At 30.0% G+C, this 57671-nt stretch carries 51 protein-coding genes (1 of these 51 running past the window's edge); 23 read left to right on the top strand and 28 right to left on the bottom strand.

The genetic code is table 11. The features are described 5' to 3' along the window. A protein-coding gene (locus ACXLDF_RS17020; RefSeq protein WP_457559755.1) for a response regulator crosses the window boundary here: on the top strand, window positions 1-136 show its end. The gene continues 233 nt to the left of window position 1, outside the view; the window shows 136 of its 369 coding nt (coding positions 234-369); its start codon lies beyond the left edge, outside the window; its stop codon occupies window positions 134-136. 44 nt (window positions 137-180) lie between these two features. Here ACXLDF_RS17020 and ACXLDF_RS17015 read toward each other — a convergent pair whose 3' ends face one another. Continuing rightward, window positions 181-1317: a phosphotransferase gene (locus tag ACXLDF_RS17015; protein WP_457559754.1), complete on the bottom strand. Its 1137-nt coding sequence runs from the start codon at window positions 1315-1317 to the stop codon at window positions 181-183. A gap of 105 nt (window positions 1318-1422) precedes the next feature. Here ACXLDF_RS17015 and mtnA point away from each other — a divergent pair, with 105 nt between their 5' ends. Continuing rightward, window positions 1423-2460 (top strand): S-methyl-5-thioribose-1-phosphate isomerase, encoded by a 1038-nt coding sequence (mtnA, locus tag ACXLDF_RS17010; protein WP_457559753.1) that lies wholly within the window; start codon window positions 1423-1425, stop codon window positions 2458-2460. 62 nt (window positions 2461-2522) lie between these two features. Here mtnA and ACXLDF_RS17005 read toward each other — a convergent pair whose 3' ends face one another. Further along, the gene (locus tag ACXLDF_RS17005; RefSeq protein ID WP_457559752.1) at window positions 2523-2696 is read right to left on the bottom strand and encodes a hypothetical protein; all 174 of its coding nucleotides are present in this window, start codon (window positions 2694-2696) and stop codon (window positions 2523-2525) included. A 122-nt stretch (window positions 2697-2818) separates the two neighbouring features. Further along, a complete protein-coding gene (locus ACXLDF_RS17000) occupies window positions 2819-3523 on the bottom strand; it encodes an MBL fold metallo-hydrolase (protein ID WP_457559751.1) in 705 nt (234 codons plus the stop codon). 58 nt (window positions 3524-3581) lie between these two features. Here ACXLDF_RS17000 and ACXLDF_RS16995 point away from each other — a divergent pair, with 58 nt between their 5' ends. After that, complete coding sequence (locus ACXLDF_RS16995; RefSeq protein WP_457559750.1) at window positions 3582-4793, top strand: DUF401 family protein; 1212 nt, start codon at window positions 3582-3584, stop codon at window positions 4791-4793. Window positions 4794-4911: 118 nt separating this feature from the next. Then, window positions 4912-5301 carry a hypothetical protein gene (locus tag ACXLDF_RS16990; protein ID WP_457559749.1) on the top strand — a complete coding sequence of 130 codons (390 nt, stop codon included), beginning with the start codon at window positions 4912-4914 and terminating at the stop codon, window positions 5299-5301. 6 nt (window positions 5302-5307) lie between these two features. Here the strand turns inward: ACXLDF_RS16990 and ACXLDF_RS16985 are convergent, their stop codons facing one another. After that, window positions 5308-5856 carry a Rab family GTPase gene (locus ACXLDF_RS16985; protein ID WP_457559748.1) on the bottom strand — a complete coding sequence of 183 codons (549 nt, stop codon included), beginning with the start codon at window positions 5854-5856 and terminating at the stop codon, window positions 5308-5310. A 248-nt stretch (window positions 5857-6104) separates the two neighbouring features. Between ACXLDF_RS16985 and ACXLDF_RS16980 the strand changes: the two genes are divergently transcribed. After that, window positions 6105-6770, top strand: coding sequence for a hypothetical protein (locus tag ACXLDF_RS16980; RefSeq protein ID WP_457559747.1), 666 nt, complete (start codon window positions 6105-6107; stop codon window positions 6768-6770). Window positions 6771-6836: 66 nt separating this feature from the next. Continuing rightward, entirely contained in the window at window positions 6837-7871 is a 1035-nt protein-coding gene (locus ACXLDF_RS16975; protein ID WP_457559746.1) for a zinc-binding dehydrogenase, read from the top strand. A gap of 77 nt (window positions 7872-7948) precedes the next feature. Here the strand turns inward: ACXLDF_RS16975 and ACXLDF_RS16970 are convergent, their stop codons facing one another. From ACXLDF_RS16970 to ACXLDF_RS16955, 4 genes are all read right to left on the bottom strand, one after another. Further along, window positions 7949-8497 (bottom strand): gamma carbonic anhydrase family protein, encoded by a 549-nt coding sequence (locus ACXLDF_RS16970; RefSeq protein ID WP_457559745.1) that lies wholly within the window; start codon window positions 8495-8497, stop codon window positions 7949-7951. A gap of 59 nt (window positions 8498-8556) precedes the next feature. After that, entirely contained in the window at window positions 8557-9471 is a 915-nt protein-coding gene (locus ACXLDF_RS16965) for a PhzF family phenazine biosynthesis protein (protein WP_457559744.1), read from the bottom strand. Window positions 9472-9648: 177 nt separating this feature from the next. After that, window positions 9649-10044, bottom strand: coding sequence for a hypothetical protein (locus ACXLDF_RS16960; RefSeq protein WP_457559743.1), 396 nt, complete (start codon window positions 10042-10044; stop codon window positions 9649-9651). 171 nt (window positions 10045-10215) lie between these two features. Continuing rightward, entirely contained in the window at window positions 10216-11913 is a 1698-nt protein-coding gene (locus tag ACXLDF_RS16955; RefSeq protein ID WP_457559742.1) for a glycerol-3-phosphate dehydrogenase/oxidase, read from the bottom strand. Window positions 11914-12141: 228 nt separating this feature from the next. On the opposite strand from ACXLDF_RS16955, the gene ACXLDF_RS16950 reads away from it, so the two are divergent. Further along, complete coding sequence (locus tag ACXLDF_RS16950; protein WP_457559741.1) at window positions 12142-13335, top strand: M20 metallopeptidase family protein; 1194 nt, start codon at window positions 12142-12144, stop codon at window positions 13333-13335. A 78-nt stretch (window positions 13336-13413) separates the two neighbouring features. Here the strand turns inward: ACXLDF_RS16950 and ACXLDF_RS16945 are convergent, their stop codons facing one another. After that, window positions 13414-14160, bottom strand: a complete 747-nt coding sequence (locus ACXLDF_RS16945) for a hypothetical protein (RefSeq protein WP_457559740.1) — start codon at window positions 14158-14160, stop codon at window positions 13414-13416. Window positions 14161-14430: 270 nt separating this feature from the next. Between ACXLDF_RS16945 and ACXLDF_RS16940 the strand changes: the two genes are divergently transcribed. Then, window positions 14431-15066: a hypothetical protein gene (locus tag ACXLDF_RS16940; RefSeq protein ID WP_457559739.1), complete on the top strand. Its 636-nt coding sequence runs from the start codon at window positions 14431-14433 to the stop codon at window positions 15064-15066. Between the two features lie 279 nt (window positions 15067-15345). Here ACXLDF_RS16940 and ACXLDF_RS16935 read toward each other — a convergent pair whose 3' ends face one another. From ACXLDF_RS16935 to ACXLDF_RS16900, 8 genes are all read right to left on the bottom strand, one after another. Then, the gene (locus tag ACXLDF_RS16935) at window positions 15346-15693 is read right to left on the bottom strand and encodes a cupin domain-containing protein (protein WP_457559738.1); all 348 of its coding nucleotides are present in this window, start codon (window positions 15691-15693) and stop codon (window positions 15346-15348) included. Between the two features lie 104 nt (window positions 15694-15797). Then, window positions 15798-16577 carry a 2TM domain-containing protein gene (locus ACXLDF_RS16930; RefSeq protein WP_457559737.1) on the bottom strand — a complete coding sequence of 260 codons (780 nt, stop codon included), beginning with the start codon at window positions 16575-16577 and terminating at the stop codon, window positions 15798-15800. Between the two features lie 89 nt (window positions 16578-16666). Then, window positions 16667-17650, bottom strand: coding sequence for a DMT family transporter (locus ACXLDF_RS16925; RefSeq protein WP_457559736.1), 984 nt, complete (start codon window positions 17648-17650; stop codon window positions 16667-16669). A 111-nt stretch (window positions 17651-17761) separates the two neighbouring features. Further along, complete coding sequence (locus ACXLDF_RS16920; RefSeq protein ID WP_457559735.1) at window positions 17762-18163, bottom strand: hypothetical protein; 402 nt, start codon at window positions 18161-18163, stop codon at window positions 17762-17764. A gap of 130 nt (window positions 18164-18293) precedes the next feature. Continuing rightward, window positions 18294-23324, bottom strand: a complete 5031-nt coding sequence (locus ACXLDF_RS16915; RefSeq protein ID WP_457559734.1) for a DUF3320 domain-containing protein — start codon at window positions 23322-23324, stop codon at window positions 18294-18296. Window positions 23325-23440: 116 nt separating this feature from the next. Further along, window positions 23441-24349, bottom strand: coding sequence for a hypothetical protein (locus ACXLDF_RS16910; protein ID WP_457559733.1), 909 nt, complete (start codon window positions 24347-24349; stop codon window positions 23441-23443). Between the two features lie 21 nt (window positions 24350-24370). Continuing rightward, window positions 24371-24574, bottom strand: coding sequence for a hypothetical protein (locus tag ACXLDF_RS16905; RefSeq protein ID WP_457559732.1), 204 nt, complete (start codon window positions 24572-24574; stop codon window positions 24371-24373). Between the two features lie 161 nt (window positions 24575-24735). Then, on the bottom strand, window positions 24736-25494 hold the full coding sequence (locus tag ACXLDF_RS16900; RefSeq protein WP_457559731.1) for an ArsR family transcriptional regulator: 759 nt from the start codon (window positions 25492-25494) through the stop codon (window positions 24736-24738). Between the two features lie 82 nt (window positions 25495-25576). Between ACXLDF_RS16900 and ACXLDF_RS16895 the strand changes: the two genes are divergently transcribed. Next, window positions 25577-26707: an SLC13 family permease gene (locus ACXLDF_RS16895; protein ID WP_457559730.1), complete on the top strand. Its 1131-nt coding sequence runs from the start codon at window positions 25577-25579 to the stop codon at window positions 26705-26707. A 305-nt stretch (window positions 26708-27012) separates the two neighbouring features. Here ACXLDF_RS16895 and ACXLDF_RS16890 read toward each other — a convergent pair whose 3' ends face one another. Next, window positions 27013-28329, bottom strand: coding sequence for a RuBisCO large subunit C-terminal-like domain-containing protein (locus ACXLDF_RS16890; protein WP_457559776.1), 1317 nt, complete (start codon window positions 28327-28329; stop codon window positions 27013-27015). 481 nt (window positions 28330-28810) lie between these two features. Between ACXLDF_RS16890 and ACXLDF_RS16885 the strand changes: the two genes are divergently transcribed. Next, window positions 28811-29068, top strand: coding sequence for a hypothetical protein (locus tag ACXLDF_RS16885; protein WP_457559729.1), 258 nt, complete (start codon window positions 28811-28813; stop codon window positions 29066-29068). A gap of 29 nt (window positions 29069-29097) precedes the next feature. Here ACXLDF_RS16885 and ACXLDF_RS16880 read toward each other — a convergent pair whose 3' ends face one another. Next, entirely contained in the window at window positions 29098-30813 is a 1716-nt protein-coding gene (locus ACXLDF_RS16880) for a hypothetical protein (protein WP_457559728.1), read from the bottom strand. Between the two features lie 28 nt (window positions 30814-30841). After that, complete coding sequence (locus tag ACXLDF_RS16875) at window positions 30842-34591, bottom strand: hypothetical protein (RefSeq protein ID WP_457559727.1); 3750 nt, start codon at window positions 34589-34591, stop codon at window positions 30842-30844. A 164-nt stretch (window positions 34592-34755) separates the two neighbouring features. Here ACXLDF_RS16875 and ACXLDF_RS16870 point away from each other — a divergent pair, with 164 nt between their 5' ends. From ACXLDF_RS16870 to ACXLDF_RS16855, 4 genes are all read left to right on the top strand, one after another. Then, the gene (locus ACXLDF_RS16870; protein ID WP_457559726.1) at window positions 34756-35193 is read left to right on the top strand and encodes a hypothetical protein; all 438 of its coding nucleotides are present in this window, start codon (window positions 34756-34758) and stop codon (window positions 35191-35193) included. Between the two features lie 139 nt (window positions 35194-35332). Then, the gene (locus ACXLDF_RS16865; RefSeq protein ID WP_498038943.1) at window positions 35333-35899 is read left to right on the top strand and encodes a hypothetical protein; all 567 of its coding nucleotides are present in this window, start codon (window positions 35333-35335) and stop codon (window positions 35897-35899) included. Between the two features lie 86 nt (window positions 35900-35985). After that, window positions 35986-36696, top strand: a complete 711-nt coding sequence (locus ACXLDF_RS16860; protein ID WP_457559724.1) for a hypothetical protein — start codon at window positions 35986-35988, stop codon at window positions 36694-36696. Continuing rightward, window positions 36696-37907 carry a DUF2085 domain-containing protein gene (locus ACXLDF_RS16855; protein ID WP_457559723.1) on the top strand — a complete coding sequence of 404 codons (1212 nt, stop codon included), beginning with the start codon at window positions 36696-36698 and terminating at the stop codon, window positions 37905-37907. The genes ACXLDF_RS16860 and ACXLDF_RS16855 overlap by 1 nt, the downstream gene beginning before the upstream one ends. A gap of 122 nt (window positions 37908-38029) precedes the next feature. Here ACXLDF_RS16855 and ACXLDF_RS16850 read toward each other — a convergent pair whose 3' ends face one another. Next, window positions 38030-38719, bottom strand: a complete 690-nt coding sequence (locus ACXLDF_RS16850) for a GTPase domain-containing protein (RefSeq protein ID WP_457559722.1) — start codon at window positions 38717-38719, stop codon at window positions 38030-38032. A 107-nt stretch (window positions 38720-38826) separates the two neighbouring features. Here ACXLDF_RS16850 and ACXLDF_RS16845 point away from each other — a divergent pair, with 107 nt between their 5' ends. Further along, window positions 38827-39039: a hypothetical protein gene (locus ACXLDF_RS16845; RefSeq protein ID WP_457559721.1), complete on the top strand. Its 213-nt coding sequence runs from the start codon at window positions 38827-38829 to the stop codon at window positions 39037-39039. Window positions 39040-39090: 51 nt separating this feature from the next. After that, window positions 39091-39597 (top strand): GNAT family N-acetyltransferase, encoded by a 507-nt coding sequence (locus tag ACXLDF_RS16840; RefSeq protein ID WP_457559720.1) that lies wholly within the window; start codon window positions 39091-39093, stop codon window positions 39595-39597. Window positions 39598-39945: 348 nt separating this feature from the next. Here the strand turns inward: ACXLDF_RS16840 and ACXLDF_RS16835 are convergent, their stop codons facing one another. After that, window positions 39946-40950 carry a hypothetical protein gene (locus ACXLDF_RS16835; protein ID WP_457559719.1) on the bottom strand — a complete coding sequence of 335 codons (1005 nt, stop codon included), beginning with the start codon at window positions 40948-40950 and terminating at the stop codon, window positions 39946-39948. 372 nt (window positions 40951-41322) lie between these two features. Between ACXLDF_RS16835 and ACXLDF_RS16830 the strand changes: the two genes are divergently transcribed. Beyond that, entirely contained in the window at window positions 41323-42063 is a 741-nt protein-coding gene (locus tag ACXLDF_RS16830) for a hypothetical protein (RefSeq protein ID WP_457559718.1), read from the top strand. 140 nt (window positions 42064-42203) lie between these two features. Here ACXLDF_RS16830 and ACXLDF_RS16825 read toward each other — a convergent pair whose 3' ends face one another. Continuing rightward, window positions 42204-43547 carry an FAD-binding protein gene (locus ACXLDF_RS16825; RefSeq protein WP_457559717.1) on the bottom strand — a complete coding sequence of 448 codons (1344 nt, stop codon included), beginning with the start codon at window positions 43545-43547 and terminating at the stop codon, window positions 42204-42206. Beyond that, window positions 43547-45238 carry an anaerobic glycerol-3-phosphate dehydrogenase subunit A gene (gene glpA / locus ACXLDF_RS16820; RefSeq protein WP_457559716.1) on the bottom strand — a complete coding sequence of 564 codons (1692 nt, stop codon included), beginning with the start codon at window positions 45236-45238 and terminating at the stop codon, window positions 43547-43549. Before glpA ends, ACXLDF_RS16825 begins: the two co-directional genes overlap by 1 nt. 124 nt (window positions 45239-45362) lie before the next feature. On the opposite strand from glpA, the gene ACXLDF_RS16815 reads away from it, so the two are divergent. After that, a complete protein-coding gene (locus ACXLDF_RS16815; RefSeq protein WP_457559715.1) occupies window positions 45363-45944 on the top strand; it encodes a hypothetical protein in 582 nt (193 codons plus the stop codon). On the opposite strand, the gene ACXLDF_RS16810 is transcribed toward ACXLDF_RS16815, so the two are convergent. Further along, complete coding sequence (locus tag ACXLDF_RS16810; protein ID WP_457559714.1) at window positions 45931-49083, bottom strand: DNA methyltransferase; 3153 nt, start codon at window positions 49081-49083, stop codon at window positions 45931-45933. The genes ACXLDF_RS16815 and ACXLDF_RS16810 overlap by 14 nt on opposite strands. Before the next feature lie 110 nt (window positions 49084-49193). On the opposite strand from ACXLDF_RS16810, the gene ACXLDF_RS16805 reads away from it, so the two are divergent. After that, window positions 49194-50057 carry a metallophosphoesterase gene (locus tag ACXLDF_RS16805; RefSeq protein ID WP_457559713.1) on the top strand — a complete coding sequence of 288 codons (864 nt, stop codon included), beginning with the start codon at window positions 49194-49196 and terminating at the stop codon, window positions 50055-50057. Window positions 50058-50195: 138 nt separating this feature from the next. On the opposite strand, the gene ACXLDF_RS16800 is transcribed toward ACXLDF_RS16805, so the two are convergent. Continuing rightward, window positions 50196-51419 carry a P-loop NTPase family protein gene (locus ACXLDF_RS16800; RefSeq protein ID WP_457559712.1) on the bottom strand — a complete coding sequence of 408 codons (1224 nt, stop codon included), beginning with the start codon at window positions 51417-51419 and terminating at the stop codon, window positions 50196-50198. 264 nt (window positions 51420-51683) lie between these two features. Here ACXLDF_RS16800 and ACXLDF_RS16795 point away from each other — a divergent pair, with 264 nt between their 5' ends. Continuing rightward, the gene (locus ACXLDF_RS16795) at window positions 51684-52268 is read left to right on the top strand and encodes a GTP-binding protein (protein WP_457559711.1); all 585 of its coding nucleotides are present in this window, start codon (window positions 51684-51686) and stop codon (window positions 52266-52268) included. Between the two features lie 152 nt (window positions 52269-52420). On the opposite strand, the gene ACXLDF_RS16790 is transcribed toward ACXLDF_RS16795, so the two are convergent. Beyond that, window positions 52421-53092, bottom strand: a complete 672-nt coding sequence (locus ACXLDF_RS16790) for a GOLPH3/VPS74 family protein (protein ID WP_457559710.1) — start codon at window positions 53090-53092, stop codon at window positions 52421-52423. Between the two features lie 407 nt (window positions 53093-53499). On the opposite strand from ACXLDF_RS16790, the gene ACXLDF_RS16785 reads away from it, so the two are divergent. The 3 genes from ACXLDF_RS16785 to ACXLDF_RS16775 all read left to right on the top strand — a co-directional run bounded on the left by ACXLDF_RS16785 (window position 53500) and on the right by ACXLDF_RS16775 (window position 56331). Continuing rightward, a complete protein-coding gene (locus ACXLDF_RS16785; RefSeq protein ID WP_457559709.1) occupies window positions 53500-54312 on the top strand; it encodes an MBL fold metallo-hydrolase in 813 nt (270 codons plus the stop codon). Between the two features lie 62 nt (window positions 54313-54374). Next, entirely contained in the window at window positions 54375-54935 is a 561-nt protein-coding gene (locus tag ACXLDF_RS16780) for an NUDIX hydrolase (RefSeq protein ID WP_457559708.1), read from the top strand. 139 nt (window positions 54936-55074) lie between these two features. Beyond that, window positions 55075-56331 carry a nickel pincer cofactor-dependent isomerase, group 22 gene (locus ACXLDF_RS16775; RefSeq protein ID WP_457559707.1) on the top strand — a complete coding sequence of 419 codons (1257 nt, stop codon included), beginning with the start codon at window positions 55075-55077 and terminating at the stop codon, window positions 56329-56331. Between the two features lie 176 nt (window positions 56332-56507). Here the strand turns inward: ACXLDF_RS16775 and ACXLDF_RS16770 are convergent, their stop codons facing one another. Then, window positions 56508-57398 carry a hypothetical protein gene (locus ACXLDF_RS16770; protein ID WP_457559706.1) on the bottom strand — a complete coding sequence of 297 codons (891 nt, stop codon included), beginning with the start codon at window positions 57396-57398 and terminating at the stop codon, window positions 56508-56510. Between the last annotated feature and the right edge of the window lie 273 nt (window positions 57399-57671).

The following is a 57671-nucleotide window of genomic DNA, read 5'->3' as shown; positions in this document are numbered from 1 at the left end:
AGAAAAAGATAATACAAAAATCATTGGTACTTCAGGGACATTCATTTCCCACAAAAAAGCAGAATTTTTAGATCATATTTTGATGAAACCCTTTTCATTGAAAGATCTTCAAATTGCTCTAAGCAAGTTCGATTAAAGTGTTCGTGTATTTGAATAATTCCATTTTTTATATTTTTTATATTATTTATCTAATATTTTATCTATAATATCTTGAAATTTAGAAGTCTCTTGAAGGAAGAGAGCATATAATTTGAATTGAACTCGAGCTCGAAATAAATTTTGATTACGATAAGAAATTTGAAAATAAACATCATTTTTTATAAAATCTGTCAGAAATCGTAAACCCAGCATGAAAGAAAAGTAAGCAGGAGCGTATTTTAACATCGACCACTCTGTTGTTGTCCATAAATTTGAAGTTTTATTCAGAAAACCCTTAGAAAAGGAATAAAATCGCTCCAGATCGATATCTACAAGCGAAAGATCTTGTTCATCTTCTTTAGCAGTATTGCAAATTGATCTTAAAGCATCTCCATAATCATAAAAACCAAATCCTGCGCTTACTGTGTCAAAATCTACAATTGAGACAACATTATCCCTTTTATCAAATAAAATGTTGTTAAATTTAGGATCGTTGTGAGTAATCCTAACTGGTATTTGCCCTGATTTTAAAATTTTTTCAATTTCATGCATTTTCAGGTAATTTTTTTTTAAAAATTCCACTTCAGAGGTAACAAGAACTTTTCTGGAAAAAAGATCTTGGGAATAACAATTTTGAAATTGCTGCCAATAGAATGATAAATCATGAAAGTGAGAAATAACAGGAAATAGGTTTTTATAAGGAAAATCATAAAGGGCTTGCTCAAAATCACCAAATACTTCACCAGCACGATAAACTTGCGTCAAATTTTTAGGAATCTCAAACGAGTACGTATTTGGAATAAATTTATATAAGCGCCACCATTGTTCTTGTTTCTTTTCTTTTTTTGGTAATTTTGGAATTAAAATCCAATGAGAACCCGAATTTGTTAAAACAAGTTGTGGAACAACTTTGAATGAATAATTTCTTTTTTCTTTTTCGATTTTTCTTTTTATATATGAAGTAATTTGATGTATATTTTTTTGTAATAAATCAGGATGTGGAAATACATAATGATTGATTTGTTGAAGTAAATATTGAGCACTTATTTTTTTATTTGTGAATACCAGATAACTCTTGTTTATGTGGCCTATCTTTAAAGGTTCAATTTTCTTAATTTTGTCATATATTTGAAATTCTTCTACAATTTTTTGAAGATCTTCCTGGTGAAAAATTTTCACTTTAATACTCCATTTTAATCGATTGATTCAATCAGTATATACTCTTATATTAGGTAATCCAATTTTAACAAAAAGTTTTTTCGATTTTATTTCTTTAGAAAGGGTATGATCCCCACTATTGAATGGGATGTTGAAACCCGAACTGTGAAATTAATTGATCAAACAAAATTACCTGGGCACTTGGAGTATATTATCGCATCAACCCATGCAGAAATTGGGCGCATTATTAAGAATATGAATATTAGAGGAGCGCCTGCAATTGGTGTAGCAGCTGCTTTTGGTATGGTATTAGCAGCACAAGAAAATCAAAATCAGAATTTCGAAAATTTTATAAAATCTATGCATCAAGCAGCTAATCTATTAAAAAATACCCGTCCAACTGCAATAAATCTTTTTTGGGCAATCGAACGCATGTTAAAAATAATTCCAACAGAAAAGTCAGATATTGATCAAATAACTGAAAGATTATTGGAAGAAGCACTTAAAATGTGGCAGGAAGATATAAATTGTAATAAAGCAATTGGAAAACACGGTGCATCGCTTTTATCAGATAATGATGTGGTTCTTACTCATTGTAATGCAGGATCTCTTGCAACTGTGTTATACGGCACAGCACTAGCACCAATTCGGTGGGCTGTAGAAGAAGAAAAGAAAAAAATTCAAGTAATAGCAGATGAAACTCGACCAAGATTACAAGGAGCGCGATTAACTGCATGGGAACTTAATTATGATCAAATTCCAGTAAAAATTGAACCAGACAACACCGCTGGTCTATTAATGCGAAAGGGATTAATTCAAAAGATAATTGTAGGTGCCGATAGGATTGTATCAGATGCAGTTTTTAACAAAATTGGAACATATATGTTAGCAATTGTTGCCAAATATCATAATATCCCATTTTATGTAGCTGCTCCAGGTAGCACACTCGCCCTTGATCAAAAAGAATCAGATGTTATTATTGAACAACGAGACGGTCAATTTGAAGTTGCCAAAATAATGGGGATTGCTTCTAAACCAATAGTACCAGATGGGGTTGAATGCATAAACTATGCATTCGATGCCACTCCCATGGATTTAGTAACTGCAATTATTACTGAAGATGGATTATTTAGCCCAAAAGAACTGCTTACGCACTATCTCTAGTTATATAGTGACAATAATTAAAAAAAAAGTAGATTTTAGTAAAAAAGAATTATTAGTTAATTTTAACCATTTTTTGGCCATTCATATCCACAAGCACCACAATGAAGTTTTTTCGGGTAGACTGGACTTCCTTGCATGCTGAAATATAGAGGTCTTTGACTGTTATCGTCTTTTTCTTGTATTTTTCGACGATCTTCATTACCGCATTTCGGACATTTAAATATTCTACCAGACATTTTCAACAATCGACTATTAAATTTGATTAAGTAATATTCTTATATTTGTGAGTTGAATATTAAATCCTTTTGATTCAATCCTTGCATGTACTGATAAAAAAAGGAATAATAATTTTTTCAAATTAAAACTTCATTTGAAATCCGACATAAATGGGGAAATATTTTACTGATTGACATGTCTGGAGAATATCAGGATTTCGGGTGCAATGACCTGCAAAAAGATGAGAAATGCCTGATTTTTCAAGATATTTTACATCATTAAATCCATGCATTCCTCCTAAAAAAGCTTTAACTTCACCAAAGTCTCTAGTTGCATTTATAAAAGATTTCAAACCAGGATGAAGACAGCCGACTATTATTAAATTTCCATCAAATCGCTCAGAGCGTAAGAGTAATGCATGTTCGCCAATATTTATTTTAGATTTTAATGTTCCAGAAGAAAAAAGAGAAGAATTAAGCCCATCAAGTCCCCCTTTTTCACCCATTCGATGAATCTGAAGCGAAGGAGCATATCGTAAAAATTCTTTCGGTTGAACTAAACTGTAATCAGATGGAAGAAAAATATGCTTGGGATGGCTGAGTGTGAGTACTTTAGGAATCCCGCCTGCATGATCCCAATGTCTGTGAGAGATAAATACTGCTTCTAAATCAAGTAATGAAAGGTTAAGATTATTAAGATTTTGTAAAAGCAAATCACCATCCCATCCAGTATCAAATAAAATTTTTATACCATTAGTTTCAATTAAAACACTGAATCCATGAGCGGGTTCCAAATCAACTCGATTAGGATGTGGATGATTTTCATATACCACAGTTAGTTGACCCATGATATCATCTTAGAAATAAAACACCTTTATTTTTAAAGTAACGAGAATTTGAGAAATTGTGCTTCTACAATTTTCATTTCCACCTTCATGGATCAGTTTTATTGGAATAATTATACTGATTTTAATTTTCTCAAAGCAAGATTTAAGCTTAGTTCTCTTTATTGGAACAACAATTTTTGGAATATTAACTCAAGTTCCAATATTTTTAATATTTTTCAACACAATAACAAATATTTCAACAATTTTTTTAGCTTTAATAATGTTATTCATCCCATTATTAGGAGGATTAATGGAAAAAACCAATTTAATGATGGAAGCTATTGAAAAAATGAATATTTCTAAAAAAGTGGCATTAATGGTAACGCCTGCATTATTTGGATTGCTTCCTGTTGCTGGTGGGGCTTTAATGTCTGCGCCAATGGTCGATCAAATAGATCCTAAAATTTCTGGTTCTCAGAAAGTGGCAATCAATGTATGGTTTCGACATTTGTTAGTTTTCATTTATCCTTTATCTCAAGTAATTTTAATCTGTACAGTAATTGCAGGATTAAAACAATACAAGACAGTTCTCTTTTTAATTCCATCTTTCTTAGTAATGGGTATTGCAGGATACATCTTTTTAATTCGTCCGCTTCAAGAGGAACCAAGAAATAATACTAGGAATTTGAAAAGAGTATTTCGAAATTTATTACCTATTCTAATTGCGCCAATTCTCGATCTTTTTACCCGCCTCTTTTTTGATTTTGAATACCCTGAAATAATTACAATTTTAGGCTTAATCATCAGTATTCTTCTAATTTTTTATTTTACTTCTTATGAAATTAAGCTAATACCAAAGTTAATGAAAGATATGAAAATCTGGCGTTTTCCTCTTTTGATTTTTGCAATCTTTTATTTTTTAAATGTATTTAATTCTTCTGATGTGCCAGTTCAAATTGGAAATCTTCAAATGCATTTTATTCTTTTATTGATTCTAGGATTTTTCCTTGGATTTGCAACTGGAAGAAATCAAATGCCTTTTTCATTGTTAATTCCAATTTACCTTATTCAAAATCAAATTAGCATTATGCCTATTTTTGATTTTGTTTCCTTATATACAGCTATTTTTATTGGATATCTACTTACACCATTACACCCTTGCTTAGCCTATTCGATAAAGTATTTTAATACAGATTATAGATCCAGCTTAAAAGCACTACTTTTCCCTGCCATCTTTTCATTGATGATACTGTTTTCAATATATTTTGTATATCTCCTTTTTGTTAATTAAAACTTATAGGTGATCATGATATTGATAAAAATTAACTTACCATTTTTTTTTAAGGAATTAAAATGAATTAATATTTGAGAAAATAAAGTGAATATAAAGAAGTATGGAGTCGATCGAGATGGGAGCAAAAAAATCAATAAAAAACAGAAAAAACATTAAATCAACCTCCCGTCGTTCAGAACATTGGAAAACTCTCCCAAGAGATAAAAAAGGAAGATGGACTAAAGCCAGAAAGAAAAAAAAATCAACGAAAAAGCACATTAAAAGTTCATCTTCAGCTTCAAGAACAAAACAAACAAATAGTGCTTCAAAAACAAGAACTGATTCAAATATAATAAAAGTGCCATCATCTCATACTTCTACAGTTAATATTTCATCACAAACTAATAATTTATGCCCTCGATGTGGAGGGGATATGAAATTTCATCGAATTAGATGTGGTCCAGAAAGATTAGTTTCAGTAACAAAATGTGAAATATGTAATTTTTGGCTTCCTATTGGAAAATAAATATTATTATTCCATTGAATAATAGTATTTCATCATTTTTTCACAAGTTTCAAATAATTCAGCAATGCCTTCTTTTGTTTTCGCTGAAATATAATAATTTCCTATAATATTCTTGCTGTTAGGGAGTGATTCTTTCAATTGAGAAAATTCTTCATCAAATGAACCTAACAATGAAGGATCAACTAAATCTTTTTTAGTTCCTACAATAAAAACAGGAATCATTGGATTTTCATGATATATCAGTTCATACCACATTGGAATTGAGAGAAATGAAGGATATCTTGTAAGATCATAAACGATCATAGCGGATTTAACACCTTTTAAATACGCATCATGAATAAAATGAAAACGGGGCTGGCCACCTAGATCAACTGCTAAAAATGCAGAATTAATATTGTTAACATGCTTTAGTTCAAATGGAATGACCGCAATATCAACACCTATTGTTATTTGGCTTTCTTCAATAAATGTCATTTCTTTTTTCGCTCTAAGTAATGATGTTTTTCCTACCCCACCATCACCTAAAATTGCAATTTTAACAACAGAATTCTGCACTAAGAAATCACTCCAATGTTTTATTGTGATCCCCTTACTAACACAGATTCATAAATTTTTTCCTAGCTCTATTTAATATCACATATTTGTAACCACATTATCAAATTATATAATATTAATAATAATAATGACATAAATAATCTTTAATGAATTTTCAAATAGAAAAATCTACTAAATTTAATTCTATTTTTGGAATTTTCATTAAATTTGCACACACAATCAACTTGATCAAAGAAGTATATTAACTCATGAAAAAAACTAGAAAAAATTTCGACTATTTGAAAATTTGTAGTTCATTAATTTTTATTCTTATAAGCTTAAGTGAATTTTTAGTTATTAGTTTTGAAAATAAACGAGCAACTTGGCTGCATTTTGGGTTTTGTTTTATCTGGTTATTGATGTTATTAATAAATTGGAATTTTGTGATTTCACATCTTCGAAATGATATTCTTCCTAAAAAATATAGAGCAGTATATTTTACTGTAGTGATGGTTATAATTATTGCACTCTATTTAATTTTATTATACCCAATTAGCCCATATATAGAGATATTGGATATATTTTTCAAGTTTCTCCCAACTTATATTGGAGGATTATCTTCTTTATTCTCAATAACTGCTTTTGTTTCAAAGGACATTGAATTTCGACAACAGACAGGGAGATCATTATTACAACAAGACAAAACAGTAAAACACTTAAAAAAAATATTTGTTTTGGAATTATGCATTTTTTTCCCCATTGTTGTGTTTATTGCTTTGATGTTATCAGCTTTTCTTTATACAATGTCAAAAGATTTAAATATCTCCACATTTGTAGTTTTTTTCATTCCCTTTTTTCTCTCTATATTATTAATATTTATTTGGATAGCTGTCATCATTAAAAAGGGACGAGAAATTAAAAAAAATCTTCAATAGTTGGGTGTAGATTAGTTTATGATTAATTTGACTGATATTTATAAATATAAAAAATAAATCAATCTTATGAAAGCGGCTTATTTTCTTCAACATGGAAATATATCCCAAATTAAATATGGAGATCTTCCGATTCCAGAAGTAAATCCTTCAGAAATATTAATTCAAACGAAATTTGCATCAGTAAATCACCTCGATCTATTTGTATTACAAGGGTGGCCAGGTTTACACTTGAAATTACCTCATATTATGGGTAGTGATGGTTCTGGAATTGTGAAAGAAGTCGGAACAAATGTATCAAATTTTAGAAAAGGAGATAAAGTGGTAATCAATCCTGGAATTGGCTGTAATCAGTGCGAATTTTGTGTAGCAGGTCAACAAAGTCTTTGTAAATATTTTTCCATTAAAGGTGAACATCAAGATGGAACATTTGCAGAGTATTTTACTATTCCTACTCAAAATGCATTAAAAATTCCAGATTATTTCGGACTTAAAGAAGCTGCTGCTGGTGCGCTAACATTTTTAACAGCATGGCGTATGTTAGTGTCAAAAGCCAAAATTAAGCAAAATGATTTTGTTTTAATTCAAGGAGCAAGTGGTGGTGTAAGCATTGCAGCTATTCAAATCGCTAAATTTTTTGGAGCAAAAGTGATTACAACTACAAGTTCACATGAGAAAGTGGAAAAAGCTAAGAAATTAGGTGCAGATTATGTAATAAATTACAATGAAATACCTAATTATACTAAAAAAATCTATAAAGAAATTACCAAAGAGCATGGAATTGATATCGTGATAGATAGTGTTGGAAAAGCAACTTTTAGCAAAAGTATTAAATTATTATCCAAAGGAGGAAAATTAATCACTTGTGGAGCGACAACTGGCCCAACAACAGCGATTGATATAAGAAATCTCTTTTGGAAACAAATTTCCCTGATTGGTTCAACAATGAGTAACCATCATGAATTTCTTAAAGTAATGCAGTTAATATTTGAGAGAAAATTAATTCCATTAATAGATTCTATATATTCTTTAGATAATGTTAAAGAAGCAGAACATTTTTTAAAAATTGGTAATCACTTCGGAAAAATCGTTATTGAAATTTAATTATCAGCTTTTTTTTTAATTCGCGAATAAAATAAAAAATGCATAAGTAAATAAAAAAAGTATTTTTAACATCAAACTTATTCGCACCAATATTTCTCAATTCCAGGATGATTATAACCTAATTCAATATATTTGCGACTTATCTCAACATAATGCATAGCATCTTTTCTTGCTTTTTCAGGAAAATCTGGTGATAAATCGCGAATTTTTTTTGCTGGAACACCTGCAACTAACGCTAAAGAGGGTACTTCCTTTCGTGCTACAGCACCAGCAGCAACGATTGTTCCTTCACCCACTGTCGTTCCTTGTAGTATAACAGAATCAATACCGATCATACAATTATTTCCTACCTTGCATGGTCCATGAACAGTTGCTTTATGCCCTACAATAATATTTTCTCCTACCCAACATTCAGTATCGTAATCTGAATGTAAAACAGCATTATCTTGGATAGAAGTATTCTTTCCGACATATATACTACAAATATCACCCCGTAAAACTGCACCGTACCAAATATTAGCACCAGGTTCAATAGTAACATCACCAATAATTATAGCTGTAGGAGCTACAAATGCATGTGTAGATATTTTTGGAATTTTTCCTGAATTCGGAGATGGAATAATCATTTTTTTTCACCGTTATTTTACTAATTAATTCTTAATTTGATTAATTTGGAATAATTTATTTATATGATGATTTCTCCTTTCGCAGTTAAAATTACGCGCCCCCCAATATTCACTTGAATTTGATCATCTTGAAGTTCTGCTTTTACTACAATTAGGGAGGGACGACCAATTTCATAACCTTGTTCAATATGCAATTCAATGAAATTCTTTTGAAAATAATTATTTTTAATTAGATATGCACCCAAACAACCTGAACCACTTCCTGAAGCAGCATCTTCAGGAATGTTATAGTAATGGGCAAAAACTCGAGAATGAATATCGTGTTCAGAATACTCAGTTTCGGGACAAAATGCAAGAATTACTTTTGCTTTTGCTTTTTGTACTAACCAATTGTATCGCTCTACGTTAATTTGAATGTTTTTTATACTTTGGAGTGTTTTAATTGGAACAATAATAAAACCTAACCCACTAAAGACTTCTTGAATTGGAAAACGATTATCAATTTCTGCGGGTTCAAGACCTAATACACGTGAAAGTAAAACTGGTTCGAAAATGTGTCCAAATTCGGGTTCTTTTTGATCGGATAAAAGAATTGTTTTTTGCTTTGAAATAAAATTCGAACCATTTTTTTTCAAATCCATATATTCCACAAAAGTAACACCTGATTTAAGTTGAAGTGAAATTTGCTTTTTTGCACCAAATGAAAGAAAATGGTTGATAACAAATGCAGTTCCCAAAGTTGGATGACCAGAAAAAGCGACTTCCTTCTTTGGGGTGAAAATTCGCACATCATAGTGACCTGCATTATTAGGTTCAGATGAGATAAAACTTGTCTCTCGAAAATTCATTTCTTGAGCAATTTTTAACATTATTTCTTCATCAAGAGGGTTCTCTACTACAACAACAGCAACTTGATTTCCAGTAAAACGTTCTTGAGCAAACACATCAACAACATAATATTTTAAATTAAGCATGGGGATTCACCTTCTTAAAGAAGGAAGTAAAAATACATATTCTTCAATAAGAAATAAAAGTAAATAAAGCCAAAAAAGTTTTCAAGCAATTATTTATATTCAATTGTCAAAGAGAAAAGGCGAAAGAATTTTAGAAAAAGTAAAAATTGTGAAATTCTTAAAATTTAAATTTAATCTCTATTCTTTTGCAACAGCTCGATATGCAAAATGTGAAACATAATAATCCAAAGATTCTTTCACAGCTCGCTTAATGAGTGGAATATACGCATCACGATTTAAGGTATGCAATAAAATTCGCTCCAATTCATGAAACATTTCGGTTACGTATTTCTTTCGAGCTTCAGGAATCATTGTTCTAAATTCTCCAATTGGTACCATTCTCTTTTTTTGCCATTCTTGAATTGCCATCAAAAAGAAACCACGCATAGCCAATTCTTCCATTTCAATATAGTTTAATGCAACTTGAACCAATTGATCAACTATTTTTCTTTGTTCCTTTAGGAGCGTAACTCGTGCTAAAGATTCTCTGGCGCGAATTAAATCATCAGCCTTAAATAAATTCCCCTTATGCAAAAATTACCACCAGTCTCCCTTCTTCTAATTTAACATATTTATCTCAATATCGAGATTTAAAAATACTGCTTTAGAATTATATGTATTCTGTATTGGTTCATAATTTGTAAATTTAAATAAATGCGAATAAGGTGCGAATTAGTTTAAATTAAAAAAAAGGAATAATGTCAATTAAAACCAAATTGTTTTGCGAATATGATAAATGTAATCTTGGATTTCATTTTGAATTCGTTCAGAGTCCCATTTCATATTTACAGCGAGAATTTTTGCCACTTTTTCAGCAATTACTTCTTGTTGATCATGTCGAACTTTCATGAAAATTTCAGTTCGTCGGCGAAGTATGTCTACTAAATGCACTACATATTCATGTTCAATAATGTATTCAATTTCTGCAGGAATGAATGGATGACCAGATAAAAGCGGAACACCTAAATCAGAATTATTTTTTACCATTATTACAATTTCTATTGCACCTTTGCCATATTGTTGATATAAATAACTTAAAATCTGTTCTGAAAGTGTTGTTGAAGTCTGTTGAAGAAACTTTCGCCACTCTTGTTTAGTAAGATTAACCAAGAATGGACGTCGAGAAAAATTCTTCCTTTTCATTTTCTTAGGAATTCTGGTAGCAAGTTCGGGATCCTTTTTAAAAAGGTGAAATAGCAAGTCTTCAGCCATTTTTCGATAGGTTGTTAGTTTTCCTCCGCATAAAGTTGTTAATCCATCATTGGTATCTAAGATTACGTGTTTACGGGATACTTCACTCTCAGATTTGCCTTTTTCCATAACAAGCGGACGAATACCTGCATATGTTGAAATAATATCGTCATAAGTCAAGTTTGCCTTAGGAAACAAATAATTGACAGTATGAAAAAGATAATCACAATCTTCTTTAGTACAATATGGTTGAGCAAGATCTTCATTTGGTTGACCATTTCTTTTATCAATGTAATCTGTATCAGTTGTACCAATTAAAGTTATATCCTCTCGATTAAGGACAAAAAATACCCGCCCATCATCAATTGATTTTAAGCCAATTCCATCACGATTCCCTATTTTTTTAATAGGCACTGCAACATGAACCCCTTTAGTGGGCCGAATTACCTTTCGATGGCCAGGTGGTAACAAATCATCCGTCCAAATTCCTGTAGCATTAATGAAATGTCGTCCTTTAATATGAAATTGCTCGTTTGAAATTAAATCATGGACTTTAAGGGAAATAATCTTTCCATTTTTACGTTCAAATCCTTCCGCTTTAATGTAATTAACAGCAATTGTTGATCCAAGAAATACTGCTTCCTTTATAGTTTCAAGAGTCAAACGAGCATCATCTACATTTGTATCATAATATTCACCAATCATCTGAAGATCATCAAAGCGCATATTTGGTTGAATTTTTTCTGCTTCTTCTTTTGTGTAAAATTTGTGTTTGGCATACTGTTTAAATTTGGAACAGCAATTAGAGAGAAAATCATATAGGCAAATTCCAATTTTAACATCTTTGGGAGTAATACCCATCTTTTTATCTGCAATCATATACATTTTCAGCGGTCGACAATTATGGGAGAAGTGAGATCTCAGCCAATTTCGCTCAGTTGTTGCTTCTCGAACGAGTTTAAATTCAGCTTGAGAAAGATAACGAAATCCACCATGGGCTAATTTCGAAGAGCGAGATGAAGTCCCAAAAGCAAAATCATTCATGTCGATCAACGCAGTCTTTATTCCACGAAGAGCCGCTTCTCGTGCGATTCCTGCTCCTGTAATACCCCCACCAATTATTACTAAATCAAATTCTTCAGATTTCAGTTGTTTGATATGATCTTGCCGATAATTATTTGACCAATCTATTTTAACAATTGAGTTAGACATTCATGCATTCACATCATTTACTATTTATTTGAAATATTAATTAATATTCGATAAGAAGGCCGTATTATTAAAAATATTGCTCAAACTTTTCTAGAATTCGCTAGAATTTGACTTTTTCACTTTTTTTATTCTAAATGTAAAAAATGGAATTGAGTTAGTATCAAAAATATTAATACATACATTCGTATTTTTCATATTATTCAAATAAATGATGTGCAATAACGTCCCATGACTGAAAAAAAGGAAAAAAGCCTCATTTCAATAAAAAATGAATTATTAGAGGCGTGTAAAGGAATTCAAGACTATTTGGTAAAAATTCGGCGCTATTTTCATCAACATCCCGAATTACAGTATCAAGAAAAAAATACTCAAGATTTTATTTTAAAAGAATTAAAAAAAATGGGAATTGAAGGCAAAATAACAGCAAAGACAGGAGTAATCGCTAAAATCACAGGAGAATTACCAGGAACATGCATTGCTTTACGAGCAGATATGGACGCTTTGGCGATTTCAGAAGAAAACTTAGTAGAATATAGAAGTAAAAATCCTGGAATTATGCATGCATGCGGTCACGATGCACATATGGCTTCTTTGCTGGGGGCAGCTAAAATAATTAATCAATATCGTTCATATCTACATGGAACATTAAAATTAATTTTTCAACCAGCTGAAGAAGGTGGAGGAGGAGCTCAGAAAATCGTGAATGAAGGGCATTTACAAGATGTTGATCAAATATATGGTATTCATGTATGGCTACCACTTCAATCTGGTACAATAGGGTTGAATCCAGGCATTCTTATGGCTTCAGCAGATATGTTCCAAATTATAATTACAGGAAGAGGCGGACACGCGGCTTTTCCCCAATTATCTATCGATCCAACCATTGTGGTGAGTGAAATATATGACGCACTCCAAAAGTTGGTTACACGAGAAATTAATCCATTACATACTGTTCTTATTACAACTCCTGAATTTCATGGAAGTAATGCTGGTAATATTATCCCCTCAAAGGCAATTCTCTCAGGAACTTTGCGTACCTTTGATGAAAATGATCGAATGTATGTATTAAAACGAATAAAGGAAATTTGTACTCTGTACGCAAAAGCTTGGCGATGTGAATGTGAACTAAAACTTCTGGGAGTGTCTTATCCATCTGTAAAGAACTCAACACATCTTGTTAAGAAAATTGAACCAATTCTAAAAGATCTCGGACCTGTTACCGAAGTAGAACCAACAATGGGAGGAGAAGATTTTGCCTTTTATCAACAGGAAACTGATGGTGTATTCCTTTTTTTAGGAATTCAAAATAAAGAAAAGGACATTATTTATCCTCACCATCATGCCAAATTCAATATTGATGAAGATGTATTGTGGAAAGCAGCGGCAATATACTCGCTTTTAGCTTTCTCTGATTCGATTTAAAATTATTTAAAGCATTCTAATTCTCATTTTTAGTATTAATGATTTTGAATGCAATATTCAATTTTTCTTTAATAATTCTTAGTGCTCTTTTTCTTCTTTCAATCCCATATAGAGTAATATTACTGCAGGAACTATACCAATATTTATAATTAAATTGATCTTTCGCCCAATTTCTGAATTTAACCAATTAAAGACAAAACTTCCCACTATTACTAAATCCATTAAAATCATTCCTGAAAGAGTCATTATGTATTTTTTCCCATAAATGCTGGCTCGCCCAATTTCTTTATACTGTTTAATACCAGTAGTAATAATTAAAACAACTAGACTCTGAGAAATCACAATCCCATATAAAAAGAATGCAGTAGACCAAACAGGAACACCTAAATCTAAAGGATCCACTGATTTTTGGTTATATCCTTCAATACCTTGAAGCCCGTTTTTATATTCAAAAACAACACCATCTGGAATAAAGAATAATACTGATAATAAAAATATGTAAATGAAAGTATAAAGAATCTGTCTTCTTAAAGGAAATCCAACTTGAGATTTTCGGATGATTTGATCAAAAAAATAGATATTTAGAAGTCCCAAACAGGATAATGTGATAGTAAGCTTATTCCCAATTATATTAAATTCATATATATCTATTGCGCGATATAAAATATTAATTAAAATTCCGATAGCAGGAATGATGAAGACTAATGCAAGAGTAATTGATATACGATTTCGTTTTCGAGCTAAAGCTTTAATTGATAAATAAATAAAAAGCATTAAAATTAAGCCATAAATCACATATACTTGAAGAATTACTGTTGATACCATATTAATCAATTAAAAAGAAAATAAGGCTAAATGTTTTTGGAAAAAAAATGAAAACAAAATTAGAAAAAACGACATCTTATTTTTGTTTTTCTTAAATAAATGTTAATTATATGCAAATAAGTCCAGATAACAAAATAAATCATCAAAATCATTGGATAGATATCCATAAAGAAGAGGCACTCATATTAAAATCTGCAAAACTAATCTACACTCATTGTGAATTATTGTGTATAAGAAGAATTTTATAAACAACTGGGTTTTTATAGAATTATGAAATGTTCCGATAATTTAACAGCTCCAATCTTTTTGGAAATTTCGATTGAAGCCACAAATGAAAAAGATTTATCGGAAGAACAACTTATTGAAAGAGTATCAAAAGCTTTTTTTGAATTATACGGTAAAAATTGTCAAATTCATAAAATCAACAGAAAACCTTACATTCGCATCGATTTCCAATCTCAAGATGATTTTGCGAAAATTTATGAACGCCAATATTCTATGTATGTATATCTTTTTGATGAATTTCTTCAAGAAAATTTATCAATTGAAAATCTTTTTGCACCTTGGCTTAAAAAATCTGAAAAAAAGGGAGATAATGAACAATGGGATAATTATCTGGTTCTTCGTTATCGAACTAATTGTATTGAACCAATGAGACAGTTTTATGAATTTTCTGCAAAAATAAATCGTTTTTTTGGCTCACGTATCATAAATGAAGAAATAATTGATGGTTATTTGAGATTTATTCATACAAAAGAAGATTTTGAAATATTACTTCTTCCAGGAGATATAGAAGATGCGTGGCGAGAAACATTCAAAATACGTGGAGTGGATCTTGATCATCCTTTAATCAAGAAATTTTTCGTTACAATGCGCCATTGGAAGGAAGAAATTTGGAAAAAATAAAAAATTTTAACTAAATTATACGAATCACTTCTTTTTCTTGAAAAATCTAACAATTTGTGTAAAAATTGCTGGAAATTTGCTCGAATTTACAAATTCAAAAAAAATTTTAATTCTTCATTCGAACAAAATTGTACTTCAGTAAACTTAGAATTTTATTGATCTTGATTGTTTTTAATCGTTCATTTTTTTATTCTCTCATCACATTCTGATAAAAAACAAAAGATCTTTAATAATTTTGATCACTCTTGAAAAAAAAATAGTTAGAACGTTAAATATTTACTAATTACTGTTCAATTTCGGGATTCCGCAAAGTAATTCAACTGTATATTCATTGGGATTATTATAGCCATGAGGTTCATTTGGAGGCATATAAACAAATTGATTTGATTCTACTACTGTTTTTGCCCCTTTTTCATTTAATAATTCAATTGGACCTTTCAATATGAACATTTGATGTTCTTCTGGATGTGAATGAATTCCGATTTGACCTTGTGGTCCAATTTCAAACCGTCGAAGCATAAAATGAGTTGATTCTGAAGGTTTTCTAAACCATTGGATGGTTGTTTTCGTTGATCCGTAAACAGTTACTGGCTCTTTGGGAACATCATTAAGTGATTTAATAATCATTTTTAATCAAGATTGAAATAAGAAAGGTGTATTTTAAATTATTCACATTCGCACTAACTATAAAAATAGGAAAAAAAAGAATTAATCAGAACTGTACAATTAAATCAATGAAGTTTCTGCCCGCAATATTCACAAAATAGAAAATTAGGCTCAATCTCTTCACCGCACCGCGGGCAGTATTTAATTTTTACATTAGATTGAGAATATTGTTGTGAATTATTTGAATTATTAGCGGAACCTACTAAAGGTAAAGATTCCCTACGCATTTCTCGGTAATGTTGTTTGTTAACAGAATGATCAATAGAAATATATGCAATTAACATGATTGGTATTGTGGGCCACAAGAACCATCCAAAATCTCCACCTGTAATTAAATCAACAAAAGCTAAAAAGATACAAACAATTCCAGGATACCAGAGTGAATAATATTTTGAAACATGAAGACCCATCAACTTACGGCGTTTGGCATTGTATGCTACAGCATGACAACCCAATCCAATACCCCAAGTTAAAACAGGCCAAATAAACCATACGCCACTTACACTTAGTAAGTTTATCATTAATATAAATGCATTTACAATCAAATACACTGCGAAATGGATGTAAAATTCCCGATCAGATCGGTTTGAATATTTAGAGCGAATAAGTACAACTGCTGTGTGAATTCCAATACCAATACCCCACGAAAACAGCGGGAATATATGCCAAGGATACTCATATCCTGATAAAAGATTAAGTAGAAAAAGGAAAGAGTTTACGCTTAAGAATGTAATCCAATGAGATCGAAGACTGCTGCGAGCATTAGCGTAAGATTTTGGACTATAATAACCGCGATTTGGAAGCCGAGAAGTAAAGTTTGAATCATTATTATTAATATATGACATTTTTCCACCAATTTTTGTGATGTGATTTTTAATAATTTTATCAAAAAATCTTTGAATTAAGAAGGTTGAAGAGCCCATTTTTTAGCATGTTAATCTTTTCCACTCATGTTAGTCTCATCAAATTTTTTGCCAGCAACATGTCGATAACGTGGATTTTTATTTGCAACAGTAATAGCAACTAGAATTAAACAGATTCCAACAACTTCACGCAGAAAAAGAGTCTCATGTAGTAAAAAAACCCCTGCAACTGTACCTATAATTGGATTTATTAACGAAAAAATCACAATATATTCAGAAGAGATGCTTTTATTTGACAATGCTAAATTATATGTATAGAAAGCAATTCCTCCACAGAAGATACCAAGATATAAGAGTGCAATCCAATTGATACTAGATAAGCCACAAATTGCTTCAAGCCCTCCTGTAATAATTGCAATAGGAAGAAGAAGAAAAAGAGAACTAAGAAAAACAGAAAGGGTGGTGAAAAGAGGATCAATTTGTTCATTTATTTTAGCTGTAAATGCACTGTATGCCCCCCAAATAAAATAGGCAACCAAAGTGCCGAGATCTCCAGGTAATGTATCATTGCTAAAATTAAATTCATCAGAAATTAAAATTAATATCACGCCACTTATTGCCAAAATCAAGCCTACAAGGAAGTTTTTAGTAGGTTTTTGTTTATAAAATATTGTATTTATTATCACAACCCAAAAAATCATAGTATTACTAAGAACTGCTTGATTTGATGATTCTGTACGCGATAAAGACCAATATTCCATAAAAAAAGCAATTGCATATAGCAACACTCCAATCGCTAAAATTTGCCAGAGAAATTTACGAAATGAATTAAACCAATCAGTGAGTTGTCCCTTAATAACCAAAATGCAAAATATTGTGAATGCACCAATTACTGTCCTATAAAAAGTAACAATGATTGGAGAAAATGGAGTTGGAGATATGAACTTTCCAGCTGTAAAAGATGTTCCCCAAATTAAGAAAGTAAATAAGGCAAGTGCATAAGAAAAAGCGGGTGAACCACGCCAAGATTGCTTTTTTTGGGAATTTAGGTTCATAGGAATTAAAATTAAATAAGGTTTTTTTATTTTTTTTTTATCTTTATTTCTCTCTTTTTACAATAAATATAATTATTTATATTTTACCTTCTAAATCAGAGAAAATAAGAATCATTCATAATTTCTTTTAATTTCCATCCAAATTTTCTGTTTTAGAATTTTTGAAGCCATATTAATAGGAATTTGATTTTTTAACACATTAGGAACAATTCCATCAGTTCCAGGTATTAGAATAGGAAAAACGGGGATCTTTCTTTCTTTACCAATTTCTATTTGTAAATCTGTAAAAGAATCTTCAGAAAGATCTTCTCCAGCAAAATAAAGAATAGCATCCACATTTTGAATAATTACTAACAAAAGATTTCGTTTTGCAATTTCTGATTTCATATTTATAAATTTTTTTTCAGATTCAGTGATAAATACAATATCTTGAGGGTGGATTTCCAATTTCTTTAAATATTTCCCTATTAATTTGCTGTATTTTTGATTAAATATCAAAAGAATTTGTACCATACCCTTTTAAATATACGTATTAATATATATGTTCTTATTTCATAAAGTAATTAAAAAAAGGGGTGTACTTAATTAAAAAAAGCTAAATCAATTTTAACTCAAAAAATAGAAAATTATAATGGGTATAATTCTATTCCATTTTAATTAATGATGCAATTTTCATTTGTACTCTAATTAAATGATTTTTCTTTAGTTGTCTTATAGCTTTAAGAAAATGGTCTAATGTAGCATGAGAAGTTGATCGTTTTCCAAAGAAATTCATAACGACGCGCTGTAAAGATTCTAAAGGCATTTTACCACCATCTTTTAAAACAAAAAGAATACAATTCGAGATTTCATAAAGTGAAATCATGTTAAATTTACGAGGATCATCTTTCGGATGTAAAGCTATCCGACATTTAAATGATAATTGAGTTTTATGATCTTTAGGTAGTAAAAATCCTGGTTCACTTTTGTAATCAACAATATCTCGAGAGAAAATTAAATCAGATATTTTCTGCTTTACATAATTAGATTTCTTCTTGTATCCAAAAAGAGTAGACATTCGTGAAACGAGAAGATCAAAGTGAATTGGCCCTTCTTTTGTAACAATTTCTCGAATATACTCTTCAATTAGTCTTTCATATGCAGGATCATGAAAATCATCAATAGAAAAATTTTCATCAAAGCATACAATTTTATATTCTTCGACTCCTGAAATAGATAATAATTTTTTCCGGAAAATTGCACTATTTCGCCTTTGACTTGTCAATAATTCTAGATCTTGCTTATTAAATACAAAAAAGGTGCTTGATTCAGTAATTTCTTTAGTTTCTGAAATATTAGTCTGATTAGAAGATGAATTTTGCTTATATTGATAAAGTGCCTTTGTAGATGAAATTGATGAAGTTTGACTTTTCACTCTCTCTTTTTCTAATGTACAGAGTTTATATATTATTTCTGATATTTCCTTCAAGATCTTTTTATAATTTTGAAACCACTCAATAGAATAAATATGATATAGATTCCAATCTAAACTCTTAAGAACATAAGGTCGAATTCGAAATCGTTCAGTTGCATTAGGAGCAAACGCATAACTTCCATGATCTAGAATAATACCTAAAATATATCTGGATGAATCAAAAGGATGCACAATTGCAATATCAATTTGGTTTTTGGATTTACCAACCCCAATATCTACATTGAAACCTTGATCCTTTATTTTATTCGCAATAGAGCGCTGTAAATCAGTTTTTAGAGTTAATGAAGCTTGTAAAAGAGTTCCAGAATTTGAAATTACACCAGTATTGTTGTTTGCATTTTTTATTGTTTGAGAATAAACAAATTGTAAGAATTGAAAAAAATCACGCAAACCTTTACTTTGAGTGCGCTTAAAATCAATTTCATTTGGATTGAAAGAGCAGAAGATTTCCATGCGATATCGAGCTCGTGTTATTGCTACATTTAAGCGGCGTTCACCACCCATTTGATTTAGAGCCCCAAAATTTAATCTAAATTCTTCATTGTAATCATATCCATACCCAATAGAGAAAAATATGACATCTCGTTCATTTCCTTGGACATTTTCAATATTTTTAATAAAAAGACGCTCAGGACCAATGTAATCCACCAATTTCTCCTTTTCAAGATTTGCTTTTAACTTTTTTGCCAAAGCTTTTTGAATTGCATCCATTTGGGCCTCATTAAATGCAATTACCCCTAAACTAAGGGATCGCTTCTGAACTTTATTATTTTGATAATGTTCTAAGATAGCATTTGCAACTGCTTCTGCTTCAACCTTATTAGTTCGTGATTTTCCTCTATCATATTTTCCTTCTTTAATGTAATGAAAATTGATAGCACTTGTTGAAATATCTCTAAATATATCCGGGAATGTATTAAGCATGTGGGAATAATAATTATAGTTGGAAAAAACAATCAAATTTTCCCGTTTTGATCGATAATGATTTTTTAATGTAAAAACGGGTAATCCAATAACCATGGCTTCTTCTAACACGCTTTCGTATGATGATAAATCAGGATCAGTAAATTCTGATTCATCAAATAGCTGTGATGTAAAAAATCGAGTAGGAGGTAATTGTTTCTCATCACCTACTACCACTACTTGTTTTCCTCGAATAATAGCACCAATTGCATCTTCAGTACAAATTTGAGAAGCCTCATCAAATATTACCAAATCAAAATATTGATAAAATCTCTCTAAAGGCAGATAGGTCGCAACTGAGAGAGGACTCATTAATAAACATGGTTTAAGAGTTAAAAGGTAATCTCTACTGTAATCTAAAATGTCTCGTAACGGCTTAATATTTCTTCGTTTTATTAATTCACGATTTAAAAAACCGATTTCAGTAATCTCATCATCTTGGTAAAGCCATGGAGCGATAGGCCGATTTTCAAACAATCGTTTTGCTAATCGATATCGATTGATACGTAATAGATTGGCATCAATTTCTTTGAAATTTTGAATGTTTTTTGAGTATTTCTCTATTCGAAATCTATAAAGGGAGGGATTTGATTGAATTACACGCTCTAACCACTGAATCAAGTAAGTTTTTCGGAATTTGGAAGCAAAATTAGGAGAAATTTCCGAAATCATTAATTCTTTTATTAAAAAATCAAGTTGTTTAGATTTAAGTTGCTTTATACTTTTAGAAAATTCTACCCATTTAGAATACGATTTAAGTTCTTTTTGCCAAAATGAACACCATTTTGTTAATTGATTCCAATAATTATCAGATTCTATGATATTTATATTAGTTATTGGTAATTTTGCCAGAATTGGACTGTTTTGTATTTTTAGTAACGATTGTAGATAATTATTTAATTCATCAAAATGAGTGTAAAATAATTGAGGATTATTATTAGCCAAATTATGACTTGTTTGATAAATATTCTTATCAAGAAATGAATTTTGAACTAATTTTATACGTTGTATATGATTCTTAATAAGTTCAAATCGATTTTTACGTATTAAAATTTTTGAAATAAATTTTTTCCGATATTGATAAAATGTTATGGAAAAAAAACGCTTGGTATTATTGAAATTACTGATATACTCTTGTTCTATTTCATTAATATCTATATTTAAACTTATCAAAGAATAAAAAGAAAAGAATTCAGTTAATTTTTCTAAATCTGAAGGAGAATTAATAGATTTAAAGCCATAACGATGATAAAATAATTCTAATTTTTCTTGAAAAATTGTTAAAGCAATTTGAAAATTTAGCAATGCTTCTTGGATTTCAAGATAAGTATATTCAGGAGGTTGACTAAATGAACAAAGACGCCATGAAAAAGAATCATAATTCGCTCGGATATCAGAAAAATCTTCAATCGTAGATAAAATATCTTCAATTTCATCTAAATCATTCTCATCAAATGCATCAATATTTGGAATACGGCCTGAAAATTCTTTAATTTCGCGTAATTGATCTAAGGCAGCCAATTTTTGTTCAATCAAACATTCAGTTGGACCAAATGGTTTATTAATTTCGCTAACATACGAATTTAAATGCTGTTTCAAGCGTGATAAGGAATGATATTTTTCATTAGGAACCACAAACGGTTTTAGCTCCGTGTTATAAGTATGACTAATTTGATCCATAACTTGACGTTTATTAGATTTATCTGAATGTAATTCTAAACAAAATTCACCAATTCCAGTCTTATCCAACCGTTCTTTTACCACTTCCAAAGCGGCCGATTTTTGAGCAACAAATAAAACTTTTTCATTATCTGAAAGACATTCAGCAATAATATTGGCAATACATTGGCTTTTCCCTGTACCAGGTGGTCCTCTAATCACGCATGAATAACCTTGTTCGATATAAGATACCGCTTGTAATTGACTATAATCTATATCAAGAATAGAAAAAGCGTTTATTGCTTCTTCATTTTTAGTTCTCTCTTCACTTAATTTCGATGTGTCAATTTTTTGAGAGTAATGAGAAAGTTCAGCCAGGCTAAGAATAAATGGATGTTTAAAAAATAATGGCTTGAAATCATACAGATCTTGAAATAATGGAATTTTGTTAAATGCAAAAAAACTAATAAATGTGCGAAAAGTTATTTCCCAGGCAGGATGTGATTCAATTTTTTGTGAAAGTAGTTCAAAATACTTCAATATCTGCTCTTTTGAATATTCTCCTTCATAAGAAGGAAATTGAAAATTAAAATCAATTTTCATCTTTTGCATCAAAGAAGGGTTGATAATGAGATTTTCATCTAAAATTTGAACAGTGTAAAGGGTTTTGACAGAAACACGACTTATTTTTATTGGAACAAAAAGAATTGGGCTGTAATTAAACTCATTACTATTTTTTTCCTGCCATTTAAACAAACCAAAAGTAAAGTAAAGTGCATTTACACCTTTTTCTTCTAAAAAATTTTGATTTTTAGCTACAAATCGAGAAAGACGCTTTTCTAATACTTTGTCATCGACATTTGCAACCATTTTATTTGGTGGAGGTGATTCAAGAATTTTAAATAGAGCTTGTTCATACAAGAGTTTGATTTTTTGATTTCTCTCATCTTCTTTCTTTTTATCTTCTTCTCTATATTCTTCCTTTTCTCTCCTCTTATCTTTCTTCTTCTCGCTTATTGATTGTGATTGCAATTTTCGTTTAATTACAGAATCAGGATGGAATACTGGTTGAAAATGAAGGCGTTTTTCTTCACCTACAAGCAGTTGGAATAAAGAACTTAAAGAAGGTGAAATAATTTCTATCGTACGCTTTGAATGAGGTCGAAAATTCAATTGAAAATTACGTTTACTAAGATCCAATAAGTATTGTTTCCAAATTCGAAATCTTTTCTCAAATTTGGGCGTATAGTCAACTTTTTCTACTTTAAACTGATGAATTCGAATTGAATCTTGATCTTCTGACCCTTCACCTTTAATATTACTCTGTTCAGAAATTTCTGATATTAAATCAGATTGACAGTGTGGGCAAATTGTTAAATTTTCTTCAATTTGTGCTGAACAAAATGGACAAAAAGTAGATCCTCTGGGTAGAAATAATTCACAAACCATATATTCTTGTGTAATTTTTATTCCATACTTAATACAAAATCCATCATAAGCTTGAGAGAAATTTGCACAATTTTTACAATTTTCATCTGATCGCTTTTCCAAAGGTCGAAATCCTGGAGGTTGCACCACTATAACTATTGCTGGGTGTTAAAAGAAAATAAAGTTTTTCTATGATTAAAAAGGGAAAAAATAGATAAATGGATCAAAATGTAAAAAAGACCAGAACATAATGAAAAGCTTTCAATTCAACTTCTTCTGAAAAATGGAATTTTCTTTCGAATTAGATAATAAAAGCCTCCATATGACAAAAACCCTAAAGTTCCAAATAGAAAAAGCCCAAATGTTTGGAATTCTGGATCATTTCGGAGAAACATTATCCACGCCATTGCATTAACTGCTGTGATCATACCTATAAAAAAACCAAAGAATAAGATCATTAATGGAAATGCACGCTTAGGTCGTGTCATTAATAAATACATTGCAATATATCCAATCGGGATAGATAACCCTAAATCTAAGTATCGAATTACCCAAAATACAACAGGAGTCGCAGAATAAGATCCAGTTGCAGTATCGCCATAATTAACCACCTCCAATATTTCTTTCAACCACATCATTGCAAATAGCGATAGAACTCCCATTACTGCAAATCCATACCGTTTTAATCCCTTTGAATTAAAATCAGGGGCATCATCTTCAGTAAATTGCATTAGGCCAAAAATCATCATGATTAATCCATCAATGATCAATATTAGAAACATCCAAAAATACTCTTGAATATTGTAATTTCCAGTTAAATTTGGATGATTCCATTCTTGACCAATTCCATAAGATATTCCAGTATAAATTAAAGTTAAAGAAGCAAATGTAAGAAGATATTTAGAAATGGAATGATTTTTAATTTGTGTATAGCCAGCTGCAATGCAAATTGGTGCAATAAGGATAACATTGGCAAGATCTTGGCCTTGAGTTTGCCAAATACCCGATTGACTAGTTTTGAATTTAATCACTTCCAACCCTAATGGCCCTAAAACTGCCAAGAGGATTAGGACAATGCCGCTCGAAAATGCTGCAAAACAGATTAAGACCCGATCTTTTCTTTCATATCGGGTAACTAACTTCGAATTTTCCATGGTTTCAGTGTTTGTTTTCATTCTTGTTCACATTTTAATTATTTATTTGATCAAATCTATGAGCACCATCCCTGTTCCAAATTCAATTGTAAGAACATTATTCTCTTCAACGTTTATTTTTGGGATATTATCAAGAGAAATCTCTAGTACTAATTGTTCTAAAGAATTTCGTTGGCAAGAGAATTCTAAAATACTTGATAATGAATTTAAAATCAAGATTAGTTTTCTGTGCTCCACCGTTATCATAGAAAGAAAGAAATTGATACATATTTAAAGAAAATCGGAAAAAAAGGGAAGAAAGTATGTGTGTTCAAAGTTACTTCGAAAAATTAAAGCAATAAAAATAGGAACAATTTTCTTTAAATTATATTCTAGATCTCATTTTATTATTATTATTAAATTCAGATTCAAGAGTTAAGAGAATATTCAGTTCCATTGGCCCAAAAAATATCCCATAGTTGATTAAGAAACATCATACCCTCATGATCTTCATTCAAAATATAAAATCCTTCCGAAAAATCAGGTCGACCTTTATCATTTGGAAAAAAGATAAAAGCTCCTGCGATATCAGTTATTATCAAAGAAAAATTAATGGGATTTAACAACCGAATTTCTGAAGTTAAATTCTTTTTTGTGTTCTTTTTATATTTCAACATCTCTTTTGGAACAATATATTTTACCCTCAAATTTGCTTTCCCAAAAGGAAACGCTTGATCAGTCATTAATTTAACTTCTTCTTGAACTATTTCAAACAACTGCGAAAATCTTAGCATTACATTGCCAGTTCCTTTAATTAATTCTGCTTTACTTAAGTGAATTAGGTTAGGAATCATTTTTGGAGGAAATCCTTCAAGATTATGTGTTTGAAAAAAAAGAGCATGATTTAAAATAAATAACGTTGGCTGAAATAAGTGTATTATTAAATTTCCAAAGGGAGTTAACCCATATTTTTTATGTTCTACATCTTTTCTGACCAAGTTAAGCTTAACTGATGCATTTAAATGGCGCGAAGTTTCAGAACTTGATATACCTAAATAATGGGTGATTGAGGTAAAAGTTTCATCATTAAGGCTCAAAAAGTGCAATAATTCTAATCGCTTGGGGTGGAATATATCATTAATTAAATCTGAAGGAAAGTTAGGTGAAGAAAGTTTAGTAGGTTCCATCGCTATAAATATTGCTCAGTAAAGCTAAGCAATAAAGCTTTTCAATTATTAAAAATAGAATGCAATTAATTGGTGAATTCTTATGACTTCAATTGACAAAAAAAAGATTATCTATCAATTTATGAAAAAAGAATTCATCATAATTTCTTCATTAATTCTCCTTATTATTCTCTCTTTAATATACCGTATTCCAATGAAATATTATCCTTCTTTCGTTGATTGGCATACAATTCTAGCTTTAACAGGATTACTTGTAATAACAACAGGATTAAAAGAAAGTAACATCTTTGAAAAAATTGCAAAATGGATAATTAATTCGATTAAATCCGAAAGAAATCTTGCATTATTCATGGTTATGCTAACTTCTTTATTTTCAACACTTTTAACCAACGATATTGCACTTTTTATCGTGATTCCTTTAACAATAAGTATTCAAAAATTGATATCGAATAATATTTCAAAAATACTATATTTTGAAGTTATATCTGTAAATGTCGGTTCTTCGTTGACACCTATTGGAAATCCACAAAATCTTTATTTATGGCATATTTGGGATAATTCATTCTTTATTTTTATATACAAGCTTCTACCTTTTGTGTTGATTCTTCTCCTTATTCTTGGATTATTTGTGTGGATTTCATTTCCAAAAACGGATTTGGTAATTTTAAGTCAAAATGAGATAAATGCGACAGATAATAATCAAAACAGAGCCCTTTTTGGATTATCTCTTTCATTATTAATTTTATATATCATACTTTTAGAATTTGATTTGTTGATAATTTGTATCATTGCAATTTTTATATGTTATATTCTTTTTTTTAGAAGAATTCTACTTAAGGTGAATTGGGAAATAATTATTCTTTTCTTTTTAATATTCATTGATTTTCATATTGTCTCTCAAATTTCAATTATAACCATATTAATGCAAAGAATAAGTGTAAATTCATCAAGAACTATATTCTTTCTTGCAGTTATTATTTCACAATTAATTAGCAATGTTCCTGCAGCAGTTTTTCTTTCAAAATATACTTCAAATATGCTTCCGTTAATCTATGGAGTAAATATTGGTGGTATTGGGTTCTATTTAGGATCTTTTGCGAATATAATCGGTTTAAGATTAATAAAAGAAGAGAGATCATTTATCAAATTTCACAAGTATTCAATTCCTTATTTTATTATTTCTTTAGTAATTATTTTCCTAATTTTCTTTTAAGAATTTGGTTTTCTCGTAGTGTAGATTAATTTTACCTTAACGAATTTACATGAAATTAAAAATTTAATTTTTCAATAATAATATCCACGAATAATTCGTTTTTCATCAAAATTATTTGATTAGAAGCAAAATCTAAAGATCTACATTTAATTTTTGCCATATATAAACACACTTTCTAGATTTATCTATAATCTAATTGAAAAATTAAAAAAAAGGATCAGTATATTCACTCAATTACATTTTACAAATCAGATAATTGCTATATCCCCAACAATAATAAAGAAAAAAGAAGAATATTCTCTTAATTACATCCCAGTTTTCTTGTTTCCCCACATTCCCATGGCAACACCTAATTCTTGGTGTTCTTTAGCAGCTTTCTTAACAGATTCACCCTTCATAACTGCATCAATCGCTTGTCTGAAAGCTTTCGCACCTGCAGTTGGTCCCATTTCATGCGCATGGATACCACCACCTGCTCCTAACATGCAATTCCATCCAATATCACGAACAGCATACTCAACCATTCCTGGTGTAATTCCTCCACTTGGCATCGGCATCATTGGTTTTATATGAGGTAAAGGATATACGCACTCCATGACATTTTGAATAAAACGCTCTGGAACCACAGGTGCTTTTCCATAAGGTGCAGGGAGGACCACAACATCTCCACCAACCAGTCGCGGAAGTTTTCCTAAAGTTAATTTACTGGTTACTCCAGACCAAGGATCTTCATACCAAACTCCAGCAAAGTCCATATGCATTTGAATTGGAATCTTTACACTAGGATCTTCAGCAATTTGTTTAACAATGGTTAGCCCTTGAGGAAGATAATTGATAAGCATTCCATTTCCCCCATGAGATTGCACAGTTTCAATATTATTAAAGATTTGTGGAGTGTTATCTGTAACATTGATCATATATATTGTCTTTTCCCCAGTTTCTTCCTTTGCTCGATCGATAGCTTCCATACATTTAGTGACACGATCTTCAAGAGTGTTGAATTGCTGATCTGCGATGAGTTCATCATCCTTAACGACATCCACACCCCCTAGTGCTACTTTATATGTCAAATCAGCCGCAACTTCAGCTGTATGTCCTGTACAGGGTTTAATCATATTGTTCAATAAAGGTCGATTTTGAACACCTAAATATTCACGAATTCCCTCAATACCAAAGCGAGGTCCCGGCATTGTGGCAAGGACGTCTTTAGGAAACCAGATGTCCATGAGTTTTAATTTTCCACCCATAGATATATTTCCAATTACAGCCGTAAAAAGTAAAGCAAAGTTCAATTGACCTTCCCGATTTAAAAGGTTAATTTTTGGCCATGCGATTTGAAGAACATAGTCTCGATGATTAATATCTTGATTTCCTATTGATTTTGGAATTTCATATTCATAATTTGGTAGTTCATAACAACCAATAACTTTTGCGATGTGATCCTTACGGACTGCTTCAGTTTCTGCAGGGACTCTAATCCATGTTCCTGTTGATTGTTCAATGGCTGCAAATTGTCCTAAAGTCAAACCATTTTGTTTTTTAGGTAAACGAACAATAAATGTGCCAATTATATAATTCTCAATTTCAATTCCATCAAAAAGACCCCATGGTTGGGCAGGAATATTATCAAAGCTAGCGATAGGTATTTTTCACAACTCCATTCTTGTTTTTTTTAAAAAGATAAAAAAATAATAGTAAAATCCGACTTCCATCAATATAGAATGCTGAATGAAAAAAAGGATAAACTATCCATAATTACAATATGTAAATGCAGATATATAAAGACTTTTACTAAATTCAAAGAAGAAAATCCATTTTTTTTGATTCAGATTTCAATTCCTTTCAAATTATAAAGTCAAAAAATGTACGATAATTGATTTGTTATCGAAAATTGAACAAAAATGGTCTTTTTTTATTTGGAATAATATTTTTAATTCTAATTTTTCTTACCTTTTTGCTTAATATTGCGATTTTATTAGCACACATCATGTTATTTCCAATTATGTAGTTTAACTATATTTAAACCAGAAAATTCGGAACGGGATCACAAAATTTTGACTTGGAATCAGATTAATTAGTATAAGTTTGTATTATTTAAGTAGGATGTCAACAAAAAATACAACATGGGAAATTTCTCCTCAATTGAAAACACTTATTATCCCTTGTAGTAGATGTAGACATCTTAAGAAAATTGAATTCTTGCAACTTGATCAAATATATATGGAGTGCGAATGTTATCAAATTAAAGATACTTTAACAGAATTGATTAAATTCAGTAGAGTTTGCGAGCATTACTCTGAATCTTTGAAACAATTAAAAGAAATTTTAAAATCTGACAATATTTCCAATATCAGAAAATAATTAATTTTCAATAATCATTATGCTTTTTCTTAATCTTTTTCAATATATTTATTTATTCGTTGTTGAAGCATTTGTTTATCTTTAGTTCTTTTAGGATATTTCTCTAAGAATGCATCTTGATCGCGCTGTATTATATCCAAACAAGTTGATAAAAGAAATAAGGCGCGTTGTTTTTGAATGGATTCGATAGAATTTGCTTCTCTTAAAAGATTAAGGTAATCCTTAATAGAATAATCTGCAGGATCCATACTTTTCTTACTTTTTTCTTCACTGTTTATTTGTTCTTCTATCATCAATGTTTCAGCTTTTCGGGCTTCTTCAGCTTTTCGGGCTTCTTCAGCTTTTCTGGCTTCTTCAGCTTTTCTGGCTTCTTCAGCCTTTCTGGCTTCTTCAGCTTTTCTGACTTCTTCAGCTTTTCTGACTTCTTCAGCTTTTCTGGCTTCTTCAGCCTTTCTGACTTCTTCAGCTTTTCGGGCTTCTTCAGCTTTTCGGGCTTCTTCAGCTTTTCGGGCTTCTTCAGCTTTTCGGGCTTCTTCAGCTTTTCGGGCTTCTTCAGCCTTTCGGGCTTCTTCAGCCTTTCGGGCTTCTTCAGCCTTTCGGGCTTCTTCAGCCTTTCGGGCTTCTTCAGCCTTTCTGGCTTCTTCAGCTTTTCGGGCTTCTTCAGCATTTCGGGCTTCTTCAGCCTTTCTGGCTTCTTCGGCTTTTCTGGCTTCTTCGGCTTTTCTGGCTTCTTCAGCTTTTCTGGCTTCTTCAGCTTTTCTGGCTTCTTCAGCTTTTCTGGCTTCTTCGGCTTTTCTGGCTTCTTCGGCTTTTCTGGCTTCTTCGGCTTTTCTGGCTTCTTCGGCTTTTCTGGCTTCTTCAGCTTTTCTGGCTTCTTCAGCTTTTCGGGCTTCTATTGCCTTTTTGATTTCTTCAATTTTATCGGCTTCTTCAGCATTATGGACTTTTTTAATAATTTTTGCTTCGGCCGATTTCTCCAAAGCTAAATCTTCTTCTATTTTCTTTTTAAATGATTCTTGTTCATGTTGAAGAACGGAATAATAGTCTTGCCAACTATGAATCAACCCTTGATCTTCAGAATCACTCAACTCAAAGTTAATCGTATCTAATATTTCCTTAGCTTCTTGAAATTCACGATTCTTCATTGCTTTATGAAATCTTACAGCAAAAATATCGACTTTTTTTCGAATTTCTAGCTCTTTATTTGTTTTTTCTTTATCAACAAGAGAAGAGAGAAGTGCTTCATATTTGTTTATTCGTTCTAAATCATTGATAATTTCAGAGTTTACGATAAGATCTTTAATAATTTGCTTTTTATTTTCAATATCTGCCATTTTTGATACATTAGTTAAGCTTTCTTCTAATTTTGAGATATTTAACTTGATTTCGCGCTGTTTTTGTTCCCATTGGGATAATTGTTCTTTATATTCATCTTCTGATACATTAAGATATTGTAAAAATTCTCGGGTTTGGTAAGTATATCCTTCAATTGTAAAATGTCGCAAAATAGTAATAGTTGGATTTCGCTCAAGTACTTGATCTTCAATTAAAGGAATTAGATTTTTCAAATCTCTTGGTGCTTCAGGACCTACCCAAATGTAAAGCCTCTTAACACGAAAGAAATAAAATGCAAGAATTTGGACACTTTGAAGTTCACGAATAATATTTTCAGTATCTAAAGCAATTAAATTTCCATTTTTTAATAAACGATATGCAATAAACGATTTTTTAAAAGGATATGCCATTTTTTTCACTTTCTCATATCTTGAATTCTTATATTTTTATTAATTGTTTTTCTGACGGAAGTAAAGGAAGTTTTTCAAAAATGTTACGCAAATATGTTTTTATTTCTGAATTATTACTTTGCAATACATCTAATGTAAAAAAGGCTAATTTTACTCCAAAATGATCTTCTAGGATTTTTTTTACTAATCCTAATCCATTTAAGACTTCATCAAGTTGTGTTTGAATTTCAGAAATTGGTTTATTTTCATGTATTAAACATAAAGTAGAAAGAAATATCATTAAACTTGCAGATGTATAGTCATTTCTTCGCGCCATTCGTTTTGATAACTTAATGTATTTTTGAAAGGCCTCTTTAAATAGATTTTTTGAAAGATCATCAAAAATTTCTTGATAATAAGTCCGAATCATTTTTTCTCTTTTTTTAAGCAATAAAGAAAATTCATTACTTAATTTTGTAATATCTTGGATTAGAACAATTACTTGTTGTCCTAATAAACTATCTTCATTAAGAGATTTACCAACTTGAATAGATCCAACCCGCTGTGACTTTTTGTCTGAGAATTTCTTATCCTCTTTTTGAAATTTCTGGGTTAATCTTATTAGAAATGAGATTTCCCAATCAAAGAGTGGAAGCTTTGTCTGAAATGCGTTGAAAATATCAAGTATCATGTTTTGTGAATCAGGGTGTTCCCAATAGTGTAAAACTAGTTCTAATAATTGAATGGGAACACTTGACATTAAATCCCCATATTTTTTTCCATGTTGAAATACAAATTTCTCAAACTCATGATAGACTTCATCTGAAGTTTTAACTTTAAGTAGCGTTAAAAACCCCATAATTATTGACACAATAGAGAATTCATAATAATTATGGTAAAACATATTGAGAGATTGTTCAAAATATGATACAGATGCATCTTCGTATTCTTGTCGGGCAAAATGATCTTGACAATCGCCCCAATATTTCAAATCAAAGGAAATTCGTCTATTTTTTAATTGAATATCAGAATATAATTTTTCAATTAAAATTGAATAATTAGATGGAATTGTAGATTTAGTTTTTGATAAAATTTCTTGATGTCCAGATAAAATACGAGAAAAATCAATTTCTTCTCCAAGCAATGTTTCAAGTATCAGTCTTTCTTCAGGAAAAAATGCAAATACATCAAATAATTGAAGGGCAGATTTCAATTGTTGAGGTTTATTTGCTTCAATCATCTGAATTAGATAATCAATAAGCTGATATGCATAAGTCTTTTTAAAAATATCAAAAGAGACCCGAGAGTTGCCTGTAAACTTATGAATTTCATGTTTCAAAGCATTTACATTCTTTAATGTAAGAAAAAGCAAAGAAACAACAGCGATATTTACTCCAGCTAATTCGAATTTTTTACTTGCGGCTAAATCTTCAGCTGTTTGTAGATATTTTTCAATTGATTTATAATATTTTCCCTCTCTAAATAATTTGATTGCATCTTGATAATATCGACGTTTTAATCCAGTACGCATTCGTAGTAAATTAACTGATGCAATTCGCTGATCTCGAGCACGATTTTGCAATTGTGATAATCTTTCAGCAAAAATTTTTACTTTTTGGTTTTGTTGGATTTGTTCAACTTTTGATCTATTTAACTCTGATTCGATTTCATCAATTTTTTCACAATAAGATTGAGACAGCTGAAAGTTAGAAATTTTTTCTGCGTATGTTCGAGCTTCACTGTAAAATTGATTTTTTAAATAATATTTTACAAGGGTTATGTAAATTGAATCTAAATTTATTTCTTCATTTTCTAAATAGCTTTTAGAAGTTAGATCTATTTTATTAATCTGTTCAAATAAAGTTGATAAACCTTTTACTTCAATTTTATGAGAAATTAATTCTGCGTAAGCAAGAAGTTCTTCAAGATATAATTTTGCTAAAAGACGAGATTCTTCATACAGTAGATGATTGCGATATATTCTTACAAAATTAAACAATAATTTCTCTGTTTCTTCACTTGTCTTATTCGAGTCTGTAAACTTCATTCTATCAAAATATTCTTTAAGTTGTGGAAATTCATCTTTTAGGAATTTCTTTCTTTGAATTTCAGGAAGTTTTGAAATATATTTTATAATTTTTTCAATTTTTCCATTATTTAAATTAATTTTTAAGAAATATAGTATAATTTGATGATTATAATTTTCTTGTCCAATTTGGGAAAACCAATCTGCTTTTTTTAGCAATATTTCCTCAACAAATTGAAAATTACTATGCTGAAGTTCGAAGTTTAAGTCTTGATAAAGATCTTCCAACATTTGATCAAATTTTAATTTCTCATATTCAATATATCCAAATAATAAATCAGTTTTTAGACCTAACTCTTCTAATTCTCCTTTTCGGGCTAAATTTTTAAAATTTTCTTCAGTTTCCATTCTATACTTAGTTAATTCGATTTGTAATATTGTATCATGTATTTTTGGTATTATTCCTTCAGCTTTTAAAAAATCACGCCGTTCTATGAATAATTTTGCCATATTATAAAGTATTTCATCTATATTTTCTGCTTCAATATTATAGGTTTCCCAAATCGTTGTAAGTTCATCATAGCTCAATCGTGCAGTATCAACATCACCAATATTTAAATTTCTGATTATTATTCTTTTTAATATTTTCACCGCTTTTCGAGCAAGAACTTGCAATGATTCAAATAGCCCTGATTTTTGGTATCGCTGAAAACATAGATATAATTGTGCTTTTGCAAGTCCATCTTGGTCTTTTTCGATTAGTTGATCAGCAAGATGAGCAATTTTCTCTGTCATCTCTTCTAAAATAGTGATCATTCTAAAATGATCGAATTTATCTAATAAAGCAAATGCATTTTGCAATTCATGTTGTGCAATCCAAGCATCAATCGCAAGTTTATAGCACTGTTCCATTAAAGAAGTATCATCAAGTTCCATTTTTATCCAATTTCCAACTGTTTCAAATTTTAACGCAGCGGATTCATATTTATTTTGCGAGAATAATACTTTTGCTTCTTCAATTATTGTGTTTGCATAGTCCTTTTGATACTTTTTAAAGAAAATAGGATTGATTGATCGAATTATTTGAGCTGCTTTTAAATAATTTCCACTTTTTGCATAGAGATTAGCTGTTTTCTCTGCAAGAATATAATAATCTTGAGAATCAGAATGCTTTTGAATATTAATCACTCGTTCACATAAAACCGCTGCTGACAGAAATTTAGATTGAGAAATAAATTCATTTATTTTTGAATAATAAAGGGGTTTTTGTATCCACGCAATGTCAGTATTAATGTTTCTTTGACCAGAAATCACAGATTGACATAAAGTTATTAAATATTCACGTATCATACCAATTTCTGTTCGTGAAATAATAAAAATACAAGCTGAAGAACGGAATGATATAGTTTTAATAATTTCTGATATATCAGCTTTAAGAATAACTTCCATAGTTTGGATCACGATTATCATTGGAATATCAGGGCGAATTTTTTCGATTAGGTCCAATACATCTTGAAGCTTTTCAATATTTCCTGTTTGATTAGGATCCAAATAAAATAAAATTCCATCTGCCATACTAATGGTATTTTTTCCTTGTTCTTCTACGTTATGAGGAATGAGAAGAGATAATTCGATTTCATCATCTTCTAGTGAAAAAACTGTTGTATAGTGAACATCTTGGCCTTCATCCTTACTCTGAAATCCAATTTCATTAAATCCTTGCATGGCTGAAAAAATATCACCCAGCACAGCAAATGTTAATACAAATTGCAACTCTTCTTCTACCTCTTCAATATACCTTTACAATTAATATGGAACCTTGTATCTCTTATAGAAATTCGTATTCTATCATTAAATAAGTTGCTAAAATAATTTCTTGATCTTTGGATCTCAACTTAAGAGAAATCCATATAAACATTCATTGCATCAGATTAAATATGCATTCTGATTATGAGAGTAAGAAATTAGCTCAATGCTTTATTGCAGAATTATCATCTGAAATCAAGATCCCTCCATCAATTCACGAACAATTGAAGCCGTTGGGTAAAAATTTAGTTGCTGTTATTCCGGGAGAATCAAAAAAACTATCGTTTTTCTTAACGAATTGTTCTAGAGTTCTTTTTATAAAATTGCTATTGGATAAATCTTCTTTAAATGAAAGTTTCTTTACATCTTTAAGGAGAACTCTTCAAAAATTGAATATGGAAAATCTTTTCTCTACAGGTATATGTTTTAAAGACGATATTTGTGTTTGGGAAGGTGTCTTTGAATTTGATGATGATTCTAATTTTCAAGAAATAAAAGAAAATTTAGCGAAAGTAACTCATGTAAATAAAGCAAAATTTGAGAAAATCGAATTAAATGAAAATTCATAAGTAAATTATAAAAATTTAAAAAGGTGGTTATACGTCATTCAGAAGAAATTCAGAAGATAAAATCTTTTTATTGCATCCCACCCGAAGGAAAATCTATAAAATAATTTGTGAAAATCCAGGGTCGTACTTTTACCGTTTAATGCAACATGGAGAAGAAGGTATAAGTAGCGCGACTTTACTTTATCATTTATCAAAATTAGAAGAAGATGATTTAATTCATTCTGCAAAAATCGATGGAAAACGCATTTATTTTCCTAAAAACCTAAGAGATTTTGAAACCGAAAGAGCTTTTATGCTCTTAAAGAACGAAAATGCCCGAAAGATATTTCTCTATATTTTAAATCATGAGAGTTGTTTTCAAAACCAAATTGCGCGAGAATTAAATATTCATCATGATACAGTTCGTCATCACGTTTCTAAACTTGTAGATTCGGAAATGGTAGAAAAACATAAGGTAGGAAGGCAAATTCATTTTAAAATTGGGCGATTGGGAAAAGAAATCTTAAAGGGCTCAATGATAATCTTTTCAGAAGCATATATTCGCTTTATTATATCTAAATTGGCAGATGATTGTCATTTTCCAGAGATTATAGAGCGAACAAATGAAAGAATAGTGATTCGAGTTGTGTGTCCTAATGAAGATGATATTGAATTAAGTATTGATATCTCAGGTTGGGTAATTGATGAAAATACAAATAAAAAATAATTTAAATGGTAGAAAAATGAATTTATGATGTTAATTCATATAAAATGAAACACATCTTTTTTTAAGTGCCTTTCTTTATTAAGGGTATGATTACTGAGGATCTTCGACCGACTGAAATTACCAATATTCAACATTTAGTGGATCGAAATGGAGAAATTGTACGAGATCATTTGATTACAAAAATGAAGGAGTCGTTGGAGATCGGTTCTCGATTGATCGATGAAGAATTAAATGGGATGGCTGCAATTTTTCGCCCAATTATCAAATCTTTTTATTCTAACTTAGTTCAAAAGGATTTAGAGCGTGGAACGATTAAAAGCATAAATGGCATGATTAGCATGTCCAAAAAATTAGTAATAGAAGGAATTGATCCAAATACAATCGAATTTGAGCGACGTCTGACTCAAAAATTTCCAAATTATTTGAAAAATGATCAAACAGGGCGACAATGTAAACCATACCATCCGAATTTTCCTCAGTTGAAAGCGATTTTGAAAAATACTTTTCGATCACAAATATGCGGTATATTACCTTTACTAAAAGTTCAAATACACGATATTTCTTCATATAATGATTTATGCCGAGCTGCATTTAAGACAGAAAAACGCTGTAAAGATATTTTACGTTTACAAACTGATTCAATGAAGGAAGGTTTAGATGTTATTAAAAAAGATTTATCCATTTTGAACATTATGACAGGAAAAGAACTTATATTTCGAGTTTTACAAAAAGGATTCGAAAAGAAAATTAAGGATTTCAACAAAGAGATAGAAGAAATTTTTAATTGTGAAAACTAATGTTATCAGAACAAAAAGTAAGATCCTACAATCCCTCAGAACCGCTAAAAAGAAATATTCATGCCAAAATTCTTATTTTTTTCGTTGAATTTATGATTGTATGGCAAGGTTATTATGTTTTTTCTCTCATTGCAGGCAGTTCAGTATCATTACAGCAATTTAGCATAAATCCTTCTGATGTTTTTACAATTCCTATTTCCTTTTGGATTTCAGTTTTATTTTTAATGATAATATCCAAAATATTTAATCGTTATATTGTTTTACTTGCGGCAATATCCTGTGAAATATATATTGAATACTATTTAGAAGCTGAACAACTTCAACTAGTTATTATTGGATTCCTTATTTTATTAATCATAATAGAAAGCATTAAGCCATATGAAGGAGGAGAATATTTAGGAGGTAAATTTATTTGGAAACAGTTGGCATGGAAAATATATTATATTTGTGGATATCTTCCAATACTTTATTTTGGGTTCCACTTTCAGACTCCAATTAATTTCTTTAATTCTGATGGATTTCAAATTCGTTTTTATCTTAGTTTGATTTTTCTTTTTAACAATCTTATATTGATAATTCCTGCATGGCTTATTTTTTGGCTTTTAGATCGTTCGTTACATCCTTACTTTCCATTATCAAATTCTGATATGAAGATTTTACAGGAAAATGAAGAAAAAAAAATATGGGATTTATATAATTTATATCTTCCCCAACCAGGAGAAGTATATCTTCAAATACTGACTCATCATTCTATTGAAGAAGATGACCATACTATAGTGGTTGCGTTAGGAAAAGTAAGAATTTATTTTTGTACAAGATGCACGGCTATGATTTTTGGTGTGATATTCACTTTTTTTCTTTCTTATATCATTTTTCATGATTTTAATATGAATTTAAATACAAATTTCGCTTTCTGGTTAGGAACAATTCTTCCCATATTTCCTTTGTTGGATTGGGGTCTACAAGCACTTCAAATTAGAAAAGCTACAACACAATCAAGACTTTTCACAGGATTTATCTTAGGTGTTTCAATGCAGTTAATTCCTTTTGCATTAGGTGAAACCTTTTATTATATTTTTGTAGTAGTCGGATATTTTACTGTTTTCGGCGTTTTGTTCAATTTTAGAACTCGTCTCGCTCAAAAAAAAGCAGATCAAGAAGCATTACAAGAAATTTTAGAGTTTAATAGTAATTCAATAACAGAAAAATAATCAGATAATTTATCTACTTTAAGAATTATTCTTTTTCGTAGAAAAAACTTATTCGCACTTATTCCCACAATTTCAATAAGATCTACTAAAGCATTTGAAAATTATTCAAATAGATATTTTTATTATTTTCTTATTGTTTTTTGATCGAGCTTTTGTTTTATTTTCTTAATTCGATGCGAAAATTTTCCTTGAACTTGCTTTTTCTTTTTTAATTTGGCACCAAATCCAATTTCATCTTCATCTAACAACATCAATGCTTCACCTCGTTTTGCTAGCATAGTGAAATATCTTAACACTGCTTTTTCCATGAATTTTTCAATAGTTACTTTACATGATGGATCAATAGCACTTATTGCAATAATATCTTCCATCTGTAAAGTTTCTTTAATTTCTTCAAGATTTAGGCGTCCAGGGAGATCTTGTTGATTAGCAATAATAAAAATAATTAATTTCCGCTTGATTTTTGGATACATACTAAAAGATTGCTTTACAGCCATAACATCTTCTTTAGTACTATCTGTCACGATCATTAGTACATTTGTAGGCTCAAAAAGACGTTGTAAATGCCTCACTCGTAAATCTTTCCACCGCATATCTAATTTTGGGTCTGTTAAAAAAACCATTGAATGTTCCCATCTTCTCTGCAGAATCCAACATCGAGCATAGTAAATCCTATAATCATACGAAAGATTTCCACCATCTTTTAAAAGTCGATCTCCTGCAAACAAGTTAAAAATAGTGGTTTTGCCAACACCTACCTTTCCAAACAAATCAATAGTAACATATTTGGGTATAGAATAATATTGAGGCATAGATTATTATAGAAGAAGGAAGACCTTCTAAAAATTCCTTCCTTATTAGTGTTACTCTGTTGATAAATTAAATTAAATATTTCAGATTCTAAATTCAGTTAAGAATCATGAATACTCCCTCAAAATATATTGTAATTTTGTCCGATCCACAAGGTGGAACTGAGCAATTTCATTTTAATTCCCGACAAAAAGCAGAAGAACTTGCACAGCGAATTCGTTTTCAAAAATCGAAATGTAGCGTTTCTATCAAATATCCATTCCGTAATATCTTTGCAAGTGAGATTACACACTTTAAGAAATCTTTCTTTTCAAATATATAAGACATGTACAAATTGGTTAAAATTTCAGTCTTTTGATAGATAGGGATTATAATGAAGAATATTCAAATTATCGCCCTTTCTTTGGCAGATTTTACTGCCAATCTTGATTTTATGAATGCAGAGATACAGCGTTCATTTTGGTTGGCAAGAACAACTCCTATTTCTCATGAAGAAATGAAAAGTTTTTTTAAGTTTATTAGCGATACTCCGGAGGCTATTTTTTTAGTAGCCAAATATCACAGCCAAATCATTGGAAATATCTATGTAATACCTAGAAATGAAGAATTACTCCATCATATTGGATTATTATCTTATCAAGTTCATCCTGATTTTCAAAAAAAAGGAGTTGGATCGTTTTTAATGAAGAAAATAATTGAAAAATCAAAAAATACAGATCTTGAAATATTAATTGCCGAAGTTCTTCAATCTAACTATACTAGCATTGCCTTGCTTAAGAAATTTTCATTTTTACAACAAGGTGTTATTCCAGATGGTGTAAAAATCAATAATAGCACATATTTTGATTTACTCATCTTTACTCGTAGAATACTACATTAGTTGCAAATATCTATGCAATATTCAAAATGCATTAATCAAATTGATTAGAACTCTTAAATTAAATTATTTTCTTCCATAGAAACTTAACGATAATTACAAAATGCGTCTAAATCTTTTAATATAGCATCAAAATTTCATAAATAAGGGGATTTTAAAATAAAAAAATAAAAAAATAACAGAAAAAAAAATCCATTTTTAAAAAAAGAAATGAAATAAAAAAAAAGGGGTGCGTCGAATTTTTTAAAAAATAATTATTTTATACTTATTCTTTGAAACTTATGAGACAATTTTTTATAATTATTATTTTGAATTACATTTTTGATTTTGATTTCAATTATCATTTTTCATTTAACCCTTAAATTCTAAAATATCACCAATATAATATATTGTATCTTCAAGATTTAACCTAATCTTCCGATTAGAAGCTAAGTAAATTCCGTGATTGATACCTTTGAGTATATTATTTAAATAAGCTAAGAATAAATCAACAATTTCATGTAAACGAAGTATATTGCGTATACGGTAAGCTGAATTCATAATATTTATCATTCCAGGAATGAAATCACGATTTAGAATTAATGATTCAACAGCACCATTGGCCGTTTCGAATGGTTGGGGAATATCACAGAGTTCAAATACTAATTTAGAAATAAAAAGCGATGATTTCAATCCACGTATTATGTAATTAACTTTACTTATGCTTGATTTTTGTTGAAATGAATGCAATTCGTAAAGAACCCGAAAATTCACATCATCATATGTATTAAGATAATTTGTCTTATATGTTGGTTCCCACACAACTGTTTGAAAATACTTTAACATTCGTTCATAATATTCGGCAAATAGAATTCCGTAAAGAGACTTGTCAGCTTTTCGAATAAAAGATGGGAAGGAATTTAGCTGATAATGATGATCTTTCAAATATAAAAAGAAATTTCGTAGAATTAACACTTTTATTTTAAGCCGGTCAACTGAATAAAAGAGGGGGATTCGCGATTCAGTATAAGCATTGACATTTCCATACCGTAATTCATTTTTTTTGTTTGGACCTAATTCTGATGCTACAGGGATTATACGTTTGAGTACAATAAAAAATCGTTCCAATATTTTTTGAAAAAGGTGATTTTCATCCAAATCTAATTCTTTCATCACAATATTTGCATCTAAAGTGCGAATTGGTAATTTGGATAAGAATTCATAATTACGAACAGCTAGAATCCCAGATATCATTAGTTCTGCCTCAAGAATTGGCCTAAATGGAATGTATACTTTATTAAGATCATTAATATATGTATTTTGTGGATCTATTATGGGATATGTTCCCAAACCTTTCACACCCAGACGATTACTCATTGACATTTGAAAATACTTCCATCATGCTTGGTAAAATCCATTTATGGATGTTTAATGGTATTTTTTGCCATGCAATATTGCTACTCAATAAAAGCTTTTGGGAATTAATCTTAATAAAAATATGTATTTTTTGCTAATTGTTAAGTAAAGTTGCATTCTATTAGAAATTGCATTGAATATGTGAAAATAATTGAAAATTTGATTTTATCTGAAATGGAAATGCATCTTTCTAAATCAAAAACTAAATTTCTTTTCAATTTGCTCCTTTCCTTTAAGGAAATCAATATTGATTAATCTGATTTAGAAAACGTTATATTCTTAAAGAGATAATATGAGTAACATATTTTTTTACTTGCAGAATGGTGGTTAATTGTGGAAATAATATTGACTAGTTGGGTGTTAGGAATTAGTTCACTAATACTTTTGGCTTTAGGATATACCTATTCCATACTTTTTTGGATTAAATATATTTATGTTAAGAAAATATTAGTACCGATTGTAGCAATAGTCGCTTTTTGTTCTGGGTCATTTTATTTAGGACCTTCAGTTAGCTTTATTTCATTGCTAATCACTGGTCAAAATATCTCTGGATATCTTTACTACATTCTTTCTTATGTTTGGATGCCTATTGGAACGATCGGTATTGTACAAATGGCATTAACTGTATTTTATCCAAAATATCAAAAAATTGCTTTCATATTTTATGGTATCATTGCTGTCATTTATTGGATATTCATGTTTGGCTTTGGTGATGCCCAATTTCAAGAAGAACAATTATCTCAGGCGGGAGAACTTATAGATATTAGTCATACTGGTGTTTCTTTAATTGTTACTGCAATATCATTACTCAGTATTCTTACTATTGATAGTGCAGGATTTTTCCTTCTTGCTAGAAAGCTAAAAAAGAATAACATGCCAAAGAAGGGAGTTCGTAAGACATTTATGATAGGATTAGGGTGGCTCCTTTTTGTAGTTTCAGGTGTAATGGATGCAATGGTTCCGCCAAATACTGTTGGAATCATTGTATTCGTGCGTGGATTGATGATTGTAGCTTTTAATTTCATTTATCTTGGATTTTGGTCAAAACCTGTGCGATTAGAATCAAAATCTTGATCACATTAAATTTAAGAATTATATGGATATTAAATGATATTCTTTAATTTTCAAGAAAAATTCGAAAAATAACTAAAAAAACTAATCTTCACCTTTTTTGTTTTTTATTTAATCTTGATAGACTAATTAATCACTAATTTCTATTTTCTTTTTATTTTTTTAGAATAACGTGAATGGATAATTTCTGCCACTTTATAACTGGTTGCAATTGTAACACCTAGTCCTGTTCCATCTCGTACCTCGTCTTCTTCGCTTAGATCAGTTGAAAATATATAATTTGCAGCTCCGACAACAAAAATATTTGATTCTTTTTCTGTTGAAGCGATTTCATAATTAGAGTTAATAGAATCAGGGAAATCTAATCCTAATTGGTGAAATTTATTGCCTAATTCATATGATTCTGCAAAAAATCCCTGAGTAAAAAGTGAGCCAACTGCGATTACTAAAAATGAACCCTTAATTTTCTCAATGTTTCCATTCCTATCTTGAAAATGACATATCCAATCTTTTCCATTGCGGACGAGGTTCACTAATGTGAAATACTTATTTAGAGGGACTGCAAAAACTTGAAGTTTACGATGAAATTGGTGAATAAATCTTTCTGCCATTATAGAAGGAGTTAACGAAACTATTTCATAACATTCTACACCCAGATGTGAACTTAAATGAGTAAAGATTGTAGGAGAGTTTTCGATTCCTAAAATGGGTGGAAAAAGGAATAAAGAAACATTTTTCCATGGTAATTCAGGATAATCTAAACTAAACGTTGATTTGATCAACGATGCAAGAGGTGACATATGAATGGCTTTACTATCAAAAAATGAAGCAATAGTTCTTGCAGATAATGTTCCACTATCTCTATTTACAAGAATATCTGCATTCATTTGCTTAAATAATTCCCGTAGTGAAATTGAAAGAACTAAAAATGTACCATGAAATTTTTCCTTCAATCCTTTAGCTATTAAATGCATCGGAGAATTAGAAAATTCAACAAATTCAACTAAAACACAGAGAGAATTATCATTTAATGAATTAAATTCCCTAAAAATAGTATTCCAAACTCCAGTAGTGAGTTTTGTGTTTCCTAATGAAGTAAGAACATGACCATTACAAATTTCATTTGAATCATTATTAAGAGAGGCAAAAGATGCAAATGATGAAAATTTTTCATAAAATTCATTTAAACTTTCTTGTAAATTATCCATACTAAGGTGGGCATAAGGGTGGGCAGGGATTGAAACTTGATATTTTGCTAATTCTAACAAAAGATTATCACCAGGATAGTTCAAAACATCAACTGTTCCTAACCATAAATTGGATGCTCCATATCCAGCATCATAAATTACAGATGGGATTCCTCGTTGGGCTAATAATCTTGCTGTATTCATTCCAGCAAATCCCCCGCCAACAACAATAACATCTGTTGATTTATCAAATTTTTTTTTATCTTCAGTTGATTCTATTTGAGATTCTTCTTTATTCATTATAAATTCCCTCCAAGGATGTACATGTATTTTGCGAGCTTAATCTGTCGTTTTTGCAATTCATCTACAAGATCCTCTGTTTTCCAGCGTTCTTCTAATGCTTCTTTAAGTTCTTCCATAATTCTTTTATGAGTTTTATTTGACCATTGTAAATCCATTTCTGCTACTTTGAAAAGACAGAATTGACCTTGACAAATACCCATCCCTTGTCTAGTTCTTCTTCGATAATCATCAATTTTTTGCACAAATAAATGTTCTTTAACCCATTTTAGCTCATTTTCGGTAACTTTTTCACATTCGCAGATGATACGATTATAAATCCTTCCTTTAATTTCAACATTTGTTTCTATTTTTGCTGAATCAAGACAAGTAATGCATAAATTTCCCATTTCTTGCATAAAAGAACCCCATTTTAGACTCAGATCTGCAGCACGCCGTTCATCAATGTGAAATAATTCTTGAATTTCTTTTTTAGTATAAGGTAAATCTGCTCCTGGTAATGGAATCGTGTCTGTAGAACATTTTTCATAGATTCCAAGTTTATGGCAAACATAATCAGATACTTTTTCTGCTAATAATCGATAAGTGGTCAATTTTCCACCAAATACAGTAATAAATCCAGAATAACCTTCATTTGAATAATCTACTATTTTAAATTGTCGGGATGAATTGTATAGAGATGAGTTATTTGATGATATTTTTTGTGGTAAAGAATTTTGTGGGGTTAAATTTGACTTTACAAGAGGTCGTGCACCAGTGTAATATCTAATTAATCTTGCTGATTTTATTATCGGGAGCATTTCTTCACCTAAATGTTCCAATTGATCTATTTCTTCATATGTTGTTTTCAATTGGTCTAAATCTCTTTCATTCACTGGAATTGCATTTGTACCTAAAATAACTGATTGATGGCTTGGAACAATAATATCTCCATCACCAGGTAATCGTAATCTGTTAATTACACTAGAAACTAAACGTTTTTTATACACTAGCAAAGTTCCCTTTGTTGGAACAATTTGAAGAGAGTTTTTAAGTTTTAGATCTGATTCTAAAAGTGCTGCCCATGGACCTGTTGCGTTAATAACAATTTTACCATATATATTTGTGAATTCATTTGTTATTATATCATGAATTCTAACTCCGACTATTTCTTTTTCTGTTAAAATTAAATGTTCTACTAAAGTATATGTCTTTATTATTGCTCCGTGTTGTTTAGCATCTAATGCATTATAATATGTAAGTAAAAAGGGATCAATATAAGCATCATTAACCCGAAAAACTCTTTTAATTCGAGGGTTACAGTTAGGTTCCAGTTGAAGAAATTTTTCTGGTGTAATCTCTTCAATTTCGATTTCTGCATTTGCACAATATTCAATGAATCGATCTCCATAATCTACTTCTTCATCGGTTAGTGCAATAAAATATCCTCCACAAGAATCAATGATATGGGTTGCAATTTTACGCAAAATTTCATTTTCCTTAGCACATTCATTTGCTGCTTGTGGATCAGTAGAAACATAACGAGCTCCAGAATGCAATAATCCGTGACATCTACCTGTAGTACCTTCTGCTAAATCTTTTTTCTCAAAGAGAATGACTTTTAACCCGCGTAAGGCAAGATCACGAGCTATTCCAGCTCCACTTATGCCTCCTCCTATAATAATTGCATCAAAATCTTGTGTTAATTCCATATCATTCACATATAACTAAATCGTTTTACCTTATATTTGTTTCATTCATTTTGATTTTATTAATCAGAGATTTTATCTAAAAGATAATTTTTAATAGTGAATAATCAAATTTTAAGTACGTATAATGGAAAAATTGCAAAAACCTTATATTGAAGTAGAAATATTAAGTTGCGATGATCCCAAAAAGAAAATTCTAGATTTACTGGAAGAGAGAGCAATCAAAAACCATCATGTTAAGACAACATGGAAAGGAACTGATGATCATCCGATCTTACGTGTGGATTATGATTCATATGAGCAATTTCAAGCAGGTTACAATCGTGATCGCTCAGTTTATGAAAATTTTATAAAATTTATTAATTTGCAAGAGATTTCCTTTGATAAAATTGCAGAACGAAGTACTAGGCATGATGATCAAACACTTTATTTAATGATGAAATATCGCACTAATTATAAAGAACCAATAAGGAATAATTACAGTTTTACATTTAAGATCATTGAATTAATCGGGCTAGGTGCTTCCTATGAAGAAGTTCAAGATGGTTTTATTCTTTTTTATCAGACAAAAAAAGATTTTAAAGTCGGGTTGATGGATTTACTTAAAATAAACGAAGTAAGATCATACCTAAAATCAATAGATTTTTTGATTCCCTCCATCGAGCAATTTTTAGATAAAATTCAAGATAAATCTTTTAAATTTCCTTAAAGGCAGAGTTAATATATGCTTGAAACACCGATTCAATAAGAATTGCTTTGGGGTGAATTTTTAATCCATTTGAATAGATTTTATCAAAATCTAAACTATTCTTTTTGATCGCATTGAATATTCTATTGGACATTTTTTCCATATATTTTTGATGTAATTTCTTTTGATGATATTCTTGAATATGATTTATTTGCTCCATTTCAAGCAGTGAAAGACTTTGCCATACAATCAATATATTCTGAGAAGAGTTTGAATCATGTTTACAACTATCTTTTTGTTTTAACATTTTAATTGCTTCTATAATAATGTATTCCTGATCTTCAATATTATTTATTGTTATTTTTGAAGGGAATACACCTAAAAATGAGTTCAAAGATTGAATTAAATCAATTTCTTTTACTGTAAAAATACCATTTTTTAATGAATAGATCCAATATCCAAAAGGGGACAATATTTTTATCGGTTTCAATCGAAGATGCCATTTCTTTGATTCCCAAATAAGTGTATATTGAAAATGTTTTGTATCAAATGGATCTTGCAAATAAGGTGGAAAGTCGAGTAAAGTAGTTGATGAGAAAGGAGAGGGATCTAAATTTAACCAAATATCTATAAATTGCTCTAATTCTCCATATTGAATAATTCCTTGATATCCATTAACCAGATCATTCTCAACTGGATATCCATTCTTCCATTTTGGCGAATACATCAATTTTTTTAAACGGGGAAGTAGAACAGTATTAAAAAGCTCATTCTTCTCAATAAGATAAAATTGTCGATTTCCTTCATCTAATTGATTTAATTCTATTACAGCTTGACCTGTTGTTCCAGAACCAGCAAAAAAATCCAATATCATTCCTGATTTTGAGGTGAAGGTTACTGCTTGGATTAAATACTTAATCAATTTAGTTGGTTTAGAATAATCAAATGGAGAAATTCCAAAAAGGTCTTTTAGTTCCATATTTGCATCTGTATTTGTTGGAAGGTCATTAATTTTCTTTGATAATAATGTAGTGGGGGCTTTAATGATGGGAGAATCATATTTACGGGCAATTGTGGGGCGTAAACTAACAATTGATTTAATATGGACTGTACCTCCTTTTTGAAGTTCAATATTTATTCTTTCTTGTTTCCATTTAAATCTCCCTTCTAAATGAAGATCATGGTTTGGTTTTCCACCTTTAACTGAAATTGGGCCATTTAACAAAGATATCTGTAATTTTCCCTTTCCATAGATCTTTGATTGTAGCGTTCCACTCCATCCATTAGCAATAATCACACTTTTTTTTGGAATGATTCTTCGAGTAATTTTATTTCCGATATTAATAAGTTCGGTTAATTTCTCAGGATTTCCCAAACTCCCCATTAAAGGAATCGGTGTTGAAACCTTTTTTGCTCCAATAATATATTCTGTAACTGTAATCAACTCTTTTGAAAGATAAGATGGTTGAGTTTTCTTATGCCATATGATATTGTTTAGAGTATTAGGAAAAATTCGCTGGATGATCAAAGAAAAAGGAATTAACTCGTTATCATCAATACTGGAAAAGAAAACACCATTTTTATCTAAAAGATCATAACTTAATTCCAATCTATTTTTAATAAATGTCATCCACTGTGCACGTGTAAATTTGTCTTGATAAATCATATCCTGATTTCCAGTATTATAAGGCGGATCAATATAAATTACGCTAAATCTTGATTGTAGAGTTAAAGAGTTGTTTGCCTTTACTACATTTTTAAGCCATTTTAACGCTTGCCAGTTTTCACTTTTTATACAATATCCCATAATTGGCTTGTTTAGTGTTAACATTTTTTTTATTATATGAATTCGCTCTTCTTTTCTTATTATTCCAGTATCAATAATAAAATTGTTAATTGGGACAGATTTATCTTCTATTAATGATAATATTGCTTTTTCATTTTTCTTAAAAATTTCAGGAGATTGATTGTTTAATGGATGAGAATATTGAATATAATCTAAATACAAACATTTTTGGCTTGATGAACTCAATTCATTAAAAATTTTGGCTTTAGGCTCATTTATTATCCAATTTGTATTTAAAACAAATTTAGGTTTATTGAACACTTGCAATTTAACACATTCAATCTGCCAAATCGAATCAATAACTAATTTTATTATTTTTTGAAATAATTCCAGCTGTTCATTAAAATGTATCAAAGATTCTTCTAATATGGTGCTATTTTTTAAGGCTTTCTGTTTTTGAATGGAATTTTGCTTATTAAACCAATTTAATTTGAGATTTTCACTGAACTGGAATAATTGTGCTGTTAAGTATTCTTTAATGTAAGGATATAATTCTATAAATGGTTCTCTTTTACTTGTAAACAAAGTTAATTGTTCTTGTATTCGATTTAAAAAATCATCTTTATTTTGGATTATTTCAGGCCATTCATAAAAATATCGATCAAGATTATGCATTAATCTTTGTAGAAAATCGTTTTGAATCTGCTTTTGCGGTTTATATCGATATTGTTTTCTCTCTGAAACAGTCAGAGTTCTAAATTCAAACCAAAATGATATCTGTTTATTTAATATTGAAAATGTCATTAAATTTGTATTTGATGGATGAACTGGAATAAAATACTTCTTGGGGCTATGTTTTCCTGCTTCTTTTGGTTCATTAAAAGTCAAACAAAAATTGCAAGTGATTGATCTAAATTTAAACTTCCATATTTTATGAAAATTATCTGTTTGATGGATTATAACATCTGAATTGTTCCATGAATATTTAATGTGGGAAACACGTGCGTTTATGTTGCGAACATTAGTATTCTTTTTCTTATATAAATGTTCTCTTAAATCAGAATTAAATTGTAGCCTATGATTTGAATAATTTTGATCAATAAAATTTCTTAACCAAATTTCTATGTTTGTTAACTCAGATTCTGTTTCTAAATTTTTAGAGTCATTTTTTAACTTTTCTAAATTTGTCTCCAATTTTTCTGAGTTAATTTTTGAATTCTCTAATATGTTTCTAATATTATTTTCTAATTCTGCTTTTATTTGTACCCCAATTCGCTTTTCAAGAATCACATTACTTAAATGTCTTTTTTCAAGATGCCAATTAATCCATTCCTGAATGATTCCATTTATTGCTCGAATTTCTAGTTGATGCATAATTACACCATATTTACACTCACATTCACACTCGCATTAAAGCTTTTTCATTACTTTTTTCTTATTTTTCTAAGCAGATTTTTTTTTTATAATGAAATGCTATTCTATTCATGAGAGTTGCAATTCTCTCTGATCTTCATTACCCTGCAATTTTGACGAAACAAATTCATCTTGATGCTAAACATGGATACAATTCTACATTTTATCGAAATCTTCAATTATCATTCCAAAATTTTGATCCTGCATCCATCAGTGGAGTAATAATTAATGGAGATTTTGTCTGGGATTTAACAACAGTTGTTCCAATGCCAATTAAAATTAATGAGTTGGATCTTATTAATGTCCCTATATATTATTTGATTATTGTTCGACAGTGGCTCCATCCGGCAATTCCATTAATATTTATAAAAGGTAATCATGATTCATGGATGAATTCATATATTTATGAGAAAGATAATGATTTATGGATCGATTGGGAATTATATTCTCGTTTTTTAATGGAACATTATAAATTTTCTAAGAATATTATACAAAAAATTATAAAAATGGCTTATGATACATTCAATTTGCCTTTATCTATGTGTAATTGCATTAAAGTGGCATCAAATTGTCACATTTTACAAAATTCAGGTATATGGATAAATAAAACATTGATCTATGGGCTTTCGGACAATTTTTATCTCCGTTTTTTGCAAAATCACAATAAAGCTTTAGAATCTTTGCAATCTCTTTTATCTTCAAAACTCCAGCCAAAAAGTCGATCATCAATATTTCTCTTTTCACATTTTTCTCCGAATTATATTTTTTCAATAATTAAGAAAATTAAAGAACAATATTATCCAAATCTTCATTTTTTTTGGGGACATCGACATAACATAGAATTGGGTTTGTTGAACGATATAATCTCGCATGATTTTCTTCATTCGACGCTTCCTGAACACCATAATTTTCAATTCTTTTTCTTCGAGATTTAGTGCTATTCTTTTAAATAGAAAGAAAGTTGAAAGAAAATGGAAAGAAAATATCGAGAAAAAGACCAAGAAAAAGGATATTAAAACCTTTTTTGCATTTTGCACCTAAATATAAATATGTTAGTGAAAAAATAAAAATTATTAAATGTAATTTTTCATATCTTCTAAAAAATTTTTCAATTTCTTTTTTGCAGCTGGTGTTTCCATATTTACATTAGGTGGACAAATTAGCAAAAGAATATAATATTGATTAAAAATATGAATTTTCACGAATCCTGTAGCAGTATCTATTCTCAATTCTCTTAAATTTGTCAATTTATAATCCGAAAGTACTTTTTCAATTGTTATAATTATCCTATTTGTTGTTCCAACCAAGGTTGCATCATCAAGTAAAGTCTTCGATGCACAAATTGGTAAACCTGTTCGTTTCTCAATGATCAAAACTGTATATAATCCTAATTCTTCCTTTAATTGATTTGAAATTTGGTCAAGTTTAGATGATTTCGGCATAAGATTTTCTACAATTTGGGTCCAAGCCTTGTAAAGACTCGAATCAAAAATGGATGTTGGAAAAAAGGTGATATTGCTGATAATCTGACCATTTTCTGGATTTGTCCTGAAATAATTAACCAAAGAATTGAATTTTTCAGAAATTTTTTGAAATCTATCCATTTTATGAATAAAACAGAAAATATTTTGATTCTTTCTAAGTCGATGTTGGTTTTTTATACCTAATTCATTGATTTTTTCTATAGCTTTATGTAAATTCGACCTTGCTTGTTCATAATATTCCACATTAAATGCATCCACTACAAATAAAAGAAGAGTACCATTTTTAAAAAAATTATCATCAGGAAATTCAGCACCACTCTCCCAAATCTTTAATTTTTGGCCACGATTCTGTTTGGAAAGAAATGAATAATCTAAATTATGTTTTTCAATACGACGGGTTGGAATCGTTGCTTGAATCTCATCAGCTAATTTTCCTTCAAAAATTATTTGATAAATAGATGATTTTCCAGAACCACCAGTTAATAGGATTTTAACATCTTCTCTTTGTGATTTCAACGCTTGATATCCTTGTGTGAAAGCTTTCTGCTTTTGTAGATGTTGTTGTTGGATCTCACGCTGTTCTTGAAGAAGTTCCATATATTGTGCTTCTAGTTCTTGCAAAATCCTTTCTAATCTATTCTTTGGAACAAAGATTTGGTTTTCTTCTAAGATTTCGGGCAAGTCTATCTCAATCTCAGAAAAATCCATAATATGTGCACGATATTCAATAATATTCTGTTTTTTTATAAGAAATTCAATCAGCTCATCTTTCAGATTCAATTCAACTTCAAAAAAAGATCCCGGTATTTTCATTTTAACTGTTATTAACTTTGTAATCTTATCCTATTAATATTATTTCAATCATTATTTTGCAAAAATACGAAGAAGAAAATATTTCTATGAATTCTTAAAACAGCCTATGGTGCGAATTAGTGCGAATAAGTTTTTGCTTTGAATTCAAATGATGTCAAATGTTATACAATAATTTAAATAACTGAGAAAAAAACATTGATTTAATGGTGTAAATTAGTTTATTAAAAATTAAATACACATATTATTATTTTAGTAGGGGAGAAAATGATAAAACTAAAACTTATTGTTGCCGGAGCAAAGGATGTAGGAAAAACGTCTTTGATTCGCCGATATATTCATGGGACGTTCCAATCTGAAACAATCTCGACAATTGGTGTTGATTTTATGATTAAACGCCTGAAGCTTGATGAAAAATCAATTCAATTAAGTATTTGGGATTTTGCAGGCGAGCAAAAATTCCGTTCTTTATTTCCAGGATATATAAGCGGTTCTAGCGGTGCTTTGATTCTTTTTGATATATCTAACCGAGAATCATTCTTCGATCTTGACAATTGGATGGATTTAATTAATAATTCATCTGGAAAAATGATCAAACTTTTAGTAATTTCAAAAATCGATCTCCAAGATTCTGCATCAATATCTGATAAAGATATTGAACATTTTGTACATCTGAATAAAATTGATGGTGTTTTACGATGTTCAGCGAAAACTGGGGAAAATGTTGATCAAGTTTTCGAAACAATCACAAAAATGGTTGTAAATAATACACTGGAAGAATGTCCTCATTGTCATGAAATTATTGCCAAGGATCTCCATTTTTGTACATATTGTGGAAAAGAAGTTAATTGATTTTTTCACTTTCTCTTTAAAATATAATAAAAAGCAGAATAAGAAAAAGGAAGCTTATGCTTCATCTTTTTCTCATAATGATAATACATCCTATTTTGTGCGAATAAGTTTTGGGTTCATGGATTAAATGGAGTAAAAATTTTTTAACTAATCTATACTGCAATCGAAATTACATGCTCTCGGCTGATATATGTGTTAATGTTATTAAGTAATTCCTTAACATATTGTTTTGTTGTTCGTTTTTCCTTCTCAATTAAATTAAAAATCTTTGATGAAGATATTCGAACAGTTGGAAAATTCATATGGTGAGATCGAAAAATTTTATTCAATCCACAAGATTGCAGGATATAGACTAATGTATAAGTGTGGAAATCTTGAATCTCATCTGCATATTCAAGTGATTGGATTCGATTTAAGATATTTCGGTAGATTTCCTTCTTTATAATAGGATAATAAGTTTTCATTCCAAATTTTGCAGAATGAATTTCTTGTTTTATTATACCTTGATTTACCATTCTTTCAATCAATCGATCTTGTAAATTCCTGACATTCGAATGTATTTCAGAAACCCAGAAATCAATTGATTTAGCGGAATCAGATCGTTGAATATTGGCTAAGATTTCATTCAGAAGGTGGTCTCCTGTAGATTTTGTTGAGAGTAAAATTATCTTCCCATTTCTACAAAAAATCCTTCTTAATAATGCTAAATCCATAATTAATGCTCCAGCAATTCCTGCTTTCACATTTTTCCAAGCGTTGAAAAAAATTTCTCGCCCGTTTTCAGGTGATATGCTCATTAATATAAGTTCTTCTGCAACCAACATATTTTTTTACACTCCCTTGATCTGAAATGTTGTTTTAAAATCCCATCTTTGATGAAATTAATTTTATAAACATTCCTGACCAGTAAGAGAACAAAGGCACTCTTCCTTTGATTAAAACTTTCCCAGCGAATATTATTCGAGTAAATGGCCCCATATGTAAATTCATTAATCATATGGTTCATAGTGTTTTTTTCACCTTTATTCCCTAAACTGAGAAAACGAGCAAGCACTTGAAGAATTTTTTACAAATGATCTTTATAGTAGAAAATGGCACCATATGGAAAATTAATCTCCATATGAACCATTATGTGAAATTAATTCATACAAATAAAAATGAAAGTCTTTATTGAATCGGGACATAAAATATATTTAAGGTTGAAAATAATTAGATTTTTGAAGGTTTTGGCATGAATATTATTCGATTAAAAGATGATATTTGGGTATACAGTTTTGATAGTGATGAAAGAGTTGATTTGAAAAAAAAAAATGATGAAATAAGAAAATCAGCAAATTTTGATGCTAATATTATGGCAATCATTAATAATAACGATGCTTTATTGATTGATTCTTCTATCCAGAAATATGCTTCTCAAGTGAATGCTGATTTAAAAGAAAAAGGAATTTCTGTCAAATCTATTCTTTTTTCTCATTTTCATGCTGATCATATTAAAGGACGAGTTATTTTTCCAAATGTTCAGCTTTATGGATATGAAAAATATGAGAGAACATTTAAGAGAAACAGAAATACTGAAAAAAAAGAAAATCTTGATGGACTCATATTGCTAAAAAATAGTGATAAAATTAAATTTGGTCATCATCAACTAAAAGTTTTAAATTTTCCAGGTCATACTTCTGAATCCTTAATAACAATAATTGATAGACAATTCCTTCACGTAGGTGATTTATTATGCATGAATAACGCTGGAAAATATTATCTACCTTTGGTTGGTATTGAGCCAAATGCCTTAGAAGATTATATCATTTCATTAAAAAAACTACAAGAATTTTCATATTCAACAGTAATTTTAGGGCATGGTCCTGTATTAATGGGAAAAGATCAGATAAATGAATGTATTGAGCGTAGTTTATATTATTTGACAAAGTTGAAAGAATTTGGTGAAAGTGCTGAAATATCCAGCTATATAAAAGGAAACTTGGATGAATATATACTTGTAAACGAATATCATCAGCAAAATTTGAATAATATAATAAATCATTAAAAATGAGATTATTCTTGAAAACGATATTTTAATTCTTTTTATGTCTTATTTATATTAATAATATGATATCTCAATGGATTGTAAAATCCCAACGAATTATTTTTGGGACTAAACCATTTAATATCTTGAGCAAAGATTATTATAATCCCACAAGGGATCAGAATTTTACAGCATTTGTTATCGATGCACCAAGATGGGCTAATGTCATCGGTTTAACGGAAAAAAACGAAATATTATTGATTAGGCAATATAGATTTGGCACAGATCATGTTGAATTAGAAATACCCGGTGGAGTATTAGAAGCCGATGAAGAACCTTTAATTGGAATTCAACGAGAACTTGAAGAAGAGACAGGTTTTGTATCAGATGATTGGAAATTGATAGGCCGAGTTGATGCCAATCCTGCCATTCAAAATAATATATGTTATACGTTTTTAGCGAAAAATATTCGTCCTTTCGGGCAGATTAATTTCGATCCTACAGAAGAAATTGAATATGAACTGGTTCCTATCCAAAAAGTACGAGAGTTGATTGGAGAAGGCAAAATAACAAATACATTTATTATTGCTGCTTTTTACTGGTTTGAACGAGAAATGAATCAGATTGAGAAGGATAATAATTGATTATGATTATTACAGTTGTTATCGTAGATGAAATAATAACATTGAAGATAAAAGTATAATCGTTGCGAAAAAGAATAGTTGTAAGATCAAAGCAATAGATATAACAGTATCATCGATGTAAATTATTGGTGAAATTTAAATGAAAAATATTGAATTACCATCCATGCTTAGAATTCGACAAAATTTTGATCAGCCATCAATATCTAAAGATTTAATTCCCAATGTAATTCATAGCGAATTTCAAAAGTTGAACTTGACAAATCGAGTCAAACAAGGGGAATCTGTTGCGATTACTGCAGGAAGTCGGGGAATCTGCCATATTTCCTTAATATTAAAAAGCATTATTCAAGAATTCAAGCAACTTGGGGCTGAACCATTCATCTTTCCTGCTATGGGAAGTCATGGTGGAGGTACCCGCAAAGGACAGCTTCAGATTTTGGCAAACTATGGAATTACAGAAGATATCATAGGTTGTCCAATTAAGGGAACCATGGATGTTGATCTAATTGATTGTACCTCGCTGGGAACTCCAGTTTATCTCGATCATTATGCAGCACAAGCGGATCATATTTTCATAGTTAATCGAATCAAACCTCACACAAAATTTACCGCCACAGTTGAAAGTGGCTTGATGAAAATGTGTTTAATTGGAATGGGAAAACGAGAAGGTGCTCGAATTTATCATCGTGCAGCCGAACACTTTTCATGGGATGATATTGCTTTTGCTGTATATGATGTTTTATTGGATAAGATTCCAATTTTAGGTGGATTGGCAATTTTACAGAATGCATACGAAGAGATAGGGCGTTTAGAATGTTTGACACCTGAACAGATTCCAAAGCAAGAGCCGGAGTTACTTAAGTTAGCATATCAATGGATGGCACGAATTCCATTTCCAGAGATTGATTTACTGGTTGTTGATGAAATGGGAAAAGAATTTAGTGGAACAGGTATGGATACCAATATTACGGGGCGAAAAGAAGGATCATCCATGAAAGTTCATCGTTTATATATTCGTGATTTGACAGAATCTACACATGGTAATGCTCAAGGAATTGGTCTTGCTGATTTTACTTCTCAAAAACTTCTAAAAAAAATCGATTTTAAATCTACATATCTTAATTCTCAAACAGCTTACCGCACAGATACATGCAAAGTTCCAATGGCTTTGAATAGTGATTTTGAAGTTCTTAAAATTGCAACCCAAATGTCGGGCCGTAATGATGATATTTCTCAATTTCGATTAGTGTGGATTAAAAATACGCTTGAATTGGAAGAATTGCTTGTTTCAGAAGATTATCGCTCACAAATTGAACAGAATTCGCATTTGGATATTGTTGAAGAAGGTTTACATATAATTTTTGATTCTGAAGGAACAATGCAGATAAAAAAGTAATCAAATAAATTATTCTAAATTATTCTAGTTAATTTTTTTTTTAATTAGTTTCTTTTGAGTTAGTTCCTTTTGAGTTAGTTTCTTTTGAATTAGTATTTTAAATTACATTTCTGAGAAAAAAAATAAATGAGAAATGATAAATTTTAAAATAAGCGATTAAAAATTAATTAATTTCTTTAAAAATCTTCGTTAATTCGGACTGATTGCTCTTGAAGGATTAGATTGTGGATTTTTTGAGCCATTTCCTCACTATGTGAGGCTGCATTACTATCCATCATGACAAATACTGCATTCTTAAGTAGTTGAGCAATCTTTAAAGCATCGGATGCTTTATGCATTTTATCATTTCCTTCACCAATTACGTGTACAGTTTGGGTAATTTGCGGATAAATTGAGTCAAATTGCTCAAATGCTATTGCTTTTCCGACTTTCTTCCATTTCTTTGAATCTGCTTCATTTATTATTCTAATATATTTTTGTGCTTGAGCTTTATCGGCAGTTTGAAAGTATTTTACCCAAAATCGTAAAATTGGGCGGAAAAAGCGAAAGAGCCAATGTGGTGAAATAGGAATGAGAAAACGGGCATACCAAGGTAGTGGAAAATGCAATTGAGGACCAATAAAAACTGTTAACTTTGGGGAAAACCGGTTGTTCATTAAACCATATGCGATAGTATTTGCGCCGATGCATGAGCCCACTAAAATTAATTGATTGAAAGGAATTTTTAGATATTTTATTGTTTCTTCAATGTCTTGTGCTAATCTGTCCATATTCGAATGTATATGCTTTCCCAAAATGCTTGAATCTTTTTCTCTAGATTCAAAATAGACGATATCAAATAAATGAACTGCTTCCATTAAGAAAGAATCCCAAGATGGAACAATAGTTCCCCAACCTGGAACTAGCATAAGTGTATAATGAGGTCTACTAGCAGATTGTTGAGAAATATCTGAAAAAACTTTTAATTTTGTGGTAAGAACTTGAATTTGAGTTCCATCGCTCATTGGAATATATTGGGCATTACAAATTTGCTCAAATTTCGATTTTACAACGAGAGAAGATCGCATTGAGAATCATTAAAGTAAAGCGAAGATTTAAAAAAAAGATATGGATAGATCATAAAAATTGAAAGAATGTTATATTGATAAATTATCTTATTGATAGATTATAATATTGATGATTGATAAATTGATGATTGATAAATTAAGATTTGTTAATTGAGTGTATTTTAAGATCTTAGAATTATAAGTTTTTTCGCTTTTTTGCCAATTCAGCCTCCCACTTCCGCCGCCTATCCCAAAAAGTTTTTTGTCGGTCATTTAAGCCCGGGAGAAGGAGAG

The organism is Candidatus Harpocratesius sp. (assembly GCF_054039255.1).
This window is presented reverse-complemented; position numbering and strand designations above follow the sequence as displayed.

Excerpts from the sequence above, each read along its gene's own strand:
- ACXLDF_RS16810 (WP_457559714.1), bottom strand. The coding sequence starts at position 49,083 with ATGCATCAACTAGAAATTCGAGCAATAAATGGAATCATTCAGGAATGG.
- ACXLDF_RS16840 (WP_457559720.1), top strand. The coding sequence starts at position 39,091 with ATGAAGAATATTCAAATTATCGCCCTTTCTTTGGCAGATTTTACTGCC.
- ACXLDF_RS16970 (WP_457559745.1), bottom strand. The coding sequence starts at position 8,497 with ATGATTATTCCATCTCCGAATTCAGGAAAAATTCCAAAAATATCTACA.
- ACXLDF_RS16800 (WP_457559712.1), bottom strand. The coding sequence starts at position 51,419 with ATGAAAATACCGGGATCTTTTTTTGAAGTTGAATTGAATCTGAAAGAT.
- ACXLDF_RS16795 (WP_457559711.1), top strand. The coding sequence starts at position 51,684 with ATGATAAAACTAAAACTTATTGTTGCCGGAGCAAAGGATGTAGGAAAA.
- ACXLDF_RS16925 (WP_457559736.1), bottom strand. The coding sequence starts at position 17,650 with ATGAACCTAAATTCCCAAAAAAAGCAATCTTGGCGTGGTTCACCCGCT.
- ACXLDF_RS16905 (WP_457559732.1), bottom strand. The coding sequence starts at position 24,574 with ATGATAACGGTGGAGCACAGAAAACTAATCTTGATTTTAAATTCATTA.
- mtnA (WP_457559753.1), top strand. The coding sequence starts at position 1,423 with ATGATCCCCACTATTGAATGGGATGTTGAAACCCGAACTGTGAAATTA.
- ACXLDF_RS16775 (WP_457559707.1), top strand. The coding sequence starts at position 55,075 with ATGAAAAATATTGAATTACCATCCATGCTTAGAATTCGACAAAATTTT.
- ACXLDF_RS16815 (WP_457559715.1), top strand. The coding sequence starts at position 45,363 with ATGGAAAAATTGCAAAAACCTTATATTGAAGTAGAAATATTAAGTTGC.
- ACXLDF_RS16880 (WP_457559728.1), bottom strand. The coding sequence starts at position 30,813 with ATGGCATATCCTTTTAAAAAATCGTTTATTGCATATCGTTTATTAAAA.
- ACXLDF_RS16920 (WP_457559735.1), bottom strand. The coding sequence starts at position 18,163 with ATGGTACAAATTCTTTTGATATTTAATCAAAAATACAGCAAATTAATA.
- ACXLDF_RS16940 (WP_457559739.1), top strand. The coding sequence starts at position 14,431 with ATGAAATGTTCCGATAATTTAACAGCTCCAATCTTTTTGGAAATTTCG.
- ACXLDF_RS17000 (WP_457559751.1), bottom strand. The coding sequence starts at position 3,523 with ATGGGTCAACTAACTGTGGTATATGAAAATCATCCACATCCTAATCGA.
- ACXLDF_RS16805 (WP_457559713.1), top strand. The coding sequence starts at position 49,194 with ATGAGAGTTGCAATTCTCTCTGATCTTCATTACCCTGCAATTTTGACG.
- ACXLDF_RS16900 (WP_457559731.1), bottom strand. The coding sequence starts at position 25,494 with ATGGAACCTACTAAACTTTCTTCACCTAACTTTCCTTCAGATTTAATT.
- ACXLDF_RS16965 (WP_457559744.1), bottom strand. The coding sequence starts at position 9,471 with ATGCTTAATTTAAAATATTATGTTGTTGATGTGTTTGCTCAAGAACGT.
- ACXLDF_RS16930 (WP_457559737.1), bottom strand. The coding sequence starts at position 16,577 with ATGTCATATATTAATAATAATGATTCAAACTTTACTTCTCGGCTTCCA.
- glpA (WP_457559716.1), bottom strand. The coding sequence starts at position 45,238 with ATGGAATTAACACAAGATTTTGATGCAATTATTATAGGAGGAGGCATA.
- ACXLDF_RS16770 (WP_457559706.1), bottom strand. The coding sequence starts at position 57,398 with ATGCGATCTTCTCTCGTTGTAAAATCGAAATTTGAGCAAATTTGTAAT.
- ACXLDF_RS16845 (WP_457559721.1), top strand. The coding sequence starts at position 38,827 with ATGAATACTCCCTCAAAATATATTGTAATTTTGTCCGATCCACAAGGT.
- ACXLDF_RS16955 (WP_457559742.1), bottom strand. The coding sequence starts at position 11,913 with ATGTCTAACTCAATTGTTAAAATAGATTGGTCAAATAATTATCGGCAA.
- ACXLDF_RS16910 (WP_457559733.1), bottom strand. The coding sequence starts at position 24,349 with ATGAAAACAAACACTGAAACCATGGAAAATTCGAAGTTAGTTACCCGA.
- ACXLDF_RS16895 (WP_457559730.1), top strand. The coding sequence starts at position 25,577 with ATGACTTCAATTGACAAAAAAAAGATTATCTATCAATTTATGAAAAAA.
- ACXLDF_RS16855 (WP_457559723.1), top strand. The coding sequence starts at position 36,696 with ATGTTATCAGAACAAAAAGTAAGATCCTACAATCCCTCAGAACCGCTA.
- ACXLDF_RS16825 (WP_457559717.1), bottom strand. The coding sequence starts at position 43,547 with ATGAATAAAGAAGAATCTCAAATAGAATCAACTGAAGATAAAAAAAAA.
- ACXLDF_RS16865 (WP_498038943.1), top strand. The coding sequence starts at position 35,333 with ATGCAACATGGAGAAGAAGGTATAAGTAGCGCGACTTTACTTTATCAT.
- ACXLDF_RS16780 (WP_457559708.1), top strand. The coding sequence starts at position 54,375 with ATGATATCTCAATGGATTGTAAAATCCCAACGAATTATTTTTGGGACT.
- ACXLDF_RS16860 (WP_457559724.1), top strand. The coding sequence starts at position 35,986 with ATGATTACTGAGGATCTTCGACCGACTGAAATTACCAATATTCAACAT.
- ACXLDF_RS16885 (WP_457559729.1), top strand. The coding sequence starts at position 28,811 with ATGTCAACAAAAAATACAACATGGGAAATTTCTCCTCAATTGAAAACA.
- ACXLDF_RS16935 (WP_457559738.1), bottom strand. The coding sequence starts at position 15,693 with ATGATTATTAAATCACTTAATGATGTTCCCAAAGAGCCAGTAACTGTT.
- ACXLDF_RS16975 (WP_457559746.1), top strand. The coding sequence starts at position 6,837 with ATGAAAGCGGCTTATTTTCTTCAACATGGAAATATATCCCAAATTAAA.
- ACXLDF_RS16945 (WP_457559740.1), bottom strand. The coding sequence starts at position 14,160 with ATGGTATCAACAGTAATTCTTCAAGTATATGTGATTTATGGCTTAATT.
- ACXLDF_RS16980 (WP_457559747.1), top strand. The coding sequence starts at position 6,105 with ATGAAAAAAACTAGAAAAAATTTCGACTATTTGAAAATTTGTAGTTCA.
- ACXLDF_RS16835 (WP_457559719.1), bottom strand. The coding sequence starts at position 40,950 with ATGAGTAATCGTCTGGGTGTGAAAGGTTTGGGAACATATCCCATAATA.
- ACXLDF_RS16870 (WP_457559726.1), top strand. The coding sequence starts at position 34,756 with ATGCATTCTGATTATGAGAGTAAGAAATTAGCTCAATGCTTTATTGCA.
- ACXLDF_RS16950 (WP_457559741.1), top strand. The coding sequence starts at position 12,142 with ATGACTGAAAAAAAGGAAAAAAGCCTCATTTCAATAAAAAATGAATTA.
- ACXLDF_RS16990 (WP_457559749.1), top strand. The coding sequence starts at position 4,912 with ATGGGAGCAAAAAAATCAATAAAAAACAGAAAAAACATTAAATCAACC.
- ACXLDF_RS16850 (WP_457559722.1), bottom strand. The coding sequence starts at position 38,719 with ATGCCTCAATATTATTCTATACCCAAATATGTTACTATTGATTTGTTT.
- ACXLDF_RS16785 (WP_457559709.1), top strand. The coding sequence starts at position 53,500 with ATGAATATTATTCGATTAAAAGATGATATTTGGGTATACAGTTTTGAT.
- ACXLDF_RS16790 (WP_457559710.1), bottom strand. The coding sequence starts at position 53,092 with ATGTTGGTTGCAGAAGAACTTATATTAATGAGCATATCACCTGAAAAC.
- ACXLDF_RS17005 (WP_457559752.1), bottom strand. The coding sequence starts at position 2,696 with ATGTCTGGTAGAATATTTAAATGTCCGAAATGCGGTAATGAAGATCGT.